This is a genomic window from Ktedonobacter sp. SOSP1-52, assembly GCF_016587395.1.
In genome coordinates this window covers 170,658-226,419 of sequence record NZ_BNJH01000008.1, presented here as the reverse complement: position 1 = coordinate 226,419, position 55,762 = coordinate 170,658, and the positions used below count along the sequence as shown (strand labels likewise).

General features: G+C 52.4%; 59 protein-coding genes and 4 pseudogenes (2 of these 63 only partly in view). 31 read left to right on the top strand and 32 right to left on the bottom strand.

Annotated elements, in window-relative coordinates:
* From JMJ16_RS52850 to JMJ16_RS52840, 3 genes are all read right to left on the bottom strand, one after another.
* Positions 1-397, bottom strand: the 5' portion of a protein-coding gene (locus tag JMJ16_RS52850; RefSeq protein WP_201394722.1) for an ester cyclase. The gene continues 44 nt to the left of window position 1, outside the view; only the first 397 of its 441 coding nucleotides appear in the window; its start codon is at positions 395-397; its stop codon lies beyond the left edge, outside the window.
* A 376-nt stretch (positions 398-773) separates the two neighbouring features.
* Positions 774-974, bottom strand: coding sequence for a MarR family transcriptional regulator (locus JMJ16_RS52845; RefSeq protein ID WP_201394721.1), 201 nt, complete (start codon positions 972-974; stop codon positions 774-776).
* Positions 975-1,103: 129 nt separating this feature from the next.
* Entirely contained in the window at positions 1,104-1,598 is a 495-nt protein-coding gene (locus JMJ16_RS52840; protein ID WP_201394720.1) for a hypothetical protein, read from the bottom strand.
* A 278-nt stretch (positions 1,599-1,876) separates the two neighbouring features.
* On the opposite strand from JMJ16_RS52840, the gene JMJ16_RS57825 reads away from it, so the two are divergent.
* On the top strand, positions 1,877-2,395 hold the full coding sequence (locus JMJ16_RS57825) for a DUF2690 domain-containing protein (RefSeq protein WP_201394719.1): 519 nt from the start codon (positions 1,877-1,879) through the stop codon (positions 2,393-2,395).
* Positions 2,396-2,511: 116 nt separating this feature from the next.
* Complete coding sequence (locus tag JMJ16_RS52830; protein WP_201394718.1) at positions 2,512-2,733, top strand: hypothetical protein; 222 nt, start codon at positions 2,512-2,514, stop codon at positions 2,731-2,733.
* A gap of 28 nt (positions 2,734-2,761) precedes the next feature.
* On the opposite strand, the gene JMJ16_RS52825 is transcribed toward JMJ16_RS52830, so the two are convergent.
* The 6 genes from JMJ16_RS52825 to JMJ16_RS52800 form a co-directional block, all read right to left on the bottom strand.
* Positions 2,762-3,262 carry a hypothetical protein gene (locus JMJ16_RS52825; protein ID WP_201394717.1) on the bottom strand — a complete coding sequence of 167 codons (501 nt, stop codon included), beginning with the start codon at positions 3,260-3,262 and terminating at the stop codon, positions 2,762-2,764.
* Positions 3,263-3,779: 517 nt separating this feature from the next.
* On the bottom strand, positions 3,780-4,238 hold the full coding sequence (locus JMJ16_RS52820; protein ID WP_201394716.1) for a hypothetical protein: 459 nt from the start codon (positions 4,236-4,238) through the stop codon (positions 3,780-3,782).
* Between the two features lie 99 nt (positions 4,239-4,337).
* Positions 4,338-4,679 (bottom strand): YciI family protein, encoded by a 342-nt coding sequence (locus JMJ16_RS52815; protein ID WP_201394715.1) that lies wholly within the window; start codon positions 4,677-4,679, stop codon positions 4,338-4,340.
* Positions 4,680-4,726: 47 nt separating this feature from the next.
* Positions 4,727-5,041, bottom strand: a complete 315-nt coding sequence (locus tag JMJ16_RS52810) for a YciI family protein (protein WP_201394714.1) — start codon at positions 5,039-5,041, stop codon at positions 4,727-4,729.
* 87 nt (positions 5,042-5,128) lie between these two features.
* Complete coding sequence (locus tag JMJ16_RS52805; RefSeq protein ID WP_201394713.1) at positions 5,129-5,893, bottom strand: SDR family NAD(P)-dependent oxidoreductase; 765 nt, start codon at positions 5,891-5,893, stop codon at positions 5,129-5,131.
* Positions 5,894-6,016: 123 nt separating this feature from the next.
* Positions 6,017-6,190, bottom strand: a complete 174-nt coding sequence (locus JMJ16_RS52800; RefSeq protein WP_201394712.1) for a hypothetical protein — start codon at positions 6,188-6,190, stop codon at positions 6,017-6,019.
* A 285-nt stretch (positions 6,191-6,475) separates the two neighbouring features.
* Here JMJ16_RS52800 and JMJ16_RS52795 point away from each other — a divergent pair, with 285 nt between their 5' ends.
* From JMJ16_RS52795 to JMJ16_RS52775, 5 genes are all read left to right on the top strand, one after another.
* Positions 6,476-6,895 carry a site-specific integrase gene (locus JMJ16_RS52795; protein WP_201394711.1) on the top strand — a complete coding sequence of 140 codons (420 nt, stop codon included), beginning with the start codon at positions 6,476-6,478 and terminating at the stop codon, positions 6,893-6,895.
* A 32-nt stretch (positions 6,896-6,927) separates the two neighbouring features.
* A protein-coding gene (locus JMJ16_RS52790; RefSeq protein WP_374229199.1) for an ISNCY family transposase occupies positions 6,928-8,537 on the top strand; the annotation gives its coding sequence in 2 pieces (ribosomal slippage) (positions 6,928-7,450 and positions 7,450-8,537; 1,611 coding nt in all).
* Between the two features lie 143 nt (positions 8,538-8,680).
* Positions 8,681-9,286: an IS630 family transposase gene (locus JMJ16_RS52785; RefSeq protein ID WP_201394710.1), complete on the top strand. Its 606-nt coding sequence runs from the start codon at positions 8,681-8,683 to the stop codon at positions 9,284-9,286.
* Positions 9,270-9,806 carry a VC0807 family protein gene (locus JMJ16_RS52780; RefSeq protein WP_201394709.1) on the top strand — a complete coding sequence of 179 codons (537 nt, stop codon included), beginning with the start codon at positions 9,270-9,272 and terminating at the stop codon, positions 9,804-9,806. The genes JMJ16_RS52785 and JMJ16_RS52780 overlap by 17 nt, the downstream gene beginning before the upstream one ends.
* A 39-nt stretch (positions 9,807-9,845) precedes the next feature.
* Complete coding sequence (locus tag JMJ16_RS52775; protein WP_201394708.1) at positions 9,846-10,649, top strand: alpha/beta fold hydrolase; 804 nt, start codon at positions 9,846-9,848, stop codon at positions 10,647-10,649.
* 199 nt (positions 10,650-10,848) lie between these two features.
* On the opposite strand, the gene JMJ16_RS52770 is transcribed toward JMJ16_RS52775, so the two are convergent.
* On the bottom strand, positions 10,849-11,148 hold the full coding sequence (locus tag JMJ16_RS52770) for a hypothetical protein (RefSeq protein WP_201394707.1): 300 nt from the start codon (positions 11,146-11,148) through the stop codon (positions 10,849-10,851).
* Between the two features lie 248 nt (positions 11,149-11,396).
* Between JMJ16_RS52770 and JMJ16_RS57820 the strand changes: the two genes are divergently transcribed.
* The 6 genes from JMJ16_RS57820 (at position 11,397) to JMJ16_RS52740 (ending at position 13,779) form a co-directional block, all read left to right on the top strand.
* Positions 11,397-11,522 (top strand): hypothetical protein, encoded by a 126-nt coding sequence (locus JMJ16_RS57820; RefSeq protein WP_374229198.1) that lies wholly within the window; start codon positions 11,397-11,399, stop codon positions 11,520-11,522.
* 271 nt (positions 11,523-11,793) lie between these two features.
* Entirely contained in the window at positions 11,794-11,988 is a 195-nt protein-coding gene (locus tag JMJ16_RS52760) for a hypothetical protein (protein WP_201394705.1), read from the top strand.
* A gap of 250 nt (positions 11,989-12,238) precedes the next feature.
* On the top strand, positions 12,239-12,778 hold the full coding sequence (locus JMJ16_RS52755; RefSeq protein WP_236602236.1) for a site-specific integrase: 540 nt from the start codon (positions 12,239-12,241) through the stop codon (positions 12,776-12,778).
* 20 nt (positions 12,779-12,798) lie between these two features.
* Positions 12,799-13,149: a hypothetical protein gene (locus tag JMJ16_RS52750; protein WP_201394704.1), complete on the top strand. Its 351-nt coding sequence runs from the start codon at positions 12,799-12,801 to the stop codon at positions 13,147-13,149.
* Complete coding sequence (locus tag JMJ16_RS52745) at positions 13,121-13,483, top strand: hypothetical protein (RefSeq protein WP_201394703.1); 363 nt, start codon at positions 13,121-13,123, stop codon at positions 13,481-13,483. The genes JMJ16_RS52750 and JMJ16_RS52745 overlap by 29 nt, the downstream gene beginning before the upstream one ends.
* A complete protein-coding gene (locus tag JMJ16_RS52740) occupies positions 13,480-13,779 on the top strand; it encodes a hypothetical protein (RefSeq protein ID WP_201394702.1) in 300 nt (99 codons plus the stop codon). Before JMJ16_RS52745 ends, JMJ16_RS52740 begins: the two co-directional genes overlap by 4 nt.
* Before the next feature lie 20 nt (positions 13,780-13,799).
* Here JMJ16_RS52740 and JMJ16_RS52735 read toward each other — a convergent pair whose 3' ends face one another.
* Complete coding sequence (locus JMJ16_RS52735) at positions 13,800-14,438, bottom strand: hypothetical protein (protein ID WP_201394701.1); 639 nt, start codon at positions 14,436-14,438, stop codon at positions 13,800-13,802.
* Positions 14,439-14,874: 436 nt separating this feature from the next.
* Between JMJ16_RS52735 and JMJ16_RS52725 the strand changes: the two genes are divergently transcribed.
* A complete protein-coding gene (locus JMJ16_RS52725; protein WP_236602220.1) occupies positions 14,875-16,209 on the top strand; it encodes an integrase core domain-containing protein in 1,335 nt (444 codons plus the stop codon).
* 595 nt (positions 16,210-16,804) lie between these two features.
* Here the strand turns inward: JMJ16_RS52725 and JMJ16_RS52720 are convergent.
* Positions 16,805-17,522, bottom strand: a pseudogene (locus JMJ16_RS52720) (IS6 family transposase).
* Between the two features lie 259 nt (positions 17,523-17,781).
* On the opposite strand from JMJ16_RS52720, the gene JMJ16_RS52715 reads away from it, so the two are divergent.
* Genes JMJ16_RS52715 through JMJ16_RS52705 form a run of 3 tightly spaced genes read left to right on the top strand, consistent with a single transcriptional unit; the run spans position 17,782 to position 20,260 of the window.
* Positions 17,782-18,333 (top strand): hypothetical protein, encoded by a 552-nt coding sequence (locus JMJ16_RS52715; RefSeq protein WP_201394700.1) that lies wholly within the window; start codon positions 17,782-17,784, stop codon positions 18,331-18,333.
* Between the two features lie 53 nt (positions 18,334-18,386).
* Complete coding sequence (locus tag JMJ16_RS52710) at positions 18,387-19,760, top strand: hypothetical protein (RefSeq protein ID WP_201394699.1); 1,374 nt, start codon at positions 18,387-18,389, stop codon at positions 19,758-19,760.
* A complete protein-coding gene (locus JMJ16_RS52705; protein WP_201394698.1) occupies positions 19,757-20,260 on the top strand; it encodes a hypothetical protein in 504 nt (167 codons plus the stop codon). Before JMJ16_RS52710 ends, JMJ16_RS52705 begins: the two co-directional genes overlap by 4 nt.
* A 205-nt stretch (positions 20,261-20,465) precedes the next feature.
* On the opposite strand, the gene JMJ16_RS52700 is transcribed toward JMJ16_RS52705, so the two are convergent.
* The 8 genes from JMJ16_RS52700 to JMJ16_RS52670 form a co-directional block, all read right to left on the bottom strand.
* The gene (locus JMJ16_RS52700; protein WP_201394697.1) at positions 20,466-21,632 is read right to left on the bottom strand and encodes an RNA-guided endonuclease TnpB family protein; all 1,167 of its coding nucleotides are present in this window, start codon (positions 21,630-21,632) and stop codon (positions 20,466-20,468) included.
* On the bottom strand, positions 21,619-21,798 hold the full coding sequence (locus tag JMJ16_RS57815) for an Arc family DNA-binding protein (RefSeq protein ID WP_201394696.1): 180 nt from the start codon (positions 21,796-21,798) through the stop codon (positions 21,619-21,621). The genes JMJ16_RS52700 and JMJ16_RS57815 overlap by 14 nt, the downstream gene beginning before the upstream one ends.
* Positions 21,799-22,215: 417 nt before the next feature.
* Entirely contained in the window at positions 22,216-23,445 is a 1,230-nt protein-coding gene (locus JMJ16_RS55760) for a S9 family peptidase (protein WP_236602218.1), read from the bottom strand.
* A gap of 48 nt (positions 23,446-23,493) precedes the next feature.
* The gene (locus JMJ16_RS55755; protein ID WP_236602216.1) at positions 23,494-24,324 is read right to left on the bottom strand and encodes a hypothetical protein; all 831 of its coding nucleotides are present in this window, start codon (positions 24,322-24,324) and stop codon (positions 23,494-23,496) included.
* Between the two features lie 467 nt (positions 24,325-24,791).
* Positions 24,792-25,316, bottom strand: coding sequence for an alpha/beta fold hydrolase (locus tag JMJ16_RS52685; RefSeq protein WP_201394695.1), 525 nt, complete (start codon positions 25,314-25,316; stop codon positions 24,792-24,794).
* Between the two features lie 296 nt (positions 25,317-25,612).
* Entirely contained in the window at positions 25,613-26,338 is a 726-nt protein-coding gene (locus JMJ16_RS52680; RefSeq protein WP_201394694.1) for a peptidase E, read from the bottom strand.
* A gap of 58 nt (positions 26,339-26,396) precedes the next feature.
* On the bottom strand, positions 26,397-26,909 hold the full coding sequence (locus JMJ16_RS52675) for a DUF6398 domain-containing protein (protein ID WP_201394693.1): 513 nt from the start codon (positions 26,907-26,909) through the stop codon (positions 26,397-26,399).
* 78 nt (positions 26,910-26,987) lie between these two features.
* Entirely contained in the window at positions 26,988-28,625 is a 1,638-nt protein-coding gene (locus tag JMJ16_RS52670) for an ISL3 family transposase (RefSeq protein WP_236602234.1), read from the bottom strand.
* 296 nt (positions 28,626-28,921) lie between these two features.
* Here JMJ16_RS52670 and JMJ16_RS52665 point away from each other — a divergent pair, with 296 nt between their 5' ends.
* Positions 28,922-30,070 (top strand): RNA-guided endonuclease TnpB family protein, encoded by a 1,149-nt coding sequence (locus JMJ16_RS52665; RefSeq protein ID WP_201394692.1) that lies wholly within the window; start codon positions 28,922-28,924, stop codon positions 30,068-30,070.
* A 113-nt stretch (positions 30,071-30,183) separates the two neighbouring features.
* Here JMJ16_RS52665 and JMJ16_RS57810 read toward each other — a convergent pair whose 3' ends face one another.
* The 3 genes from JMJ16_RS57810 to JMJ16_RS52650 all read right to left on the bottom strand — a co-directional run bounded on the left by JMJ16_RS57810 (position 30,184) and on the right by JMJ16_RS52650 (position 32,498).
* Complete coding sequence (locus tag JMJ16_RS57810; protein ID WP_374229201.1) at positions 30,184-30,534, bottom strand: tetratricopeptide repeat protein; 351 nt, start codon at positions 30,532-30,534, stop codon at positions 30,184-30,186.
* Between the two features lie 176 nt (positions 30,535-30,710).
* Positions 30,711-31,844, bottom strand: a complete 1,134-nt coding sequence (locus JMJ16_RS52655) for a hypothetical protein (RefSeq protein WP_201394690.1) — start codon at positions 31,842-31,844, stop codon at positions 30,711-30,713.
* A 456-nt stretch (positions 31,845-32,300) separates the two neighbouring features.
* Entirely contained in the window at positions 32,301-32,498 is a 198-nt protein-coding gene (locus JMJ16_RS52650) for a ribbon-helix-helix domain-containing protein (protein ID WP_201378309.1), read from the bottom strand.
* An 80-nt stretch (positions 32,499-32,578) separates the two neighbouring features.
* Here JMJ16_RS52650 and JMJ16_RS52645 point away from each other — a divergent pair, with 80 nt between their 5' ends.
* The 3 genes from JMJ16_RS52645 to JMJ16_RS52640 all read left to right on the top strand — a co-directional run bounded on the left by JMJ16_RS52645 (position 32,579) and on the right by JMJ16_RS52640 (position 34,256).
* Complete coding sequence (locus tag JMJ16_RS52645; protein WP_201378311.1) at positions 32,579-33,706, top strand: RNA-guided endonuclease TnpB family protein; 1,128 nt, start codon at positions 32,579-32,581, stop codon at positions 33,704-33,706.
* 180 nt (positions 33,707-33,886) lie between these two features.
* The gene (locus JMJ16_RS55745) at positions 33,887-34,078 is read left to right on the top strand and encodes a calcium-binding protein (RefSeq protein WP_236602241.1); all 192 of its coding nucleotides are present in this window, start codon (positions 33,887-33,889) and stop codon (positions 34,076-34,078) included.
* Positions 34,005-34,256, top strand: coding sequence for a calcium-binding protein (locus JMJ16_RS52640; protein WP_236602232.1), 252 nt, complete (start codon positions 34,005-34,007; stop codon positions 34,254-34,256). The genes JMJ16_RS55745 and JMJ16_RS52640 overlap by 74 nt, the downstream gene beginning before the upstream one ends.
* Positions 34,257-34,955: 699 nt before the next feature.
* Here the strand turns inward: JMJ16_RS52640 and JMJ16_RS52635 are convergent.
* Positions 34,956-35,858 (bottom strand): GNAT family N-acetyltransferase, encoded by a 903-nt coding sequence (locus JMJ16_RS52635; RefSeq protein ID WP_201394689.1) that lies wholly within the window; start codon positions 35,856-35,858, stop codon positions 34,956-34,958.
* A gap of 225 nt (positions 35,859-36,083) precedes the next feature.
* Entirely contained in the window at positions 36,084-36,413 is a 330-nt protein-coding gene (locus JMJ16_RS52630) for a hypothetical protein (RefSeq protein WP_201394688.1), read from the bottom strand.
* Between the two features lie 400 nt (positions 36,414-36,813).
* On the opposite strand from JMJ16_RS52630, the gene JMJ16_RS52625 reads away from it, so the two are divergent.
* From JMJ16_RS52625 to JMJ16_RS55740, 4 genes and pseudogenes are all read left to right on the top strand, one after another.
* Positions 36,814-41,103, top strand: coding sequence for a tetratricopeptide repeat protein (locus JMJ16_RS52625; RefSeq protein WP_201394687.1), 4,290 nt, complete (start codon positions 36,814-36,816; stop codon positions 41,101-41,103).
* An 89-nt stretch (positions 41,104-41,192) separates the two neighbouring features.
* Positions 41,193-42,026 carry a TIR domain-containing protein gene (locus JMJ16_RS52620; protein WP_201394686.1) on the top strand — a complete coding sequence of 278 codons (834 nt, stop codon included), beginning with the start codon at positions 41,193-41,195 and terminating at the stop codon, positions 42,024-42,026.
* Positions 42,023-42,490 (top strand): hypothetical protein, encoded by a 468-nt coding sequence (locus JMJ16_RS52615; RefSeq protein ID WP_201394685.1) that lies wholly within the window; start codon positions 42,023-42,025, stop codon positions 42,488-42,490. Before JMJ16_RS52620 ends, JMJ16_RS52615 begins: the two co-directional genes overlap by 4 nt.
* 219 nt (positions 42,491-42,709) lie before the next feature.
* A pseudogene (locus JMJ16_RS55740) lies at positions 42,710-42,958 on the top strand (RNA-guided endonuclease TnpB family protein); the annotation flags it as partial.
* Here the strand turns inward: JMJ16_RS55740 and JMJ16_RS52610 are convergent.
* Together JMJ16_RS52610 and JMJ16_RS52605 are read right to left on the bottom strand one after the other, a co-directional pair.
* Positions 42,955-43,536 carry an isochorismatase family protein gene (locus JMJ16_RS52610; protein ID WP_201394684.1) on the bottom strand — a complete coding sequence of 194 codons (582 nt, stop codon included), beginning with the start codon at positions 43,534-43,536 and terminating at the stop codon, positions 42,955-42,957. The pseudogene JMJ16_RS55740 and the gene JMJ16_RS52610 sit on opposite strands and share 4 nt — an antisense overlap.
* Positions 43,537-43,546: 10 nt before the next feature.
* Entirely contained in the window at positions 43,547-44,824 is a 1,278-nt protein-coding gene (locus JMJ16_RS52605; protein ID WP_201394683.1) for a multidrug efflux MFS transporter, read from the bottom strand.
* A 246-nt stretch (positions 44,825-45,070) separates the two neighbouring features.
* On the opposite strand from JMJ16_RS52605, the gene JMJ16_RS52600 reads away from it, so the two are divergent.
* A complete protein-coding gene (locus tag JMJ16_RS52600; RefSeq protein ID WP_201394682.1) occupies positions 45,071-45,904 on the top strand; it encodes a citrate synthase in 834 nt (277 codons plus the stop codon).
* A gap of 19 nt (positions 45,905-45,923) precedes the next feature.
* Positions 45,924-46,298: a citrate/2-methylcitrate synthase gene (locus tag JMJ16_RS56375; RefSeq protein ID WP_201394761.1), complete on the top strand. Its 375-nt coding sequence runs from the start codon at positions 45,924-45,926 to the stop codon at positions 46,296-46,298.
* Between the two features lie 429 nt (positions 46,299-46,727).
* Here JMJ16_RS56375 and JMJ16_RS52590 read toward each other — a convergent pair whose 3' ends face one another.
* Positions 46,728-47,324: a TetR/AcrR family transcriptional regulator gene (locus JMJ16_RS52590; RefSeq protein ID WP_201394681.1), complete on the bottom strand. Its 597-nt coding sequence runs from the start codon at positions 47,322-47,324 to the stop codon at positions 46,728-46,730.
* Positions 47,325-47,392: 68 nt separating this feature from the next.
* Between JMJ16_RS52590 and JMJ16_RS52585 the strand changes: the two genes are divergently transcribed.
* Together JMJ16_RS52585 and JMJ16_RS52580 are read left to right on the top strand one after the other, a co-directional pair.
* Positions 47,393-48,427 (top strand): aldo/keto reductase, encoded by a 1,035-nt coding sequence (locus JMJ16_RS52585; RefSeq protein ID WP_201394680.1) that lies wholly within the window; start codon positions 47,393-47,395, stop codon positions 48,425-48,427.
* 146 nt (positions 48,428-48,573) lie between these two features.
* Positions 48,574-49,443 carry an IS982 family transposase gene (locus JMJ16_RS52580; RefSeq protein WP_201394679.1) on the top strand — a complete coding sequence of 290 codons (870 nt, stop codon included), beginning with the start codon at positions 48,574-48,576 and terminating at the stop codon, positions 49,441-49,443.
* Positions 49,444-49,551: 108 nt separating this feature from the next.
* Here the strand turns inward: JMJ16_RS52580 and JMJ16_RS52575 are convergent, their stop codons facing one another.
* From JMJ16_RS52575 to JMJ16_RS52560, 4 genes and pseudogenes are all read right to left on the bottom strand, one after another.
* On the bottom strand, positions 49,552-50,205 hold the full coding sequence (locus JMJ16_RS52575; RefSeq protein ID WP_201394678.1) for a hypothetical protein: 654 nt from the start codon (positions 50,203-50,205) through the stop codon (positions 49,552-49,554).
* 331 nt (positions 50,206-50,536) lie between these two features.
* Positions 50,537-51,648: pseudogene (locus JMJ16_RS52570) on the bottom strand (IS701 family transposase); the annotation flags it as partial.
* Positions 51,649-51,842: 194 nt separating this feature from the next.
* Positions 51,843-52,514: a Type 1 glutamine amidotransferase-like domain-containing protein gene (locus tag JMJ16_RS52565; protein ID WP_201394677.1), complete on the bottom strand. Its 672-nt coding sequence runs from the start codon at positions 52,512-52,514 to the stop codon at positions 51,843-51,845.
* A gap of 602 nt (positions 52,515-53,116) precedes the next feature.
* A complete protein-coding gene (locus JMJ16_RS52560; RefSeq protein WP_201377430.1) occupies positions 53,117-53,314 on the bottom strand; it encodes a ribbon-helix-helix protein, CopG family in 198 nt (65 codons plus the stop codon).
* A 72-nt stretch (positions 53,315-53,386) separates the two neighbouring features.
* Between JMJ16_RS52560 and JMJ16_RS52555 the strand changes: the two genes are divergently transcribed.
* Positions 53,387-54,514 carry an RNA-guided endonuclease TnpB family protein gene (locus JMJ16_RS52555; protein ID WP_201377427.1) on the top strand — a complete coding sequence of 376 codons (1,128 nt, stop codon included), beginning with the start codon at positions 53,387-53,389 and terminating at the stop codon, positions 54,512-54,514.
* 238 nt (positions 54,515-54,752) lie between these two features.
* A pseudogene (locus tag JMJ16_RS52550) lies at positions 54,753-55,762 on the top strand (RNA-guided endonuclease InsQ/TnpB family protein); it runs 117 nt beyond the window's last position.

The following is a 55,762-nucleotide window of genomic DNA, read 5'->3' as shown; positions in this document are numbered from 1 at the left end:
TGAAGAGATCGGGATGGTAGATCCACTCCACGATCTTTCCCTCGGTGTTTACGCGAAAGGTAACCATTTCGCGGTAGGCGACTTGTTTGTACGTCGCCGGAATCCCTTCCCACTGGTCCCCAGTATGGGTGCCTCTATTGAGGACGCGAATCATCACGCGGTCTTGCTCCGCAATCTCGTCTTCAACGGTGATAACCATGTCGGGGAAGGCCGCCGAAGCCGCGCTCATGAGATTTATCAATTCATCCCTGGTGAGTGGGGCGTCGAAACTTTGGACGACGCGAAAAACACACTCGGAAGCAAACCCATCGAAAAAGGCTTCCAGCTCTTTTTTGTTCCAATGTTCCATCAATCGGCGAATGATCGATTTGTTGGTTTCTTCTTCTGTTAGCGGCATGTAGCCTCCTTACTCCTATATATGCTTCAAACGGGAAAATGATACCGCCACGTTGCGCTTCCTGTCAAGCAAGCGCAACGTGGCCTTTGCGCGGCCCTTTCGTTCACATGTTCCCTGGATCGTCCCCGATTGCCTCTCCGCACGCTCCTCAACTGGCCGGCTGTCACAGTAGCGTATGATGTTCCATGTGCCTGGTTCGGGTGCGCCGCCGTTATGAACGATTTTTGTGTGCAATGCAGTACAATTGCAGAGGAAGAATAAGCAGATAGTGAGAGAGCAGGCGCCAAAAACGACGCCTTGAGAGGCACAAGGACGCCTTTATGTTGTTTCGCTCAGTTGGTTGTGGGTATCCGAGGATCCAGAAATACACATGCTCTTACTCTTGGACGACGCGAATAACACGCGAACGTCGGTCTTGTGGATCAATAATTCGTTGAATTTTTCCCTGACTTTCTAGGCGCGAGAACATTTTCGAGACGGCTGCGGCGGAAATACCGAGATGCTTGGCAAATGTGTTTGTTGTCCAGTTTCGCTTGCTGCGAAGAGCCTCAAGAATTTCTTGCTGGCGAATAGTCATGGAAGAGCTCCTTTCCGCTTCCTTTCTCCATTCTATTATGTATACGTATTGTATGACAGTTTACAATCTGCCATAAAAAAGAGAAGGTTGCCAGGTATTGGTAAACCTTCTCTGAAGCAGTCTTATCCTTTATCTCTCTTTCCTTCCTGACGTATCGAATGGCGGCATATCAAATCGTTGAAATTCTCCCTGGATCGGTTGTTGTGGTTGGGTTGGCTGGAGCGGCACCTCCATGTATCTATCAGCAGCAGAGGCGGGTTTGTAGGTGCCTTCGCCTCTTGCTCCTCTCCTACGGACAATAATCTCCTGTCGTTTCAATGCAGCCAAAAATTCGTCTAACAGTGTGCCGGTGGGGCGATTAAATTGAAATTGCCCCTGATTGGCTAACTCTGTACTTTTCATGATTGTTTGCGTCAGGCGACGTAACTCACTCTCAGCGAGCCGCGCCCCTTTCAAACGATTTTGCAGCGAATTGAATACATTGATGAACGGCCACAATACCTCGGGATACTCTTCGGTACGTATTTTTGAAATCTTTCCCTCATTCATTAATAACGCATGTGGTAAATTAACTGAAGGGTGGGCAGATTTTGCACTGAAGGGTGGGATTTTGATCTGAATCATGGGAAGCGGTGTTGGTCATCCAGGCGAAGCCGCTCCCGATGGTTTTTTTGCCATCACCACGGTGTAAATAGGTCACCGAGGCGCCAGAGCATTGATCATTGTTTGTCCATCCCAACCGTCTGCACAAGATCCAGGAAAGCTGTCCCAAATCAGAGCGTTCAACCCTCTTTCTTTATAGTGATCACGTTGTGAGGATTACGTAGGCAAACCCCTACCTCAAGGAGGGTTCCATTTAGCACAATCCTTGCGGAAAGCGTAAGGGAACAAAAGGAAAAAGGATGTTTAATATCAAACGAATGATCTCGCTGGGGCTGATGCTCCTCATGCTCAGTACCATGTTGGTTTTCACCACAGGAGTTGCCTCCGCGCACACCACTTCCACAGCGGTTGCTGCGGCAAGCTGTTACGATACAGGTTGCGATGGTCAAAATCCCATATCTAAGGGCTGCGTTAATGATGCACAAAATATATATATAGCACCGACTTCCGATTTAGGAGGAGGGCTGAGAGCAACTCTTTACCTTCGCTATAGCCAAACGTGCCGGGCGGCGTGGGCACAAATTTGGTTTAGCCCTTCGATGCCATCCGGTCAGTATGGAGATGCGGGGATTGAGAGGAATGGAGATGGGAAGTATTATGAATGCAATGCGTCGGGTGGCAATGGGTGGGTTGCTCCCGGTCAAACATCGTGCTATAGTCCAATGGTGGGTGATGCTTACCCGAAAACTGCCTTTGCTCTTGGCTTTCATTGGACGAACGGCACATGGCATGAGGTAGTCACCACAGCTTCGTATTAGTCCCTCTCTGACCTTTCTGGAGTCAAGTGGCTGGCTTGCACATTTCCCATGCGTAGCCTTGCCAGGCCACTTGATGGAAATTCCACCAGTCTGCTGGCGACAGAAGTATTCTGTGGATGAGTGATCTCGAACACCAGGAGAGTTCTACAGATCCCGTCAGCAGACGGTTGGGATGGACAAACAATGATCAATGCTCTGGCGCCTCGGTGGCCTATTTACACCGTGGTGATGGCAAAAAAAACATCGGGAGCGGCTTCGCCTGGATGACCAACACCGCTTCCCATGATTCAGATCAAAATCCCACCCTTCAGTGCAAAATCTGCCCACCCTTCAGTTAATTTACCAGCATGGTCTTCGGCGATGCATTTAATAAACACTTCTATCTATCTGTCTCTTCTCCTCGCTACGCTCTATTTCTGCCTCGCGTAACTGCACCTCTAATTGCGTGCGCATCTCGGCCGTATCGGCCCTCCTAATTGCGCCGGTCGCTCCTTTGACCCACAAATACGTTACCCCAGCGACTACGAATTGGATTGCGACGGGCCGCACTAAGATGGCCCAAAATTGCGATTGCAGCTCGTAGAGGAAGGCCGCGTCTTTGTATTCCTGAAAGAAAAGGCTCCAGATGATAAAGCCAATGTTATAGGCAGCGATGCCCCATACCCATTCGGGTGCGAGGAGTGATACGGCAACCACCTCGCCAAAAACAAACAAATCGTATTGTTGTAAAGTTGGAGGATCGAATGGAATCGAGGTCAGGACGACCATCGTGAGCGCTGCTTCAAACGCCACTGTCAACAAAATACCGGCAGCAGTTGGCTTTTTGAGCTTATTGAGGACGAGCGCCACCAGGCATATTGGCATCATACCGACACCTGCGGCGATTACGTAGTGTTTGGATAGTACAAGACATCCGGGAATGAATAAGAGAAAGCTAAGTAAAAGGCAGCCGACAATGATTGAGAGAAAGCGTGATTTGCGGCTCGTCTCCTTCTTGACAAAGCTTGCATGTGCCGGTGGTTCAGGGATCGCGGTCAACTGATACCACCAATTTAATGGAGAGGGCTTCGTAGCGACATTATAGGTTGGTGAAATTCTGCATCCTGCACTCCAATTCTTCGATAGAATTATCTATCAAGTACTTAAGCACTAAAGAGTTATCTAGTAAGCACTACCTATTTTCCTGATTCTAGTGCTACTCATTCCTTGAGAGTAATATAATGTGTTGCCATCAGGAAGATGATAGCTTGCTCAATCTTGTCCTCCGGTAGACGGGAAAACTGCCTCTTAATTTGTGCGATACTTCTCCGCCCATCAATGAAGTTGTAAATCCATCTCAAAACATGCTGTTCTGGTACTGCCAAGGAGGTAAGCCAGGTAATATCTAATGCTCGTAGGCGGATGGGGATAGCATCTTTGTCCATAGACGACATAGTTGAAGGCGCAATAGCGTTCGCGGCGGCAGTTGGGGCAACTGGGGAGGCGCGTAGTGTTGCGGTGGCTGTGGTTGGGCATAGGTATATTGTGGTGCCTGCGGCGACATATCAATTTGCGGTGGTTGTGGTTGTTTCACTGGCTGCAACGACCACTCAAAGGGTCCTCGTCTTGTGTCGGCTGCTTTCACCACCTCCAAAGGCACATTCTGGCGCTGACCGTCCTTCTTCTCAATGTAGCAAGAGACGGGTTTCCCCATACTCAGGGGAATGACGCACAGGCATCTTTCCCGCACGCCGGGAATAACGCGTGCGGGCAGTTCCGCCTGCAACAATGCATTTTCTTTGTAGTATTCACCCAACAAGGGAAGCGCTTTTACTAATCCTACGCTTACGTCAATCGGCGGCATCGATAGCTCCCTCCTCCCTGCTCGCTTGCTTCTCCTATGCGAAAACGACCACAGAAGAAAGCCTCCTCTGTGGTCGTTTTCGCTTTCCTCCTTAACTCCCTAACCGGCGGGCGAGGGCACATAATTCTGCGCTTGGGATGCCGCTCTCAGCAGGGGCATCCATGGACGGACCTTATAGACACAAATTCCATCACGGATCGCCGGATCTTTGTCCATGATCGCTTTTGCCTCTTCCAGGGAGGTGGCAGCGATGATATTCAGACCCCCGGCAGGGGCCGAAAAGGCTTCTTCCGTAAACGCTCCACCCCAGGCAAGAATGTTCTGTGCATGCAGTTGAAGCATATACATAACATGCCCCTGAAGAGGCTGCTCCGTGACTGGTTTGCCCGGCAACCAGTTAGGTCCGGGCAGATACTCAAAGGGATAGTAAATAGGTGGCATGGTTTTCTCTCTTTCTAATCTTAACAATAGAACAGGACTGGAGAGAGCTAAAAACTCCCGCTCCCCTGATTAACGGCTTTGTTGAAGTACCCCATACCCGATATCAAGGCATTAAAGCGCTGTACCTCTGCCCTAAAAATTCCCGACTGGATTGCTGGATCTTCGCGCATGATCTGCTCGGCATCCTCTTGCGAGCTAACGTTGAGGATGTAGATCACGCCCTCTCCCCAATCTCCAGCCAGGGCCAGGAGACCCCTTCGGTCCAGCCGAACCATATATCTGGTGAAGACCTCCATGGTCTGCTCAGTGACCAGGCTCTCCGGGCGAAAATTGGGGCCAGGCTGGCAAACTACCGCATACATGCGTACACCTGCCTCCTCCTCCGACAATGTTATACAATGTTGATCACACAACCTGTTGTTGCGTTAACATTATGTGACAAATAACAGCTAACTGATGGTATAGCCACAGTCAATCAGAATCTCCTGCCCTATAATTGTGGGGGTTTTTGCCACATGGAGTACCGTACTTGCCACCAATTCCGGATTACCGAACTCGCCTGTGAGCAGTCTTGGCAGGATCTTACCTCCCATATGCTCAAGCGCTCCTGGCGGCAATGCTCGCCGCCACATCTCGGTCTGAGTCGGGCCAGGAGCCACGGCGTTGACCGCGATGCCCTGAGGAGCCAATTCCACGGCCATGCATTGCATGAAGCATTTGAGTGCGCCCTTACTGGCCGCGTATGCGGCCAGCATCGGAAAACCGCCATTCGTAATGGATGTGGTCACATAAATGATGCTTGTGTTATATCGCATATGCGGAACAACCCGGCGGGTGAGTGACACCGCGCTTTTAAAGTTGGTATTGAGGTGGTGATCTAACACCTCTTCCGTGGTGTCATCCAGGTTGGCGAAGTGCACGACCCCGGCATTGCTGACAAACACATCAATCCGCCCATAGCGCTCAGTGGCGGTCTTGACGAGCTGATGCTGGAAATTATCATCGTTGATATCCCCTGCCAGTACCAGCGCGTGGCCTGCTCGCTCATGGGTAAAGCTTGCCACTTCATGAAGGAGCTGAGTAGAATCTTCGCGTGCGGTAAGCACCACCTTTGCCCCTGCTGCCAGGGCTTGGCGTGCAATAGCCGCGCCAATGCCTCGGCTGGCCCCAGTGATAAGAAATACCTTACCTACAAATGAGTTGTCCTCTGACATTTCATCCTCCTTGATTGTGGATTCGATAGATCTATAATTACCTATATAATACTCAAAATGAGAGAGTTTTGTCTATATACATGCAAGTAAGGCCTTTCGGGCTATATCTGCCTGGCTCCCTGGTTACACATTTTTGAGATTGGCCTCGTCAAAAATCTGCGCCGCAAGCCGTCTCAACACATCCTTCGCCTGCGCTTGGATCGAGGATGCACCAGCATCTATCGTTGTCTGCGGCAGGAACGACCATTCAATGTGGCCCCGTTTTCCTTCAAGATCGATAAAGTCATTTATCCTCAAAGGGTGGCGCTATCCCTCCTGATCCACTACTGAGCAGTCCACAACCTTTCCACCCACGAGCTGAATTCGCCTCGCCCCTTCCCAATTCCTCGGAGAGACACATGTGCATGGAGCAAGCCACTATGTTGATATTGCTCCAAAACTTGGAGCGCGACTGGCAGGCCAAGGCTTGCATCTATGGCTGGAGACGCACGCTTCTTTTTTTTCTAGGATGGCAAGCCTATCTTGACGGAGGGAGGATACTGAGAGGGAGAAATCTGGCAGAATACCAAGAGAAAGGGTCAGATGACGGATTCTGAGCATGCCGAAACCTATGAGCAACGGGTGCAAGCGATTCGCCAGGCGAACCAGCCGCTTCTGGAGGGTTTTGAGCACTGGCTGAGGCAATCCGGGCTACGTGAACAGACTGTTCGAGATCATGTGGACAATCTGCGGCTCTTCGAGCACTATCTGCTCTTGTATGCCTATTCCTTGCGCCGCCTGGATGAAGCCACCGACAGCGAGGTCTATTGGTTTTTAGCCGACTGGTTCCCGCGCAAAGCGCTCTGGGCGTCGGTTTCCAGCATGACGATGTACCTGGCCACGTTCAAGAAATTCTTCACATGGATGGGAGAGACGGGTTTGGTCTCTCCCCAAGTCGTTGTGGATGTCCGCTCGACGCTCAAAGAAGAACGCCGCGTGTTTCTGAGAGCCGTGGAGGAGTAGCGTCCGCACGGAAACACCAGAGGAGCAAGGAGATGGCTCGACGAGAAGCGCGTCCTCCAGCCGAGCGAGAAGTCCGCTTACCCCCAAGACTCATCCATTGTATCGATTGTGGGCAACGGCTCTGGGTGGCCTATCATGCGCAACGGCAGCTTGTGACTTTCCGAGGATTGGTTCGGCTGAGAGTAGTGGTGCGGCGTTGTCGCAACCCGGCGTGTGAGTTGTATCACCTGCCCTATCGCGCCGAAGAAGAAGGAGGCTGGGCGCTGCCCCACGGAGAATTTGGCCTGGATATCCTCACGGTGATCGGCCAGTTACGCTATGGGGAGCATCGCTCGATCCCGGAGATCCACCAGCGACTGGTCGAGCGGGGGGTGAGCATCGCCCAGCGGACGGTCACTGATCTGCTGGAGCGCTATGAGGAGTTGGTGGCGCTGCACCTGGCTGATGAGGAGCGCGTCAAAGCCCGGCTCAAGCAGCAGGGCCAGGTCCTGCTTTCGATCGATGGGATGCAGCCAGATGTCGGGCATGAAGTGCTTTGGCTCATCCGTGACTGCTGTCCGGTGAGGTGCTGCTCGCCCGAACGCTGCTCAGTACTACGCGCGGGGATCTCGCTACCCTCCTGGACGAGGTGAAAGAGGTGCTGACCGCCTTGAATGTGCCGATCAAAGGTCTTGTCTCCGACGGCCAACAGACGATCCGGCAGGCGGTGGAGCGGAGTTTGCCCGGCGTGCCGCATCAGCTCTGCCACTTTCACTATCTGGATGAAGCGGCTGGACCCATCTTCGAGGCGGATCGACACGCCAAGACCGAACTCAAAAAGCTGGTGCGCGGGGTCCGGCCTATTGAGCGAGCGTTGGAGGGGCAGGATGATGAACAGAGCGAGGCCATGCGCAGTTACTGCTTGGCGGTCCGCAGCGCACTGACCGATGATGGCCATCCCCCATTATGCGCCTCCGGCCTCAAATTGCATGATCGTCTGACTCAGATCTCTGACTCGCTCGCACGGGTCGAGGCAAAAAAGGGGGGCCTTCCGCCAAGCTTGTATGACCTCCAGCACCTGCTCACTCGTGCCTTGAAGCAGACCGAAGCCCTGTGGCCTCCAATCGAACGAGCCTATGCGCTTGTCCATCAAGCCGCCCATGTGCTGGCCAATCACGACCACGAGAATGCTCAGATGGTGCGTGAGCACTATGAACAAGTGCTGGCTCGCATCCGGGAACAGCGCGCCTGCGGAGGGCCGCTGAGTTCGGCGCTTGAGACCTTCTTGAAGAAAACGGAGAGTTATTGGTCCGGGTTGTTCCACTGCTATGATGTGCCTGATCTGCCCCGGACGAACAATGACCTGGAACACTGCTTTGGGCCGGTGCGCTACGGGGAACGGCGCGCTTCAGGCCGACGGGGAGCCATTGCCGCGCTGGTAGTCCGCGGCCCTGTCCGTGTGCTCACGGCTTTGGCCTTGCAACGACAGTGTTTTTTGCCACGAGCCCTGGTGTTCGCTGATCTGGAGGCGTGGTACGACTTGCGGGAGCAGCTTGCCTTTCGGCGCGAGGCCCGCCGCAAACAGTTGCGCTTCCGCAAGAATCCTGCGGCGTATCTGGCAGCATTGGAAGAGGTTATTCTCAAGACAGGCTTGCCATTCTAGGAAAAAAAACGAGCTTAAGCCCTGGTTAAAACAATGCTGGTGTATTCCCCCAGAAGCGAGCGCCGCCTTTGTCTGGCGCATGGAAGATATCTTAGAGATCTACACGCGTCCGTTTGACCCACGCTTTCCGCAGGTGTGCATGGATGCGCAGTGCCAAACTGCTGCTGAAGGACAAACGAGAAAGCCTGCCCATGCAACCGGGCCAGCCTGAGCGGGTCGATTATACGTTTGAATCAGCAGGGATGCGCAAGCTTTTTCTAGCGTGTGAGCCGCTAGCGGGCAAACGGTTCGTCAAAGTGACAGAGCGCCGGACAAGCGAGGACTGGGCCCACTTCGTACGGGAAATCGTTGATGTTCACTCCCCCGATGCTGAGAAGATCGTGCTGGTGATGGACAATCTCAACACCCACACACCATCTTCCTTGTATTCCACCTTTACTCCGTCGGAAGCCCTTCGCCTCCTCAAGAAATTGGAAATCCACTACACGCCCGTACATGGAAGCTGGCTGAATATGGCCGAAATTGAGCTCTCTGCTCTGGCCCGCCAATGTCTTTCCCGTCGCATTGGGACACAGAAGGAACTGGAGCGAGAGGTCTTGACTTGGCAACAGAACCGCAATGAGGAGGCCATTACCGTCAATTGGCGTTTTACTACCGCTGATGCACGCATCAAACTCAAACGCCTGTACCCCTCTCTTGAGAAAAAGAAGCCTTCCACTTCTAAGAAGACTATTGCAAAGGAAGATTGACAGAGCACTTTCTTTTCTTCATAGTTTTTGCAACAATACCCTCGCGATTGCGCTCAAAATCCTGATCGCGCTGGTGCTCAAGAATGTCAGGTTGGTCCTGGTCAGCGACTCCCTGATCACAGCTATCTATGGTGTTCTCATGCTGGCCTCGCTCCTCACGGCCTCACCGCTGATCATGAGACTCATCCAGAGCGTTCTTGCCAACGCAACTCCTGGTCAGGATCAGCAACTCATGTTGCGTTGGCAAGAACCAGGTACCCGCTTGTTTTTCGCTGCCATCACGGCTGTCTGGGGCATTGGCCTACTCCTCGAATGTGTGGTACGTGTGGCCCTGGCTTTGACCTTGCCCATTGAGCAATTCCTCGTGATCAGTCCCATCGTGCGCTACTGTTTTCTGAGTGTACTGGTACTCTGGGCCATCCTCTTCGCACGGATACGCCGCCAGAGGCAGCAAAAACAACGTGAGCGTGTCACGAAGCCGCAAATGCATGAAACGCCACTCCCCTCTGTCCCACGCTGAAAAGTCGTCTCACCGAACAAATGAAAAGGAGCACATGTGATGAAGATTGGCACCCTACGCGTGCCTGGAGCGACCCTCTCCTATGAGGTACGCGACTCAGGATCTGTTCTCCTCATGATTCCCCCTGGAGCGAGCGATGCCCGTGCTTTCAACGGTGTTGCCAGGCATCTCGATGATCTGTATATCGTGGTGACCTATGACCATCGAGGTCTCTCGCGCAGCACGCTCGACAACCTGAAGGAAGAGCAGCGAGTCGAGACGCACAGCGACGATGCCCACCATCTGCTGACTACGCTCACGAGCGAGCCGGCGTTTGTGTTTGGCAGCAGCGGCGGTGCGGTGGTCGGTCTTGACTTGGTCGCACGCTATCCCGAACAGGTGCACACGCTGGTCGCGCATGAGCCACCAGCACAGTATCTGTTACCTAAGGCAGAACACTCCCATGAAAACTTCCAGGAGATCTATCGCAGTGAGGGCGCGGTTTCGGCTTTCCAGAAGTTCGTAGCAGAAGTTCGTGCAAGCTTCGACGACCGGGAGTTGGATGTCGATATGCCAGACATGAGAACCCGGAACACGGACAATATGGTGTTCTTCTTTGAGCGGGAACTCGCAATGTACAGACGCTACAGGTTTGATTTCGCCGCGCTCTTGCGAGCCTCGACCCAGATAGTGATCGCTGGTGGGTGTACCGGACGGGCATACGTCGGTTACCGCAGTGCAACTGTCGTGGCGAACAGTCAGAGGGGATGCAGAGGTCACGGAGGTATGACTGATCCATCTCCCACACCTTACCCACCACACTCACATATAATTAGGAAGGGATTCCCCGATGCGCGATCATGAGACAGAAGCCTCCCAGCGACACTACAGCAACATCCCTGAGCAAATTCAAGAGAACAACAATGGGCCTGCTCAAAGCTCGTCATTGAGTTTGAACAGGCTCACCAATAAAACTCACATGGATTAAGGTGCATCACGAGGATGATTGTTGATGTATAGTGCTGTACCATACAGTAGAAGAATGCTGGAAGAAAAAGCAAGCCTATCCTTGCTCTGTGGACGAAAATGAGGAGAAAACGCCATGATCAAGCACAAAATACCCATCTACCATTACGGAACGGCGTCTTTTCCCTTGCGGTTGGACATCAATTTTCAGTCGGTATAAGGCAAGATCATCAGGTCTTGAACCACTATAGCCAATACGACGTGCTATTCCACAGATTTCGCCAGGAGCGTCAGAACGAGAGAATGGAATACGAGCAAAAGAATGTTTGACAGTCGCTCGATTGCATGGCAGTTGAGGTGTGTAGACCAGATGGTATGTTTTCTCCTGTTCTCTCATGTGTTGTCCCTTTCATCTCAAAAAAAAACATGTTCCAAATCTACTCTTCAAGAAACGTGTCACGAGACACAAAAGAGCGATGTTTCCCCAACGAGCGTATCGTCTGGCCTCTTTAAAAAAGATAAACTCTTCATCAGAGAAAGTACACGAATAGACTCTTACGTAGGTTACATAATTATCTCTTCGCGAGAGGTGGAAAGCCATTTAGCGCCACGTGTGAAACAGCGAACAAGAGCACTTTATCATTCGTGCTGGAGCTGACGCAACTCGATCAGCAACGTTTCATCGGGATGAATGCTCACACTACATCCCTTGGCGCTGGCGGGACACTGGGCTTGCAAGGGACACTGGTTACAGGCCTCTTTGTGCCATAAAGTGCCCCAGCTCTTTTCGGGCGATAAAACATCCTAAGAGGACAGAACCTCTATCAAATCACAGTACGAAAGGAGAGTACCATGCAAGCGTGTGAACAGGTTGTTGAGTATCAGCTTTTCATCGGCGTGGATATTGCACCTCTTACCGCGACCATTGCCTGGCAAGCTCCAAAACAGAAGCCAAGCAAACCTATGACCATTGAACAGACTCCGGAAGGGTTCTCTTCTTTGCATCAGCGACTTCTTAGGACGGGGGGCCGCGCCAGATCGCATGCTTGTCGTTATGGAAGCCACAGAAATCTCCTGGCTGGCTCTGGCGACCTTCCTGGCGCGCCTTGGATACGCGGTCAGTATCGTGAACCCTGCCCAGGCGCATCATTTTGCCAAGGCCCATGAGAATAAGTCCAATCATTGTGAGCTAGTTACCACTGTTACCAGTGAGATTACCCATTGTTGTGCTCACTGATCCACTTTGAGCGGCTCACCTGACGCTTATAACTGCTCATGATCGTATTCTCATTGTGAGTATGCGTGGGGTGTTCCTCCCCTATAGCCAGGGTGCAGTCCAGGCTACTCACTCACCCTCACCCTTCCCCTTGTCCTTGGAAAGTTGTGACTGGTCGCTCTGTCTCTCCGTCATATCCTCTATGCTATGGTTGTACAGCCTACCTACGTTTCCTAAATCCCATCACCCTGTGCAGCCGTAGCATACATTCATTGAACGCGAGGCAGATCTACGTGGCAAGGCCGTCTTTGCATTAGGGTACTGGGTAGGCTGCCGGTTCAGTGACGTGTCCTGGCTCCAGCTCGACCAGGTGTATGTCACTGGCAAGGCTGGTATGATCACCGTCGGGCATAAAGGCGGCAAGACACGCAGCATCGACCTGACCAACGGCGCTCGTCGCCCGCTCCATGACTACCTGGAGCAGGGGACACGCAAGGAGAGCGCCTCCATCTTTACCAGCCAGCGTGCCAAGAAGCGATTGAGTGCTGGAGAGGTCGACGGCTGGCGCTGGAGCGAGGACGGCGTCCACCAGTGGTGGCAACAGCTCAAATCGCTGGCATGTGCGGCTGAGTACGAACTCATCGCCGACGTGACGTTTCACGATCTGCGGCATGACTTTGCCCATCGCGCACGCGCTGCGGGGTGGTCGCTCGAAGAATTGGCCTACTACCTTGGGGTGCGGCAAGGTTTTTTGCGTGAGGCAGAGCCTAGGAAAAAGCTTCGTGCTACAATAGAGCCATCGGCAAGATGACAGAAAGAGGAGGAGCATCAATGGACGACCAAGCCTGGCACGCAAAGAGTATCGAGATCCTGACGGACATCAAGGCGTGGCGACAAGCTCATCCCACCGCCACCTTTGTGGAAATCGAAGAGGAGGTGCATACGCGCCTGATGGAATTGGAAGCACACGTCTTGCAAGATGCGGCTGCGGCGAGCAAGCGTCGAGCATGGGGCCAATCAACGGACACGCTTGCTCCGTTGTGCCCCACCTGCTCCGTTCCTCTGCAGGCACGAGGCAAGCGAGAGCGGACGTTGCACGGCAATGGAGGCCAGAGCGTGACCTTGAGCCGTACCTACGGCATCTGCCCCAAGTGTGGATCAGGTCTTTTTCCCCCTCGATGAGGAACTCGCACTGCTGCCAGGTCACTTGGCGCCTCGGCAACAAGAACACCTGACGCACCTGGCATGCTTCATGCCCTTCGAGAAAGCCACTCAGATGCTTGAAACGCTCCTGGGAGTGCGAACGACCAAGGAGACCGCCCGTTGTTTGACCGAGCGCATGGGTGTCTGCATGGAAGCAGCATACATTGCCGAAGGTGAGAGGCTCTCCTTTCCTCCTCCTACCGATCAGCCTGCTCCACAACGCTGTGTCCTGAGTGCTGATGGGGCCATGATTTCTCTGGTCAACAAGCAGTGGGCCGAAGTACGTACCCTGGCCATTGGAGAGCTCACGTGAGATCGGGTTCCGATGGGGAACCGGAGATCCATGTGGGCCACCTCTCGTATGTGTCTCATCTCTGTGATGCCTTCACCTTTCTCCAACACGTCGCGGGGGAGATCCGACGACGCAAGGTTCTGGAGGCGAGGGAAGTGTGTAGTGTCACCGACGGAGCCGAGTGGTGTCAAAGCTTGACGGCGAGGGGTGCGGCAAGTTTTTTTTGCGCTGAGCCTATCCTGGCCCTTGAGTATGAACGGACCGGAATACTCAAGGGCCATGTAACAAATGAAAAAATGAACCCCAAACAACACTGATAAGCAGTGTGTAGAGATGATTACATAACGTGAAAATGCCGATCGATCATCTTGATAGTTTCTTCCAGTGAGTGGCTACCGTCAATCTGAACAAGGGACAACCCTTGCTCAAGGGCTTTCTGGGTAACATAAGCCGCAAAAGAGATGTCACGTTGCATCCAATTAGCAAAAGCTTGTTCGGGGTGAGTGCAAGTTGCGACAACTTCTTGAGCCCATTCCCTCCGTAGATAGTGCTTCATTTGAAACTCAGGAACGGGAACCATCCAAAGCGCCTGATGGAAGGTCGTCAGCAGAGGAGCTAACAGGTGAGGCAACAATGCATTCCCTTCTACCAACACAGGGGCTGTTTTGGGCAAGGCAAGCAGATCAGCGAGGATCAGCGGAAACTCTTCCTGATACAGCTGGATTTCCTCCGATAGTTGTTGGGCCGCTGGCCGTATCCATAAAGCATCCCCACTCAGGGTGCTCAGTTTGGAAAAGATAGGCTGGAGTTCAGGGGTAACAACAGATATGTGGCACTCGTATGCCTCATCGCAACGATAGAGCTGCCATCCATACTTTGCTACCAAGGCATCAGCCACCGAACTTTTTCCTGCACAAGGTGAGCCACCGAGCCAGTACACATGGGCGAGTTCTTGTTGAATCGCTTCTGCCTTCATTGCACCTCCTCATATGGCGTGGAGCATTTGATGTCGTAACGATACCAGGCTCCCATTTTACCACATCTATTTATGCGTTTTGATCGTGAATTACTCCTTGAAGGCCCTTGAGTATGAACGGACCGGAATACTCAAGGGCCTCTCCTGATCACGAGGACACGATCGATCTCCATTGTTCCCAGTGCTTCATCGCTTGCTGTATTGTTTTCCGACTTTGGCACAAGCGAAAGTACTTGAGATCGAAAAGCGAGCAAGCTATGAACATCACACTTGCTCGCTTGTTTTAGCAAGCAAACAGTATAGTTTGCACTTACTTGCTTGCTTCTCACTGTGAAATAGCCCTTGTCCGCTTGCTCGATTCCCTTCCCTTTCATCAGGTATACTCCATGACAGGTGATCGTTTCCTCTGCTCTCCACTTCTCAGAAAGGGAATGCTATGGAAGTTGAATATGTTGGAAAGCGTGCTCACCTCTTCCATCTCTTGCAGCAACATCCTGAGTGGACGCTCCAGCAGTATGCTGATGCGGTCGGCTGTTCTCAGAGTATGGTTTGCACCTGGCGGCAGCGTTTTCGAGAAGCCCAAGCTCAGGGAACGCTCGATGCTTCCATCTTCTTTTCCCGCTCTCGTGCCCCTCACCATCACTCTCCTCGCATTGATACTGAGGTTAAAGAGCGGGTGCTTTCGATCCGCCAGTCTCCCCCAGAGCCATTACAACGTACCCCTGGGCCATTGGCCATCCTGTATTATCTGCAGCGAGATGCAGACTTGCAGGCAAAAAAGGCCCGCTTGCCTCGTTCGACACGCACCATCTGGCGCATCCTGGATGCTGCGGGAGCCATTGAGCGCGATCATCCTCGTCAGCGCTCTCCACGCCTGCCACAAGCCCCTTTGGAAGAAGTCCGACTCGATTTCAAAGATGTTTCCACCGTTCCTGCTGATCTGCATGATCCTGATGCCAAGCGGCAGCATGTGATCGAAGCGTGCAATTTTGTCGACGCAGGCACTTCCCTCTTGCTCGACGCCCAGGTTCATGAAGACTTTCACGCAGAAACGGCGTTCCAGGCGGTAGTCTCCTTCTTGCGTCGCTATGGCTGTCCCAGCATCTTGACCTTTGATCGCGATCCCCGCTGGGTGGGCAGTGCAGCGGCACGCGATTTCCCCTCGGCCCTCTGTCAATTTCTCTTGTGTGTCGGCGTACAACCCAACATCTTGCCTCCCCGCCACCCAGAACTCAACTGCTATGTGGAAAGATATCATCGGACCTACAAGGAAGAATGTCTGTTGGTACATCGTCCTGGGACCCTCGAAGAGGTTCGCAGCGTCACCGAGGCCTTTCAGCACTTTTACAACACGCAGCGTCCTCATCAGGGGCGCAGTTGTCGCAATCGTCCTCCCAGCCAGGCCCATCCTCTTCTGCCTACCTTACCCGTGCTTCCAGCTGTGGTCGACCCGGATGCCTGGTTGCAAGCGGTTCACGGGCGGACCTATGCGCGACGCGTCAAGTCAGATGGTCGCGTGAGCGTTGATGGGGCTGACTATTCCATCAAGCAAGCACTGGCTGGGCAGCTCATCACCTTGTGTGTCAATGCAGCTGAGCGCTGCTTCGAGGTCCTGCAGCAGGAGAGCATGATCAAGCAGCTCCCCATCAAAGGGCTGCAAGGCCAACGGATGCCGCTGGATGACTACATTGCCTTGATGCAAGAGCGCGCCCGTTCAGAGGAACGACAACGTGCGATGAACCTGCGACGGCGACACCTCCAAGCCCAATAGTTCTCCTGATTGCTTGCTGGGGTTGGTTCGTCGAGGGGGCTGCTGTCGGTTTTTCTGCTTGCTCGTTTGTTTTTAAGAGCTTGTTCGTCTGCTTTTCTCCCTCCCTGGTTAACCTTTTCCTTATTTTTCTCGCCCATACTCTCGTGCTTGCTCGTCTGCTTTTCGTTCGAATGCTTGTTTTTCGCAATCTCAAGTACTCTTGCGAGAGCTAAAGTCGGAAAACAATACACTTGCCGCTGACAGTACGCCCGTTGGCGACACCGATGAGAACAGTATTCCTTGGTACGGTGTCCCTTAACGCGGATCAGAGGTATCCCACAAGGGCAGGTATCTGGCTGTTGAGGAGCAACAGGCCCCTGGGGATGCGCGAGAGGACGGGGAGAAGGAGACGGGAGGATGGGACGGACCGGTGGAAGGGGCGTGAGAGGAGGAATGGCAGCCACTGTGTGTGACGGAGGTCCAGGAGGAAGCGTGCGAGGCCTCAATGGAGCAACGAGAGGGTATTGTCAACTTGGCGAGAAAACAGAAGAGCTTTTTTGAAGAGAAGAGAAAAGGGAGAGGAGAGAAGCGGAGGATTGAAAGGAATGGATCGCTGTTAGGCAGCCGTCTTTCCTCCGGCCACCTCGTTCCAAACCAGGAAACGATCCTGCATGAGAGCACGGTAATCCTCTGCAGTGAGACGATGCCGTTTGGGCCGAAAGTGATCCAAAATCGGCCCGAATGCGGAGAGAAACTGTTAGGCCTGGACTGCTTGATTTGAACCGCCGCATCGTTCGTTCTCGTTGTCTGGTCGGCTGATGCGAGCGTTCCGCTCGGTTGTTTAAGCCCTTGTGTTGTCGATGCTCTACACTTGCCATGACCGCTCTCTTTGCAGCGGCGTAGCTGGCCAGTTTGTCTGTAATAATCTCTTGTGGCACGTATTGAAGCCCTTTGAGCAGTTTTCGAAAAAATTTCTTCGCTGCCTGTTTGTTGCGTCGGCTCTGCACGAGAATATCGAGGACGTTACCGTACTGATCAACAGCTCGCCATACGTACTGGGTCTTTCCGTTGATCTTCAGGTAGACTTCATCCAGATGCCACGTATCGCCCATCTTACCATGACGGCGTCTGAGCTCATTCGCATACGTTTGCCCGAATTTCAACGTCCACTGACGGATAGTTTCATACGTCAAAACGATGCCGCGCTCCGCCATAAGCTCTTCAATATCACGGAAACGCAAGGAGAAGCGAAAATACAGCCAGACTGCGTGACTGATAATCTCGGGCGGGAAGCGGTAGCCTCTGTAATTGGGAGCAGTGGTTGTTGTTTTCATGAGGCTATTTTAACACAGTGTTCCGCTACATTCTCAAGTTGACAATACCGTGTCCTGTGGCAATTGTCCAACTTCGCCCAAAATCGCGAAGTACTTCGCCCACTATTGGGTGGTTTTCCACTTCCCTTTTTGACAGGCTTTTCAGTACACTAAGAGCAGGTCGTGTGGCTCTTGCTTGTGCCTCCCCTCCTATGCTCTACGACCAACACACATGTGAGGGCTGCATGACCTTATTATGACGAAAGGCGGACAGAACAACATGATCAATATGGAGCGTCTCCTGTCACCATCGGGTGTTCCTGACGGTCTTCCACACGCTCCTCCTGGAAGTAGGGAAGGACACGAAGAGCAGATGATGGCACTGCACGCGTTGCAAGTGGTTCCTCCTGCGTTACTGGAGCAGGTGCAACAGTTATTTGGGTCACAGGACCGGCGCTGTCTCAATGGGCAGGCGTTTCTGGCCCAGTGGCTTCGTGTGGCGCACATCGAAGAGATCCCACTTCTCCCTCATGAACCTCCCCAACTAGTTGCTGTGCTCACGATTCAGAGTCTTCGCGCGTTTTGCACCTCTCCCTTGTCTGCCTGCCCCTGGTGCTATGACACCACAGCCAAATACATGTCAGTGTTACAGGCGGCAGGCCTCTTGCTCAAAGCGAAACAGCCCAAAGGCATGGGGACGCGCTATTATTTACCACTGACATCGACGCCCTGTCTGTCTGCCTGTCTGTGCCGAGCAGGTGCAACAAGCTCACGAGTCGACGCAAAAGCGTCAGACGTTCGCGTGCGTTGCAACGGGTCGCAGTGTGTCTAGAGGAGCAGATCCCCTGCGTCGAGAGTGATCACGATGGAAAGGATGCAGGAGCCATGAAAACCCGGCCAGGGTATCTGTGTTTGGTTCCACCTCCACAGCAAGGACAATATGAGCAACGAACCTGTAGTCATGCTTCCCAGATGACGGAAAGGCGTGGTGAGTTTTCTGGTAAAGAAGAGCGGGTGGGGCGAACGGTTGAGCGCCTGATGGCGATGATGCAGTCCTATGGGATGCGTCTCACCCCTGCCATGAGAGTATCGATAGCTACCATTATCTGGGAGGAACTGACCCACTCAACGCAAGCGGTTTCACCACAACCGCCTGAGGAGCATAAGCCAGTTTCCTCGTCACCTGAAATGCAGACGAAACCAATCTGTGATGTGATGCATCGTGATCGAACAACAATACCACGTCAAGGTCGACGTTTTCGAAGAAGGTCGAGAATTGCAGAGGGAGATCCTCGTCCACAACCTGATGTGTCGACTTCAGAAGAAAACTATCGCCCTCAAGCCGCTCCATTGACTCAGAGGGAGAACAGACAATCTCCTGAGAAACTGTCGACTCCAGAAGAAAATCGTCGACCTCAAGCGAGCGCCTCGGTGGGTGAAGAAAATCGTCAACTTTTCGCCAAACCATCGACTGCTGTGGAGGATCGTCGACCTTTGGTGCAAGAAACCGTCGACTTGTGCGGCACGCAAACGCAGACCCAGGGGTCCCATACGCATACACACGCGCGTGCGCGCGTTGAATTCAATTCTCTCAATACTCATCAATTCCCAAAAAAAGAAATACATGAAAAAAGTGAAGATGAATTGAGAGAACATGGTCTTCTACAAAAGCAGGTCGATGGTTTGGCGCGTATCGCAGAGGAACCAGGCCAATCATTTGCTCCCTGCTCTCGCAGAGAGGTCATTGATGAGCCTTCCTCAACCCTGTCTTCTCCAGCGCAAGAGAATGTCTCTCTTGTGACCACAGAGGATGAGGATGATGGTCCTTTTCTCTCCCTTCGGGATCAGGTGGCTGCAATGAAGCGCGTGTATGAACCGGCGACCCATGAGATGCTTGAGGCACTGGCTCTGGATTACTCACAGCGCTTTAACCAGACGAGTGAAAACGTTGGAGTCTACCTCAAGCGTATGCATGAGCATCCGGAGTGGCTTCATGTGGCGGCGGTGGACGCCCTGGTGCGCACCTGGTTCCCTGATCCCGGACGTCGTGCGGCCAGACTCGGGGGAGGATGGGTGATCAAGAAATACCGTGAGTATGTGGAGGGGCAGGAAGAGCCTCCCGCCGAAATGGTAGCCTGGGCACAATGGATTCTCAATGGTGGATTGACCTATAACCATCTGGAGTGGGTGCTTGAAGTCGCCGCGCGCAGTGGGAGCATCACTCAGATGAGGGAAAACGCCCGCTTCCTCACGAGGTGATTACCGAAACTGGACGGTTGCAGGAGTTCTGGGCCGAAGGCGGCGCACAAGGCTTAGAACGCTCTGGCTATCTCTTTGTGGATCTTGATGGTGAATTCTTTTCCTCTCAGGACTACGAGGGGTATCGTCAGGCGGCGGTGAATGACGTGCTTTCCACTCCGTATGATCCCAGTGATTCCCAGGTGATGTATGAGATACAGACGTATCTGGCCTGGGCTGAGTCCCAGAGGCTTCCTGCAGAAGAAGAGCAGGCTCTGCTGACCGATTTACCACCCCCCCTGGTGCAATGGGTGAGCGCTCTGGGCAAGCGGATTGATAGTGATCATTATAACATTGGCGTACGTTTGGCTCCTCGAAGCCGTCGACGTGTCATTGAAATTCGAGAGAAGTCGACGGTTGGACAGGTCTGGCATCTGGGCAACCAACAGCAAATTCTTCAGTGGTTGCAGCAGTATTGCTTTTTTCCTGCTGAACAACAATTAGCACTCATGGGTAACTGATATGAGGTAACGATAGCACCAATAATGGGAATTCTTATAGACATTAGCGAATTGATGATTGGTTAAAGGAGCAACGCAATGGAAAGAAATGAGCATGCTGAGCCTTGGCTTCTGACTGTAGAGCAAGCTGCAAAGCATCTGAACATTGGTCGAACAAAGTGCTATGACCTTGTGACGACTCCCCACGGCGAAAGCCGGGGGCTTCTCAGGAGGCTTGCGCTTCCTGAAGGCTCCGTCCGAGCCAAAGAGCTTTGATGTTGAGTGCAGCATTGTGATCCCTGTCCAGTTCACAGCCACACTCACACGAGTGCCAACGCTCTGAGAGCGTCTTCTTGCGAACCGTGCCGCAACTGCTGCACACTTGGCTGGTATATTTCGGATCAACCAACACGACCCGCACCGTACCAGCCTCCGCCGCTTTGTACTCGCAGAACGCGATGAATTGACTCCAACCAGCATCTAAAATTGATTTATTCAGGCCAGATTTGGCACTGGCTCCGTTAGGAAGATACTGCCCCGTTTCCTCATCCTGTTTGGGTTTCGCTCGTTTGGAGAGGTTGGCAGGCGCGATATCTTCAAACACAATGGTTTCGTAGGTGTTCACTAAGCGGCGTGACCACTGATGCAAGTAGTCATTGCGCTGATTGCGTGTCTTCCTGTGAAGCTTCGCCACGCGCTGTACGGCCTTCTTGCGCCGGTTGCTCCCACGTTTCTTTCTCGCGAGAGTCTGTTGTGCTTTTGCAAGCTTCTTCTCAGCCTTACGGTAATGTTTGGGGTTCTCAATCACGTCACCTGTGGAGAGGGTCGCCAGCTTCGAGACTCCCAAGTCAATACCAACTGCCTCATCGGTGTAGGGTGTTCGTGGCATGGTTTCTACTTCGCAAGCTAGGCAGGCGTACCAGCAATGTCCCTCCCTCTTGATAGTGCAGGTCTTGATGGTCCCAAGCACCTTGCGATGCAGCTTGATTTTGATGTGTCCAATCTTGGAGAGTTCAAGACGCCCGTTCTTCAGGGAGAAGCCAACTTGTGGAAAACAGAAGCTATCATAGTGGGTGCGTCCCTGGAAGCGAGGATAGCCGGGAGTAACACCTGCCTTCACACGTAGAAAGAAGTCTTTGAACGTCTTCTCTACCCGGCGCAACACATCCTGCAACACCTGAGAGTGGATATCTTTGTACTCCTCTCTGATCTCTTTGATCTCAGGCAGTTGCATGGCTTGCGCGTTGTAGTTGGTTCCTTTGCCAGTGTATTTGTACATCTCTCGACGCTCTTGGAGCGCAGCGTTGTACAATTCGCAACATCTGACAAGTGTCCATTCAAGCTTCTCGCATTGTTTTTTGGTGGGATAGAGGCGAAACTTAAAGGTCTTCATGCTCACGTGACTTCCTGCCTTCTTTGTGTCGAGCAATCCGCTCTCGTATCGCCTGTACAATCTCCCAATTAATGGATCGTTCCTCATAGTGTGCCATTCGCTCTAACTCATCCCACACCGATTGAGGAATACGAGCCTTAAAAGGATGTTCTTGTTTCTCTTTCATGATGTTATTTTAACATCATAGTGATATCATATCAAGCGTATCCACCACCACCCTATCCACCCACAAAAGGAACGCGCCTTCTATCCCCCTGCCTTTAGGCAGGGGGATAGAAGGCGCGTTTTGATAAGCTCTGAAGGTTTGCCAGTAGTCAGCAGATGGCTCAAGAAAGGTGATACTGGTAATTTTGTGAACGGATGTACCAGGTAGCCAGTACAGCGAGGGGTGGTCTGCTCACTCCTATCACGCCCATGGAGAGATTCGTGGCTCTCAGGCTCTCTGACATCTCTTCAAGGAACCAGCCCTGACATTCTTGCATCGCCTCAAACGTGAGCTGTAAATTATGGGATTATGATATCGTGTGACGCTTTGCATGGTCTCGTCACCTGCTCTCAGTAGACCAGGTGACGAGCATTGTGCTTATACGTACTCTTCCGGACGGATGTCGACGTACTGGCGGAACCAGTCGAGCATAATTTCCCAGCGTTCCAGCATCAGAGCGGGTTTCTCCGCGCCTATATGCCAGTGACCGGGAACACGCACGAACTCGACGGGAACCTTGCCCATGAGCTTGAGCGCGATATAGAACTCTTCCGACTGGCTGATAGGACAGCGCAGGTCGTTCTCTGGATGATAGATGCGTGTAGGCGTTGTGACCTTTCCGGCGTGTGTAAGAGGTGAGCGGTCGTGATAATATGCAGTGCGTTCCGCGTCCCATGGATACCCTTTTGATTGGAAAGCCATCCAGAAGCCGATATCGGAGGTTCCCACGAAGCTTGCCAGGTTGGAGACGCCCGCCATTGGGACCGCCGCCTTGAATCGGTCTGTCTGCCCAATAATGCGCATGGTCATGTAGCCGCCATAGCTGTAGCCTGAGACAACTAGGCGTTCGGGATCGGCTATACCACGTGTGATGCACTCGTCTACACCACGCATGATGTCCTGATAATCCCAGCCACCCCAATCGCCCTCTACCTGGCGCACAAAATCCTCGCCGTAGGTTGTGCTGCCATGGGGATTGCAGTAGAAGACGGCGAAGCCCTGCGCCGCGCAATACTGCAAGAAGGGGTCCATGCCAGCGCCAAAGGCTGACTGTGGCCCGCCGTGGATATGCAAGAAGAGGGGATAACGCGTCCCTTCTTTATACCCAATCGGTCGAAGCAACCAGCCTTCGACCTGCTCGCCTCCCGAGCTTTCATAGGTGATGCGTTCCGGTTCGCTGAGCGTGACGGGGGCTAATAGCGTATCGTAGAGATGCGTTAACCTGTGCTCCTCACTGGGCTGCCCATCGCGTAGTTCCAGACGGTAAAGCTCCCACGGGTGTGTCGGTTGGCTCTGCGCGTAGATGATGCCGTGACCGCCCGGCAAGAGGTCGAAGTAATGGGTGACGTGTTCCCCTGTGGTCAGCGGTATCTGTGTGTTGCGCTCAACATCAACAGCATGCAGATTGACGCGCCCATGCTCGGCGATGGCGAAGTACACGCGTTTGCCATCCTCGCTCCAGCGTGGCTGGTAGGGCGTTGGAGACCCCAGGCGCATGCCAACGGTTGGTGCAACATCATAATCCAGGTCGGAGAGCAGCGTGCGCATCTCGCTGTCTTCACGTGCGATCAGGCGCAACCGAATAACGCTTATTCCCTCTTTATTCATATCCTGCGCGGCTAGTACCGCAGCCTGGCTGCCGTCAGGGGACCAGGATCAGCTATGCACCTGGAGCGAACTATCGGTGAGGCAACGCATCTCGCCCGTTTCGATATCTATGTTCCACAGATCGGTAACCCAGGTGCGGTCGTAGTCCTCATTGTGATTGGTGACCAGGCTGATCTCACGGCTATCTGGAGTCCAGCGAATGCCATAATGGTCATAATCGCCTGTGGTCAAGCGCCTGATATGTTGCGGGTCCATGGGCTGTTCGCTCGCGTCGCCGGGTTGAGGCGCGGGCATGACAAAGACGTGCATACGCTTCTCAAGCATGCCACGGCCATCCAGACGATACCAGACGCTTTTGATGGTACGCTGGCGATAGCGTTCCTCTTCGTCCTGGCGCTTCTTTGCCGCCTCGTCCAGTATCTTGCGTCCCGTGAGCACATCGTCTTCATCGGAATTGAGGGCGGCGGATGTCAGGGCGATCCATTTGCCATCGGGTGACCACGCCACTTCATTGATGCCGCGAGCGAAGTTGGTGAGCTTACGTGCTTCGCCTCCGCCCATCTCCAGAAGCCAGAGTTGCGCCTTGTCTCCCTCTCGATTGGAGGTGAAGAGGAGGCGCTGGCTATCAGGTGACCATACGGGAAAGTTGTTCTGTTTCCCGCCGCGTGTCAGGCGTACAGGTTCGTTGAGAGCCTGTCCATGCTCGTCCAGACGCAGCAAATAGATATCACTCAGCACTTCGTTGCTGGCTTTGTCCTTGAGCGCGAGGCTAAAGACCACGCTCCGACCATCAGGCGAGAGCGCCACGTGTCTCATCTCCGGCAGGGTCCACAGGTCATCGTGCGTTAGTTTGCGTGTTGACACTATCACATCGGCCATATGCAAAAGTCCTTTCTGTACGGAGAACTATGAGCGATTGTCGTACTCTTCGGGGCGAATCTCGATATAACGCTCAAACCAACCGAGAGTTTGCTCCCACATGGCGAGGGCTTGCCCCGGTTTGGACGAATCACCATGCCAGGTACCGGGGACACGTACGACACCGACTCACATGATAGGGGGTCTTCCGCCATTTTGATGATTACTGCCTGCTGTTGACTTTTCAGTTCATATCAGGTAGCTTGAGAGGTGGAGAGAGAAATTTTGAAAAACTCCAAAAATCCACCTCAGAAGTATCCATCCCCCAATCATCAAAAGTGCGTTAGACCCAGGATGGGTTACACATAGTGAAAGTATCCATTGCGATAAAAATGGACCTCCATTGAATGTAAATGTGCAAATGAAATAAAGTTGAATCTTGCTCACTATATGAGGAAGCGAGCCGTATGAAAAAGTTCGTTTTCGACTCAGATATAGGCAAGGTCATCGCTTGGTGGTTGTGTGAGTAAGATCTCTCGCACCTCGGAAGGGAGTTGTTCATAGACCCTTTGGCGATCTGCTAACATACGTGGAGCATTGGCAAAAGAGCTGGCAATGGTCAGACTGATAAGACCATTGAGCTGTGCGAGGGCATATTCGAGAGGCAATGCTCCTCCCCAGGAGTGTCCAAAGAGATGGATCTGGTCAAGCGTCAGATGATGACGTACAGCCGTAATCTTTTCGAGAAAGAGGTTCACCTTCCAGAGTGAAGGATCGTCGGGGCAATCAGAGTTACCACAGCCAAGCTGGTCGTAGAAAATGACCGGGCGGCCAGTCTCCGCAAGCTCTTCAAGAGGTTCAAGACTATCATGCGGTATTCCCGAGCCACCATGTAAGGTGAGCAGAGAAAAAGTGCCCTCTGCGGTAGGAATGAAGTCTCCAATGAGGCGATACCATGTACAATATCCCCGAAAAGGAATGAAGCCCTCACGAACAGATGATGTCAATGCCACGATGAGAATCCTTTCCATCATTGAAAGTGTGGTGATGGGGTCTCTCATCAGAGTATATCCCTTCTCGTCCCATCACCACAAGGGAGAATATTGCTCAGTGCACGCCTCGTTGATCTTTTTCATCATGCTCAGAGCGTTTTTCATACTGTTTGCTTCCGCACATAATGAGCAAGATCCCGCTGCATTTCATTCGCACATTTACATTCAATGAGCATCCATTTTTATCGCAATGGATACTGGTAAAAAGCGCGAAGATTATCTATGTATTTCTCGTAAGTAGAAACTATATCTATGACCTACGCAGCGGTTAGAAGCTGAGGTTCTATTCTGTCTTCAATGACTTGCCCAGACTCAGAAAGGTAGACGTGGTAAGCTCCTTTACCCGCTTCTTGTGATATGGTCTTGTAGAGCTTCTCATTCACGAAATGTAGGGCCACCCCGTCGTCAGTAGCATAGCCTTCAGGCAGTGCACCTTTTCCGATTAATTCCTGGAATAAAGGTCTGCGTTGCTCCTCACCGTCGTAGTGGACACCCATAGAGTATGGGAGCAAGTTATGCTTATTTATGACCGGTCGTAGCTCTGGACCATATGAGTCGGTTGTTCCGCCTGCGCTCCAACAGATGGCACCGGCGCTAATTCCTCCGAGAACCACTCCTGCTTCCCAGGCACGTCGAAGTATGTGATGCAGGCCATGCGCTTCCCAAACAGCCAGAAGGTTCACGACAGAACCCCCACCTACCCAAATGGCGTGTTGTCCCAAGACATAGTCCTCTATGTCTGTATGGTTGGGCATCGGGAACAGCTGCAAGTGACCTGGTTCAACGTTCTGGCCGCTACAGGCATCGTAAAAATTCCTTGTCCAAGCCGGATCGTCACCACCCGCAGTTGCGAGCAGGCAAAGCTTCGGTCGCTTTTGACCGGTGAGGTCAAGCATGTACCGCATGACCGGCCCCAATTCTGGACGTGCAGGTGTAGGTCTCAGAAAACCTGCGCTCCCGGCAATAATATGTTTCTTTTTCATAGAACCTCCGGCTCTGGGACATATTCGGTGTGCCTACCTGACTTTGGGAAGCTACTGATCAGGCATCGGGGATGTAGGGGATCAACCCTTTACGGAATGCTGCCTCCTGGATTTCCCTGGGGGCCTGGCGCACATCGATGATGAGTCCATTCACCTCAAGCATCCAGATCAAAGGGTTCTTGTCAACCATGGAGGGGATCGACCAATCTGGGTTCATGGGATACATGCCCAGCAGGTCACGGATTTGTTTGGATTTCGCCTGCATCGTGCTCGAACTGAGATCGAAATACTCCCAGATCTGGCTTGCTGTAATGTGGGGAGTCTGGGAGGAATCAAAGAGAAAGTTGACCATGCCCAGCGCATGAATGATCCCACAAGCCCACGTAGGAGCCTTGCCTCGTGCCAATGGTGAAGGGCGTTTCCGGCACAGGGTCGCTGTCAGTTCACGACAGAGTTGGAGATACTCGTCATTTAAGTAGGTCTGGCTGAAGGTATCCGTGAGCAGGGTGATCTCCTCGAAGCGCTTCTGCATCTCTTTGGGAACTTGTTGTGATGTACTCCGTTTGGCCATATCTTCCTCCTTCACGTCTTCATTGTAGCGTATCACCACGAGGGATGACCAGCGAATCGCCCACCCGTCAAGCACCGACTATGCAGCTGCGATGGCTGCCGGTGTGGACCCAGTGCCATGTGTCTCAAGAGTGGCAGGAACCGCCACCTGCGAGGAGCGTCTACGCTGCTCTTTACGCAATGATTCCCCTGCTGCTGGGTGGAGCAGAACACGGCGTTGCAGGAGCGCAAATCCGGCTTGTCCATAGGAACTACGCTTGATCCATTTTACTTTATTGACAAAGCCTTCGACCACTCCGTTGCTCCATGTCAGGCTGCATCCGTTGGTAACCGCCTCCGCATCATCGGCTAGTCCATCAACAAAAGCGATCAGTTCCGCGATCCCACTGGCTTGGACAGCGGCTTTCCATTGTTCCAGATGTGTTCGTCCCTCGTGTTTTCGTAGGAGGTAGCCAAAGTCCTGCGCAAGCTTGAACACGAGAGCGATGGTCTCGTTGCTCTGGATGAGCTGATCCAGATAGGCCGCTTGCTCTCTCGTGCGGTTTTGTGCTGGCCTCACCATCATGAGCGCAACACCTCTGGACGAAGGAGGCTTGTCCCAGATGCTTGTCTGCTTAGAGACGGGGCGTGCGACGTTCTGACGAAAAGGACGAAGCCGCATCTGAAGCGTGCGCTGCGTCCCAGTATATCCTTGAGTGACAATTTCCTCGTACAGCTTGGCCACGTTGTGGCACCCCTGGTTCCATCGCAAAGTGAGGTAGGAAAGGTAGGGATCAACGATGGAAGAAGAGCGAGATCGTCGTCGCGGAGGCGGAGGTGTCTCCTGTTCGAGGGTACGGTAGACTTTGCTTGAACTGACGCCAACGAGCTGGGCAATCTGCCCTTTGTGGTAGCCTTGCCGATACAGTTTCCAGATCCACTTATGAAGTTTGACTTGTTGGCGATGACGCTCCTGCCGCTCTTGTGCGACTTTTTCAGGGACTGCCGTCCTCGTAGCTAGACGCGTTTTGCCTGTGCTCCCTTGTGTTGCCTTTTTGAGTGCACGTTCTTGCGTGCGAAAGAACTTCTCCAGGGCTTCGGCAAAATTCTTTTGCAAGTGAAAGCGATCGACCACCTGTTTGGCCTGAGGCGCGCCCTCAGTGGCAGCTTCTCGGAAGATTTTGCCACGATCACGTGAGACCAAATCAATTTCGGGATGCGTGCACAACCATGCTTTACTCGTTTCGGCGGAACGCTCTGCTAACAACTGCACGATCCGCCGCTTTTCTAGGTCCACGAGAATGGTCCCATAGCGCTGGCCTTTTTTCCATGCCCACTCGTCTATTCCCACCTTCACTACCTCGCCTTCACTGGGCAAGGGAAGCTGCAAGACGCGACGGATGATGGTTTTGGCAGTGGTGGGCATGCCAAGGGACGAGGCGATCCGCGCTGCATCGGCCCCATTGGTGGTCACTCCTAGTGCCTGAAGCGCCTTGACGAGCCGATCCGTCATTCGTGCATAGCGCTGGACCAACTCTGGGAAGCGCTCGGCAAAGATGTGTTGGGGACAGGATGCCTCGTGACAGATCCACTTGCGCACTCGTAACTTGAGCACAAGGCACCAGCCGCCAAACGCAACATCGGCAATGGTGCGCTGATAGTGGCTATGGACTCGAGAGCCAGGCGTCCCACATCGTGGGCAAAGAGCTCTTGACGAGGTTGCATGAAGATGGACGATGATTATCTGATTCTGGACCTCAATGGTCTCAAGACGTACCGTTGAAGGAAATGCAAAAACAGGGGAAAGATCGATGGAAGCGCCTCCAGATGACTTAAATGATTGGAACTGACGCTATTATACCACAAAGCCAAGTCAGTAGGCACACCGAATATGTCCCAGAGCCGAACCTCCGTTTCTGGAAACCCCTGTGTTTTAACCAGAGGAGGAAAGAAGCGTTCATTTTCTGAGTGGAGAGGGTGGCGGTACATCCTTCCCTACTTGACAAAACATGTTATATATGAGATACTTTCTGTATGGACAGAACGGTTGTATTGCAACTCACCCCGACACACGAACAATTTGTTCTCTTGCAGCAAACATTGCAGGAGCATACGGCTTGCTTCAATGCTGTGACTGAGGAAGGTTTTACTTCCAAGTGCAGCAATGGTGTAGAACTGCATAAGCGTACGTACTTTGCTTTGCGTACGCAATATCCCAACCTGCCTGCACAACTGGTGTGCGCTGCTCGTGTCAAAGCCACAGAAGCAGTGAAAAGCGCGCTTGACCGCGTGAAGAAGGGTCGCAAGGCGAGTACACCGCGTTCTCGTGTCTGTCCTATCCGCTACGATCAGCGCTCCTACTGGATCAGGTGGGATAATCTGACGACCAGCCTTGCCACTGTGCAAGGACGTGTACAACTCACCTTCACTGTTCCCAAGCATGCAGAGAAGTACGTCGGTGGCAAGGTGTGTAGTGCCGACCTGTGTTATCGCAAAGGTAAGTACACTTTGCACGTGGCGGTGAGCCTTCCTGATCCTGTTGTTTCTCCCTCCAATGACGTGATTGGCGTTGACCTCGGATTGACCCATCCGGCTGTGACTTCCAAGCATCAATTCTTGGGAGAGCGTCGATGGAAAGAGCAAGAACGCCGTCTCTTCCGCCTCAAACGAAAACTGCAAGCCAAGAACACCAAATCTGCTAAAAGGCACCTGAAAAAGCTTTCGGGCAAACGGTTTCGGCAGAGAAAAGACCATGACCATGTACTCTCCAAACGCCTTGTTCAGAACACCACTCCCGGCAGTACCATCGTGCTTGAGAACCTTACCCATATTCGCTCTCGTGCACGCATGCGCAAAGGCGAAGGCCAGCGCCGCCTGCATTCGTGGAGCTTCGCTCAGTTCCATGCCTTCCTGAACTATAAAGCTCAGGAGAAGGGCATTGAGGTGGTGAAGGTAGACCCACGCCACACGAGCCAAACCTGCTCGTGTTGTGGACATCAGGCGCGTAACAATCGTCGTTCTCAAAGCCTCTTCCTTTGCCGTGTGTGCGGCTTCAGCCTCAATGCTGACCTGAACGCTTCGCGTAACATTCGCAACAAGTACATTGCGTCTCTTGCCAGCCTTGGTACATCTTTGGCTGGTGGGCTGTCGTCAAGCAGCCTCTCGTCTCAAGCTTCGGCTTAGGGACAAGCCCCGTGCATTTATGCCGGGGTTCTTGACAAAGAAAATGGTATCACAAAGAACAGCCATGCGGTGAAAAAAGGAGTTGTCAAGCATGATATTGTTCTAGCAGGCCCTCATCTGCCGAGCCTTATTACGGTATTTGCCGTTCCGCCGCTTCGAGAACGAACCGTATCGCGTTCTCTTCGCCGACAAGTTGAGACAGACGCGCGTAGTGCGCCCCTATGTTTTCCATCCGAGCCGTGATGAATTGGTGTTTCGCGGCTCCACCGCATAGCCTTGAAAAAGGTGATGGTTTGCTTGAGCTTGCTGTCCTTAAACGGCTCGTTCAACGCGACCAGAGCCTGTGGGCCTGTCCGCCGGAAACCAGGGAGTGCCGCAAGATTGCTTTTTACAAGTGTGCAGGTGGGGTCGATCCCAAGCGCGCGTTTCAATGCCACTTCGGCTTCATCGTAGCGTTCCTGCATCATCAAGCAGATTCCCAGATTCCCCCACGGTTGCGGCAAGCAATCTCCCATGGCAATCTATGTCTGAAATGCCTGCCCGGCTTCCTCCCTCTTACCGCTCGCTGGGACCTGTCTCAACTCCTGTACTAAGGTCCCGAGCATGTTATACCTCGAATATTATAACGAGACAACATTTGCTACATTTCTGGTAATGGAAACGTGCGGTCTTGCAAACGCTTGACAAAGGCGGGGCGGCGCAGGTGAGGCTGGACCCAGGCAGAGAAACGCTCTTGAAACTCCTGGTTGGTCTGGAAGCGACTGGCGGCTTCACGCAACTCAATCAATAAGCGAACAGCCTCGTCGTAACCCGCGCCCGAACCACGTGTCACTGCCTGATTGACCTGGCGCCAGTAAGTATCCTGGTGATCGTGAATATCTTGCAGATGACGCTGGTGTGCCGCCTGCTGCCGCTCACGTTCCTCGCGTTCCAGCCGGGCTTTTATGACCCTGCTTTCGGCGAAGAGCGTGGCGTAAGGGACATGCTCACCCGTTGGGAGGGTTGTGCTCGCTTTACTAGGGTTCAGTTCGCGCAACTCCTTGACGAGCAGGCGGCTCAGACCCGGCTCATTGTGTGCCAATCGAATCAGATAATCAATGCAGCGATCTGGGGGCAGCAACTTGACCCAGGCGGCAACATCATCGTCAGGCGATGGTGAAGTTGCTTTGCTATGTTGAGCCGCTGCGGCGAGGAGTTCTGGTGGCACCTGTAACAATTCCGCTAGCGCCTGCTGCGCCGCTGTCAGCTTGCCAAAAGCGGGCGGAACTGGTGGCACACCGATTTCATCGTCCTCTTCCTCGTCATAGTTTCCCATCATGTGCTGACCGGCCAACCAGACAATATAGATCGCTCGCAGGTCGCCATTCATCAATTCATCGCGAGTGCTGATGAGCGATCCTAGTTCATAGTCAATCCACTCGTCAGGCCCCTCCATCTCACCAAAGTGGATATCGAGGATATCATAATCAGGGCGCCGGGTGAACGTGATGAACTCATCGAGATCGTAGCCATCGATGAGTTCAGCTGGCAAGATTCCATGCGGGAAACGTAATGCCAGTTCGGGCGCCCCCCAGTTGGCCCAATAGAGAAAGCCATCAAAAAATGTATAGAGCACTTTGATGGGGTCGTGCTTGAAGTTCCCCCACTGATATTCGATGAGGGCATGGGTGGAAGATGCCTCGATATGACTGGAAAGGGCATTGACCGCATCGAGTTGTGCCCGTGTCAGAGGTCGATCGCTGGTCATGAATTCGTATCGTTGGTATTCGCTCATCTCGACTTATCCTCTCTACGAAGCCACAGCTAGTGCTGAAGAACTTCATCTACTCGCTGCTCAACTACTTCCCTTGTTTGCTGATTTTGAAATTTGGCCTGTATGACCTATTGTAAACATGAAAGAGAATGGGCGTCGAGCAGCGAAAGAGGTCACCATAACCGTAGAGTTATTCTACGGTCAACGTAGAATAAGTACGCTACAAAACAATAAGCGTGGAACAAGAATATTGGACATCCTGGCATGATGTCAAAGCTGTTTACTAGGTCTGTCGCATTGATTGAAGGTTAGGCTCAACTGATCCAGATAATTGCGCCCAAGGAGTGCATGCGTGATATGTTATATGTGAGCAACGAAGGAGGCAGAGCATGGAAAAAGCACGTGCATTGGTGAACGTTCGGGATATCAACCTGATCTGTCAGTATTACAGAAAGCGAGCGAGAAAGCCCCGGTCATTCATGCCGGGGATGAATCGCTCTTCCTTGTTTTGGGGTGGATTGGGTCGGGCCGGTACGTTGGGTCATCCCATGCCAGATAGGCATCTAAGGCTCGGCGTATGATCTCTGCCATTGGCAAATCTTCCTCCTGGCTTCTCTTTTCAAGTTGTCGTTTTTGTCGTTCTGTGATGTAGATATTCGTTCGTTCTTTTGGCATACACTTCTCTCTTTTGTTGACATACAACGTTATTAAGGTGTATAATATCAGAAAGAACAAAGAAAGGCAAGGGTGCAAGGATGCTCATCTACGAGTACAACCTTGATGGAAACAAAGCACAATATGTCGCCATTGACGAAGCGATTCGTCTTGTGCAGTTCATTCGCAATACGTGTTTGCGCTTGTGGATGGATGAGCACGCCACCAAGAATGACTTGCAGTGCTATTGTGCCGTCCTTGCCAAAGCATTCCCCTTTGCCTCTCACCTTAACTCTCAGGCACGTCAAGCCAGTGCCGACCGAGCGTGGTTTGCCATTCAGCGCTTTTATGACAACTGCAAAGCGAAAAAGCCAGGGAAGAAAGGCTCTCCCAAGTTCCAGAAAGACAACCGCTCGGTAGAGTACAAAACAACCGGATGGAAGCTAGACCCTGATGGTCGGCATATCACCTTCACCGATGGGTGCGGCATCGGTCGTCTTCGCCTGATTGGCACACGCGACATTGAAACCTTCCCTGTCAAGCAGATCAAACGAGTACGCATCATTCGTCGTGCCGATGGCTACTATATCCAGTTTGCAGTACAGACAGAGCGGCAGATTGAGCATGTTTCTACAGGCAAACTGATTGGCATCGACGTTGGGTTGAAAGCGTTCTCTACCGACTCTGAGGGACAGGCCATTGAAAACCCGCGTCATTATCGCAAGACTGAAAAGCGGCTCAAGCGGCTGCAACGCCGTCTCTCTAAGAAACAGAAGAAGTCAGCCAATCGTAAGAAAGCTCGTCAAGCGGTTGCCAAAGCGCATTTGAAAGTTCAAAGGCAGCGTGAAGATTTCGCTCGCAAAGCAGCGAACACGCTCGTCTCGTCTCACGACCTGATTGCCTTTGAAGACGTGCAGATTCGCAATATGGTCAAAAACCGCTACCTCTCCAAGAGTATTCACGATGCTGGCTGGGGACGATTTCTCTTGTGGGTAAACTACTACGCCGCATTGCATCACATCCCTGTGGTTGCCGTCTCGCCACAGTTCACGAGTCAGAACTGTTCAGCCTGTGGCGCGCTTGTCAAGAAAAGCCTGAGTGTGCGCACACATATCTGTACGAGTTGTGGCGTGGTGTTAGACAGGGATCACAATGCGGCGTTGAACATTTTGCAAAAAGCTCTCAGTACCATAGGGCATATGGGAACTGATGCATCTCTGAGTGCATGAAACGCTTCTGGACAGGAGGACCACTACTGTCTCTCAGCAATGGAAGACAGCAAGCCGCCTGGATGAAGGAAGAATCCCCCGCGATTTATCCAGGGGAGTGTCAAATACTATTGAGTGATGAAGAGTCAGGTGATAGCGTTTTGTAGATTCTTGATCTTTATGGATATCAGGAGGAAAGAGATGACTCGTCCCGACAAAGATGAAGAACGTGAAGAACGTATCCACATGGAGATTATTGTAGATGCCTATGGTCCCGAAGAGCAAGCGACAAGCTGGTATACCTATTTATTCCGATACCTTGCAGTTTCCGTTCTCTGCCCGTTGCGCTGTTCGCCACACAACCTCGCCATTGGAGCCAGGAGAAGTAGTTAAAGTGGTAGCAATGGCTCCAGACGAGGTGTGTGAGCATGATATGCTAGTGTCGATCCAATGGAACCGTCGTCAATTTGCTGTGCCGTTAATACAGCTCGAAGGTATTCAAGTCGAGGAGGAGACCCGGCAAGCCATTGAGGATTGGCAGTATTGGGTGAACCGAGGATACACGTTGTGATCCCAGGTTTCCAGGCCTCTAGAAGCGTCTCTCGACGAGCACATAAGTATGAGGTTTCTCTGGCTTCTCCAAGCGTAGGGAGACAGATTGCTCAGGGTTTTTCAGGAAGTTTCGTTCCATCTCTGACCTATACACCGTCATTGCCAGAGACGGCAAGCAAGCTGAAAGCAATGGGGGAAAATGCGCATGCCAACACGCTAACACGCTGAGCTGCGACAACTATGCTTTCACCGCTTTTATCACCTCCTCTTCCTTTCCCTTATTGTTGTTGAGCTTATTTAGATGCGATTGCCCTGTAACAGAAGTACGTTCCCTTGACATAAAAAGCCTATTAATATTCTTGTTGTTTTAGCAAACAACCAATGTTTTTCATCAAATTAGCGGGAGACCCACTCTCTGTGGCGAGGTTTCACCACCGATTCCCGTGATTGACGTCCCCCGTTTCACCTGAAAATCGGTCGAAGTTTGCTCAATTTACCAGCCCTCTCCTATCGTACCGTCTCTCCATTGCTCTGGATGAGTTCGACGCAAAAAACTTGCCGCACCCCACTCAATCGGGTGCGGCAAGTTTTTTGCGCTGGGTCTACCACCTCCTCGAACGCCGGTCGGTGATGAAAGTACGAACAAAATAGCTCGCCTGTAAAGCACAAGATTGTATGAGCAGAATCTGATGATTTACAGGCTATCTCTTCTATCAGCCTACGAGCGAGCAGGACCCCCTTCGATTACTTGGTAGTAATCACATGTTCTGATTGTACGGAAGCCGCAAGATTCGTAGAGTCCGAGGGCATTAGCATTCTTTGTCTCTACATCAAGAGCGATGTTAGGCCAGTGTTCTTCAAGCAGCAGATCAACGATTGCCAGGAGCATTTGCCGACCGTAACCCCGCCCACGATAGGGAGGGAGTACGCCAAAGGTCACGATATCGATCTGCTCACCAATGCTGACAGTTCTGAGTGACCCAATTGGCAGCCCATCAAGCAGGCCGATGTAAAAACGTTGGTTGTCTGCTGAAATAGCCTCCGTGATCCAGTTTTCCATCGCCTCTTCAGATGCCTCAAATGCCTGTGAAACGAGATGGGTGAGGATTGGAACTTCGGTCGCTTCTGCGCGTCGGAACTGTACCTGTTGTCCTTGTGACAATTGGGGACGCTTGATGTGAGCTGGATCAAGCACCATGCGATGTTCCGAAAAACGATATTCTCCCCTGTTTGCGGAGGCAAATGCTTTGCCGGAGGGTAAGGCACCATCACAAACCAGCAGTAGGCCGCTAGCACCTCTCCGTCGCCAGACAGCTTTCGCTGCCTCAAATAGAGTCGTTCCTACACCTTTACGCCTGTGATCTGGATGTACCATCCCGTAGATCTCGATCTCTGAGTCAGGTCGGAGGTGTTGGAGGTAGGTGAAGCCGGTGAGGGTGTCACCCTGATAATGGAGTAACTGTGCCGATTTGTTTCCTGATGGTGCAAGCATCTCTTCCAAGGAAACGAGACAGTCCACCCCTTCATACAGGCGATAATCCTCGATCAGCCTGGCTATGTTCGCTCGATCACTTGCTGTAACCTCTGTTTTAATTTCGCCTGTTACGCTACGTTGATCCATATTTTCTTCCTTCATGTTTTTTAGCGAATAAAGGCATAGCACACCGAAGCACATAGCTTTGCCTCTGCTGTGCTATGTCGCGATTGATTGTTGGGAGTATCGAGAAGTGTGTACCAGCGTCGTTCATGCATGTGCACGAACGACATATATCACTCAGGGGTATCTCTGCTGAAGCGATTCTGCATTGAGCGTGGTGTGGCACAAGGGAGGATAGGTATCCATTCCTTATGATAACAAGAAGCGGTAAAATGCCTTAAGAGAGCTGTACCGAGCTGTTAGCAGAAGCGGCACACAACATGAAAATAGGGGGTGTGTTTCATTTTCTGTTGCTCCTTTTTGTTTGAAGAAACGATGTTTCAACAGATTGAATATAACATAGAGTATACCCGAAAGCAAGAGTGATCCCATGGCCCTCAAGGCCGTTGCAACGTCCCATCTGTCACCTGCAGCGATGTGCAAAAGAAGAAAAAGAGGTTTTTGCGGAGATACCCCGCCCCCGGCAAATGGCTGCGTCCTTTGCAATCCCGCTTTGCTCTTTTTCTTTCCGATCGTCATCTCGCCGATAGCTCTATTGTAGTACGAAGCTTTTCCTGGTCTCTGCCTCGCGCAAAAAAACACTTGTCGCACCCCTTTTCTTCTCCAGCACGGCGCAAACCATCAATCGTCACGACCAGATTCTTCGGGGGTCCGCCACACTTTTTTGCGTCGAGCCTGTTTAGGGCACAATCTGCTACTTATGCGGCTTGTTGCCAAGCCTCAGCCTCGCGCAAAAAACACATGTTGCACCCGGTCTCGAGAATCGTGATATGATGTATCGTTCCAGTTGCTGGCGTTGTGGCAGAGAGAATCGGAGCACGTTCCCAGGCCGACAAATCTCTGAGAGCGTATGCATCTCTTGCCCTCTCCTTGCCTATTTGCTAATATGCAGAGTAACGCCAAGTGAAAGAGAGAAGAGATGGAACTCATTCTCACCCAGCTAGAAGATTATCAGGTCCATGTGACCTGTGATAATAACCCATCCCACACCTTTGATCTACAACCATTACGACTGCTTGGTCACTGGTTTGAACGCATCACTGACGATCCGATCCGGTATGGTCAACACCTTTTTCAAGCCCTCTTTCCCGCGGATTCTCCGGCACGGTATGCACTAGATGCTCATCCTGAACGCATCGTCCTGGTCAACACGAATGATGAGCTTGATATTCTCCCCTGGGAATATCTCTATAGTCCCGAGGGCTTCCTTGTGCTTGCGTTCCCTTTTGTACGTGGGCTTCCTCCAGAGCAACGTATTGCGCCTCCCATACTTGATAAGCCATTGCATATTGTGGCAGTTCCATCAAATCCATTGAGTCCCCTCGTTAAACCACTTAATATCGATGCAGAGTGGTGGCGCCTGAAAGAAATTGTTGAACCACTACCTTTTGATATCAGACTGGAACGCGTACGCCCACCGACGCTCCAACAAGTGCGTAGCCTAATCTCTAACAAACGACAGAGCGTCATTCACTTTATGGGTCATGGAGAACACATTGAGAGCGGGGCAGTCCTCTGTTTTGAGAAGGAGGACGGAAACCTGGATCTGGTCGGAGCGAGAGAGTTGATTGCCAGAATACGTGGTACCACCTTTCTGATCACGCTCAATGCCTGTATGAGCGCTTCACCAGGTCCGACCATGTTTAGTAACCTTGCGTCCTCTATCGTGCAGGCCAAAATTCCCTATGCACTAGGCATGCGCTTTAGCATCTATGACGAGGATGCCCTGGCTTTTTCCCGCATGTTCTATACAGAATTGACGCAAGGCACATCTGTTGAAGAAGCGTTGTTACAGGCTCGACTTTCACTTGCAGAGCGTCCACTCGCCTGGGCAGTTGGTGTTCCGGTCCTGTATACGTCCCTGAGCACACCAGCATACGGCTTTATCAATCACGCTGGCACATCCCACATTGATGAGCATCAACCACGTATTGAAGTGAGCAGTATCGCTCGGGCAGTCGGAACTTTTCAGGGTCGAGTAGATGATCTGAAAAGCCTTGGCCACCTGCTCACAGGGAACAAGCGAGCGCGAATACTTACCATCCATGGTGGTAGTGGGCAAGGCAAGACAGCACTAGCTCGTGAGGCCATTGAACGCTTTGCGTATGCATGGCCGGGAGGTGTCTGGGGCATCATGCTTGATCCACTCCCTGATCGAACCCGCATTGTAAACGATCTGGCTCAATTTTTAGGAATTCATGGACAAAAGGCCGACAATCCAGAAGATAGGGAGCATCAGGTCCTCAGGCTACTTGCTACAAGGCGCGTTCTCCTTGTACTTGACAATGCTGAAACACTGGTCGACGCAGTCAATGCCAGGGATTCCCAGGCGATTGCTCTTACTGAATTTATCCAACAACTTCCCGGCGCATCAGTCAGCCTGCTCATCACCTCACGTGTCCAGTTCGGTTGGCCGGATGAAATCACCCATGAGTTGGGAGGCTTAACAATGGAGGAAGGAGCACGACTCTTCCAGCAATGCGCGCCTGGACGTCAAGAAGCTATTTCGACGAAAGAAGCACAGGAGCTCAGCCAGAAACTAGAAGGACATCCGTTGAGCCTGCGTCTCCTTGGAGGGGCATTCAATGCGAGCGCACTTTCCTTGCCTGTCTTTATTCAAGACTATGAAATGCAATTGGTTAATGCCGAGAACAAATATGTGGGTGAGGACCATCGACATCGCCAACTTTACGCGAGCATGGAAACCAGCATTCGCTACTTAAATGATGAGCAGCGCCACCTGCTTCGTAATCTCTGGATTTTTCAAGCGCCGTTCTTGCCAGATATCGCAGCCTCCATTTTTGACCCGGACAGCGAAGAAACAGATTCCACATCTTCAGCAATATATACACAACTAAGTATCCTCTGGCAACGAGGATTACTGGCATGTATTACCATTACAGCACGTGATGACACGCAAGATCTGTACTATCTCCTCCCAACAACCCGTCTGTATATTCAGACCTATATGCAAAGTACCTCTCTACAAGAAGAAATATTGCATCGCTATGGGGAAGCATATGAACTCTTCACATATACGGCATATGAGGAGATGGACCAGAGTGCATCCATCGTCGCGATACTACAACAGACAGAAAAAGATTTGGAACAGGGAATACAGTATGCCGATGTTTCCAGACAAATGAGCTATAAGGCGTACTGGGCTGCAATCCTTTCTCGCTTAGGGAAAGCGCTCAAAGCACAGGGGATTCTTGAAGAAGTACTGGAGCAAGTCCAAGGATCTGATCAGCTGCTAGAATTAGATGTACTCAGCATTCTAGGTCGGGTATACAATACCATTGGGCAGCCACAACAGGCCCTTGCTCTCTATCAACAAGCCCTGACCATCAAACGCAAGATCGGTAACCGCACTGGCGAAGCCTCTACGCTCGCTAATATGGCTTTCAGCTATCACGCCATTGGACAAACGCAACGAGCCTTTGCTCTCTATGAGCAAGCTCTTCCCCTTGCGCGTGAAAGTGGCGATTGCCGAACTGAAGCTACTATTCTTACGAATATGGCGAATGCTTATCACACCATTGGACAAACACAACGCGCCCTTGACCTCTATGAGCAAGCGCTCCCTATCACGCGTGAGATTGGTGATCGCGACGGTGAGGCTATCTTACTCAACAGCAACGCGATTGTCTTTAAAGATACGGGAAAGCCGCAACGTGCGCTCGATCTCTATGAACAAGCCCTCCCCATTGCACGTGAGATGGGCAATCGTGATAGCGAAGCCTCCACACTCAACAACATCGCGCTCCTCTATAAGGACACGGGAAAGCCGCAACGCGCTCTCGACCTCTATAAGCAAGCGCTACCTATCACACGTGAAATCGGCAATCGTTCTCTCGAAGCGACCGTGGTAGGTAACATGGCTGGCGCTTATCAAGCCATTGGTCAACTACAACAAGCGCTCACATTTTATGAACAAGCGCTACCTATCACACGCGAAATCGGCAATCGCTCTCTCGAAGCGACCACGCTCACTTGTATGGGTTTATTATATCAGAATATGGGTCTATCACAACGCGCTCTCGCCTTCTATGAACAGGCTCTCCCCATTACACGCGAGATCGGTGATCGTAAAAGAGAAGTTACTATACTCATCAGTATGGGCCTATCGTATCAAAGCTCTGATCAGCTGCAGCAAGCCCTCGCCTTCTATGAACAGGCTCTCCCCATTACACGCGAGATCGGCGCTCGTGATAGCGAAGCTACTCTATTCAACAATATGGGGCGGATCTATGAGGAAACGGATCAACCGCAACAAGCGCTCGATCTCTATGAGCAAGCTCTTCCCATCATGCGTGAAGTTGGCTATCGCGCTACTGAAGCATCTATACTCAACAATATGGGTGGACTCTATCAAGATATGGATCAACCGCAACGTGCCCTCGATCTCTATGAGCAAGCTCTCCTCATCAGACGTGAAGTCAGAGATCGCCAAGGTGAGGCAACAACGCTTGCACGTATCGGTATGTTGTACCATGATGCGGACCAGCCGCAACGCGCCCTTCCCCTCTATGAGCAGGCCCTCGATCTCTCTCGTGAGATAGGTGATCGCGCCACTGAAACCACTATTCTTACGTATATCGCCATGTTGTATCAAGCTACAAACCAGCTGCAACGCGCTCTTCCCCTTTATGAGCAGGCCCTCGGGCTCTCTCGTGAGATAGGTGATCGCGTAACCGAAGCAGAAACACTTGTTTTCATTGGCCTGTTGCACCGAACTACCAGCCAGGTGCAGAATGCCATTCTTGCTTACGAACAGGCGATACCTATCCTACGTGAACTGGGGGACCATGCCACTGAAGCAAAAACACTTACAAGCATCGGTATGTTGTACCATGACACTGATGAGCCGCAACGCGCCTTTCCTCTCTACGAGCAGGCCCTCCCTCTCTTGCGTGAACTCGAGGATCGCGCCACTGAAGCCACCGTACTTTTTTGCATGGGAAACCTTTTCTACACAGTTTTTAAAGATCCGCACAAGTCATTACAATGTATGCAACAAGTTCAATACATATTGGAGCATCACAATGTTTCAGAAGAAGAAATAGATTTTACATTAGAGGAGGTGCAAAAAGAGCAGAAAAAAATACAGAAAGAAGTATCACAAAACAGAGAAGCGGAGAAAATCACTCAACCTGGTGGAGCAAAAAGAATACAATCACTATGGAAGGCTATTCGTTGGCCCTGGTAAGAAGCAATACGTTTTTGATAGACACGTAGGGTAGTCGAATATAAAAGGCACTGCAATAGATTTCAAGCAGAAAGAAAACAGAAGGAATTATGACAATACGTATTTTTGTTCTACATGCTCCAGAGAACTCAGCCTGTGTCGATCAGATCCAGCGTAGTTGCGAGGTCTTGGGATATCAGATCTGGCACAAAGAGCAAACGTCACTATTATCCGCGGTCACTGCTCCAATCAGCAGCGAGCAAATGATCATAGGTAGTGCAGCATTTCTACTGGTCTGGAGCCGGGCTGTCGCTCAATCAAAAGAGGTGGAACGTCTGCTCCTTTTTGCACAACGTTTGCAGAAGACTATCATTGTCCTTACATTAGATGCTACGCCACCTCCAACAGCACTGGTCACAGAGAAAACTATCGCATTACAGCCTCCTTACGATCAATGCATGACCCAGATTGCACCGTTCCTACCGCCACCTAAGAGCAGCGACGCATTACAAGTACTGGTTGAACAGGCTTCACATGAGTATATCCGTGAGCGAAAGGCGGCCATTGAGCAAGCAGCGGCAATGCTGCAACGGAATGAGCAGGAAAAGGGAGTGCTGGCGCTGCTCGAACATATGGTACAACATGATACGATTACTAGCGTCCGCGACAAAGCGCAAGAGGTGCTAAATCTCTATGCACAGACACCATCACAACTACCACAAACACCTTCGCAGCAAACACAGAATAGACATTCCACCTTTGGTGTACGTTGCAGAAATGGACATGTGTCCTGTTTTGACAAACGGATTGTCTGCAAAGTCACCTATCCAGTACCACGAGGTCAGATTCAACGCAGTGGAAAAGAGTTGGATGAATTGATCCTTACATGTACAACGTGCGGTGAGGCAGTAGTTGCACATGTCGATTGTGAAGGATATAAATGATGGGTAAACAACAGGAGCCCGTTGATATCCAGGATGCGCAGGAACTCTCGGAAGAGGGAAAGCAGCTTGTTCAGATTTTCACTGATATGAAAAGCAAACAGCTCGAATTTCTCGATGAGTCCGGCAAAAGTATGATCGAACGCATCGCCACATTCCTAACGATTCTGTTTGCCGTCACTGCATTTAGCAATAACTTTCCACCACCTTATCTCAAAGGAAATGCGCCAGCCAAAATCATGGTGATCCTGACGCTCATCCTGTATCTTCTGGCAATGGCAGCGGCGCTCCTGGCAATTCAACCACGAATGTACGATATTCCTCGCTATAATGTCACAGAGATGGGCAAGCAGCTACAACATATCACTACCTATAAAATGCGATGTTTGCGACTGGCTGGTGTCTTGTTTGCACTTGGTTCTATTGCACTCGCACTCCTTATTGTCGTGATCATTGCGCAGGTATAATAGCGACTGATTGCCTACAGGCTTCACAAACAGTGTCGCGATGGGGCTCATCACGGCCACATGGATTGTGGTAACTACCATGAATTTTACAGAGGATCGAGCGAGAAAGCCCCGCTCATTCATGACGGGGATGAATCGCCGTTCCTTTTGCCTCTCGCGTTTCCAGATCCTTCAAGTGGAAAAGAAGAAGACAGGAGAATCTCTAGAAGGAGCAAGGACGTGCTCATCTACGAATACAAGTTAGATGGCAGCAAAGCGCACTATGCCGCCATTGAGGAGGCAATTCGCATTGTGCAGTTCATTCGCAACACATGCCTTCGTCTCTGGATGGACGAACACGCCAACAAGAATGAGTTGCAGTGCTCTTGTGCCGTCCTTGCCAAAGCGTACTCCTTTGTCTCTTGCCTTAACTCACAAGCACGTCAAGCCAGTGCTGATCGGGCGTGGTCTGCCATCGCTCGCTTTTATACGTTCTCCTTCAGCATAGCTATGACCTCTTCAGTGGTTGCTGTTTCACCCAGCCGTGGAAATATCCGCTCCACACTATTCTGGTGGGCATAAGCATCCCTGTCAGTCATAGCATCAGTTACCAGCACGACATGATAGCCATGCTCGTGCGCCGAGCGGGCTGTTGATTCGACCCCGATACTTGTTGCCACGCCGGTAAGAAAAACTTGTGTGACGCCGAGTTCTTGCAAATGCGCACGAAGCGGTGTGTCATGGAACGCGCCCCACGTGTTCTTGGTGATACGGTGATCGCCTGGTTGAGGGTCAAGCTCATCTGCCAGATCGGCCCATTGCGGTGGAGGCGTTGGACGAGATTGCCCGGTTGCCTGGGCGGCTCGTGAGGCATCGGTGCGACCCGGAGCGCCGCCAACAACGTTGACGAGCACGACCGGAAATTCGCGTCCCCGAAACGCTCTGGCCAGTTCGGCTGACCGCGCAACGACCTGGCCAACTGGATGAGTGGCTGGTAGGTTTAACACGCCTTTTTGTAAATCAACGACAATGAGAGCGGCTTTTTTATCGATGGTTGTTAATGTCATAAAAACTCCTTTAATGTTTCTCTTCAACTACCCCTATTTGGGCCTCTGTTGGAATGACCACAACTTCCTCAGGTCTTTCCTTTTGGGATACTGCTTCTTCCTGTCTGTTCAGTTTTTTATACACGGTAAAATACACCCACACGGCATTTATCAGTAGCAGTGCGCTGGTAAGAAAAAAGATGTATCTGATTCCCCACCAGGCTGCCACCTGTCCACCTAAAACGGAACCACCAAAAATGCCTAAATAGCCTGCCGAGATGGTGAAACCAAACACTCTCCCGGTCAGAGCATCCGGGGTGATTTTCTTGATCAAGATATTGACCGAGGGACTCAATCCGGCCACGGCCAACCCTAAGAAAAAGCGCAGTCCCATCAACTGCCAGGGGTTCTGGACAAACGCCTGGGGAATAAAAATGATCCCTGCCACGACCAGTGCGACAAGTATCACCTTCTGTGCTCCAATTTTGTCGGAAAGTTTCCCCAGCCTTGGGGCCGCAATGATACTCGCCAGTCCCGAGGCTGAGAAGGCCATTCCTGCTAAAAGAGCAACATGGGTCGTATCAGTGGTAAGCTGAGTAACGTAAATGGTCACAACTGGCTCAATCGAATAGAGTGCCAGTGTTATGATAAGGTAGGTGGCAGACAAGATCACCGTTAGACTTTTGTTTGGAATCGTATTCCAGATTTCTTTCACCCGCAGCGTCTCTTTCCCGTCGCGAGTAAACGATTCTTGTACAAAGAACAGGGTGGTGAGAAAAACAACCAGCAAGAGCGCGCCGGTAAGAAAAAAGACATTTTGCAAACCGAGGCTCTCTTCTATTCCTCCCCCAATGATGGGGCCAAGCAAACTGCCTGCAATATTTGCCGTTGAAAGTGTGCCTAAGGCCCAACCTGCGTGTTCCTTATCCGTCTGCGTGGCGATGAGAGTTGTACAGGCTGTACTATATCCTGTGATAACCCCCTGTAATAGCCGTAATCCAACGAGTTCATAGACATTTTGCGCCAGGCCCATGCTACAGATCACAATTCCCATACCAAGGCTGGCACGCAAAAGCATGGGTTTGCGGCCAACTCTATCCGCAGCCACACCCCAGAGAGGGGAGAAAAGAGCGGAAATAATATAGGTCACGCCAAAGGCAAATCCCGACAACTGAGCAATCGATGCAGGGTTATCGATGCCCAGATGCTTGATATACAGTGGCAAGACGGGAGCAATCTGGCTCAGTCCTACGCTGGTGATAAACATGCCAAACCAGCAAACTAATAAGTTCCTTTTCCAGATGGGCATGATAGCAGGCCCTCTTTTTGTTCTGACTTCTCTCAACATCACTTACGAACATCCTTTTCTTTTCCTCGCGGTTGTGGTACTTGCTCTTCTCTCCACGTGGAAGAGGGGGTTGAAGGCAGCTCACGTGTGGTTGTATTCACTTCTCCATGAGTATATTTTAACCTCAATAAGTTGTCAACATATTGATTTTAAAATCAACCTGTTATATGATAGGGGCAACAAAACATCTGAAGGAGGCAGAAACACATGAGTAATGAGCGCTATATGAGTGCGCAGGAGGCGACATCTGAATTAGGAATCAGCCTGACAACGTTGTATGCATATGTGAGCCGAGGGGCGATCCGTTCGGAAGCGGTTAGCGGTTCGCGACGCGTGCGGGCCTACCTGGCGGAAGATATTCAACGCTTGAAAGCGCGCAAGGAGATGCGCCAGCATCCAGAGCAAGTGGTGAGCAAGGCGATCAGTTGGGGTGAGCCAATCATCGATTCCGAACTGACCCTGGTGAGAGATGATCGCGTCTATTATCGTGGCCGCGAGGCAGTGGAGTTGGCCGCGTCATGGAAGATTGAACAAGTCGCGGCGCTGCTCTGGGGTTTTGCTGAAAGCGAAAATGCCCGACAAGTAGAGCAATTTTTCACTGAGGAAAAGCCTCAGCCAGCGCTGCTCCAAAAACTGGCGACATTCCGGGAAAAGCTGCATCCTACCAACTTGTCGCTTCTTGAGCAGTTCCAGATGGTGCTGCCCCTGCTCGGCGCAGAGGATATGCGTGCCTATCGTCCGAGTCAGGAGGCCGCGTTCACTACAAGCGTACGCCTGATCTGGCTTTTCACGTGCTTTCTAGCCCATGCAACAACTCCTCAGGCCTCCCTGGCTGAGACGCTCCAGCAGGCCTGGTTACCACATGATGACCAGGCCTCGCAGATCTTGAATGCGGCTTTGATTCTGAATGCTGATAACGAATTAAGCGCTCCAGCTTTTACTGCCCGCTGCATCGCATCAACTGGTGCAACACTGTATGCCGCTATCAATGGAGCATTAGCAGCTTTCCGGACCGGGCAGGTTTTTTCGATTTCTCGGTAGTCTTGGTCAACCTCAACAAATAAATCGGGTACTCGTCGAACGCCTGAAGCAAGGGGAAGATATTCCAGGCTTCGAGCACCCTCTCTTCCCAGCTGGGGACCCGCGGGTAGTGATGCTGTTGAAACTTTTGCACGTGCAGTATCCTGAAGCCCCTGGTACCAGGCTCGTTGAGACGCTGGTTGCCGAAGTTGAGCAACTACTGGGTATCCATCCGCGCATCGAGCTCGCCTACGCAGCTCTAGCCCTGAACCTGAAGCTTACCAATGAGCAGTTTCAGGCTCTCGTCGCGCTGGCCCGCTGTGTCGGCTGGATCGGGCATGCCTTGGAGCAAGCGCGGAGCTCGCAAGGGATTCGGCCACGCGCTCGTTATACGGGAATACAGCCAGAAGGATGAGATAAACAAGTGCGGCTGTAGTGAGGAACACAACAGCCGCACTTCTTTTTGGAAAAATGGAAGCAAAAAGAAGGGGACCATTTCTTTTTTCCGTTATTTCAGGTGTGATTGGAATGAAGCAGCGATCTCTTCTAAACGTTCTGTCGTAACATGTTCACTCACGCCAATATATTTAACGTGAGTTCTGGATAAGTAGATCCCACTCCGATGAGCTATGATAGGAGCAAAACCAACCACTTCTATCCGCCTGTCCATTTGGGAATTCTATGGGTGGAATCAGGATACATTGATGAGTGACCTGCTCTCTTGTCTCCGGGAGGACCCACTCACCGATGTATCAATATGTTCGCTCACGGAATTCCCAAATGGATACGAAGTTGACCAACCGTATCGAGGTACGGCTGTTGCTTCTTCTCTGGATCAGCAGGATCAGGTCGATCTCTCCCCCCGGAGTCCCGCAATGAGCAGTTCGACCATGCGGCGGGCGTCGTAGCGCGAGTCAAGGTCTCCACCAACGCAGAGGCTACCGATGCCACGCATCAGTTCATAGGCGTCAATATCGGCGCGGATCTCTCCGGCTTCTGCGGCGGCGGCGAGCAACTGAGCGCACACGGGCACGAGGCGGTCAAGGAAGTAGGCATGCAGCGCATCGAAGCCGGCGCTGTCTGATTGCAGGACCGCAGCGAGTCCATGCTTGGTGACCAGAAAATCCACGAAGAGGTTGACCCACTGACAGAGGGCCGAGTGCGGCGAGTCACTCCTGGCCAGCAGGACCGGACCAGCCTCGGCACAAGCTTCGACCTGATGGCGGTACACGGCCACCACGAGATCCGCTCGCGTTGGGAAGTGGCGGTAAATCGTCCCCATTCCGACGCCTGCCGCCGCCGCGACGTCACGCACTGGCGCCTCGACACCGGACGTGACGAACACAGCAGCGGCGGCGGCGAGCAACGCCTGCTCGTTGCGCTGCGCGTCGGCCCGAATCTTGCGGGCTGGTTGCCCTGCTCCCTCGTCGTTGGTGGTCATCGCTTCATTCCTCAAACCAGAGCTTGACAAACGGAACATCGTTCCGTATACTATGGAGGAAAACAATCATGCAATATCGTACCCTCGGCCGCACCGGCATCGCGGTCAGCCAACTGTGTCTTGGCGCGATGATGTTCGGCTCCTTCGGCAACCCCGATCATGACGAGTCGATCCGCATCATCCACAAGGCGCTGGACGCCGGGATCAACTTCATCGACACCGCCGATGGCTACTCCGCCGGCGAGTCAGAAGAGATCGTGGGCAAGGCGCTCTCTGGCGGACGGCGCGAGCATGTAGTGCTCGCGGTCAAGTTCGGCCCTCCTTTCGACCAGGACCCCAACCATCGCGGAGCGTCGCGGCGCTGGATCACGGAGGGGGTCGAAGGCTCGCTGCGCCGGCTCCAGACTGATTGGATCGATCTCTACCAGGTGGGTGTTCCCGATCCCAACACCGATATCGACGAGACCCTTGGCGCCTTGTCTGATCTCGTCCATGCCGGCAAGATCCGCTCCTTCGGCGCGTCGAAGGTTCCCGCCTCACAGATCGTCGAGGCCCAGTGGACCGCTGATCGCCGTGGACACGAACGGTTTCGTACCGAGCAGCCCCCCTACAATCTCCTGACCCGCGCGATCGAATACGACGTGCTGCCGACCTGCCTGCGCCACGGCATGGGCGTGTTGGCCTACAGCCCGCTGGCCGGGGGGTGGCTGTCGGGCAAATACCGCAAGGGCCAGGGAGTCAGCGGGTCAGCCTCCCCCTTTCGCGCCTGGTTCTCTGGGCTCTTTGACTCCACCAACCCAGCCAATGCCGCCAAGCTCGACGCCGCCGACGCCCTCGGCGCTCTCGCCGACGAGGCTGGGATGACCCTCATCCAGATGGCAGTCGCATTCGCCATCCGCCATCCTGCGGTCACCTCCACGATCATTGGCCCGCGCACCATGGAACACCTGGACGCCTACCTCGAGGCTTCCGGGATTGACCTGTCGAGCGACGTGCTGGACCGCATCGACCAGATTGTTCCCCCCGGAGTCACGATCAACGTCGCCGACAACATGTGGGACTTCGGCACAACAGCGCTGAGCGCCGCGTCTCGCCGCCGCTAATTTGTCCATTTGGGAATTCTATTGGGTGGAATCAGGATACATCGATGAGTGACCTGCTCTCTTGTCTCCGGGGGGACCCACTCACCGATGTATCAATAGATTCGTTCACGGAGTTCCCAAATTGACACTACCGGAGGGGTATAAGGATGAGTTTACTTGAATTGTTTTGTGATGTCGATGATTTCATGCTTAGTTTTGCTTCAGAGTGGAAGGCCAACCAACTAGCCACAGGCAAGCAGCGAGAGCGCGCCGGCCAGTTATGTCCAAGTGAGGTGATGATGATTCTCATTCATTTCCACCAGTCGCATTATCGAACATTCAAAGCGTACTACACGGAACACGTTCAGGTGCATCTGAACAAAGAGTTTCCGCACCTGGTTAGTTATACACGCTTTGTTGCACTCATCCCAGGGATGCTGATACCCCTTCTGGCCTACTTGCAGAGCCGATTTGGACCTTGCACTGGGATCAGTTTTATCGATTCCACCTCCCTGGAAGTTTGTGATCCCAAACGGATCAATCAGCATCGGGTCTTTGCTACTGATGCCAGGCGTGGGAAGACGAGCATGGGCTGGTTCTTTGGCTTCAAGTTGCACCTGGCAGTCAATGACCGAGGCGACCTGCTGGCATGTTGTTTGACAGCTGGCAATGTCGATGATCGCAAGCCGGTTCCCCAGATGGTCAAACGCCTGCGGGGCAAGTTGATTGGAGATCGAGGCTATGTCTCGGCTCCTTTGACTGCACTCCTTTTTGAGCAGGGACTCCAACTCCTCACTCGCCTCCGCAAAAACATGACCAATCAGCTCATGTATCTTTCAGATAAACTGCTGCTGCGCAAACGAGCCATCATTGAATCCATCATTGACCAGCTCAAGAACATCTCTCAAATTGAGCATTCTCGTCATCGTAGCCCGACGAATTTTGTTGTCCATTTGATCGCTGGGCTCCTTGCTTACAGCCATCAGGAGAAAAAGCCCGGCCTGCATCTGGATAAACGCGCTCTTCTGGCTGCTTGATGAGTTTGGCTTATCCAGAACTCACGTTATTTACTGTAATTCTTCTGATGAATCCCTCGCTGCGCATACCAGCACCGATTTGGGCCACGATTGTACCCCCGGCGCGCACTAAAGCGACCAGCCAAGCCCACAAAGCGAAACGAGGTAAGTGACGCCAACCAGGCAAACCACTGGCGAATCGGGAGTGATCGCCAGTTCGCCCTCTTCTGGACTGATGAGCACGTAGTGCCCCTTTGCTCCACATTCGATCAAGGGAATGAGTGGGTTTCGTTTCTCCGTGGGATGGCACACTAGCGGTGGAACGGCTTGCAGAAGTGGTTCAGCAGACAAGGGCAACGTAACGGATGGTTGATCTCTCAGGTGTGTTTGGAAAGAGAGGGCCAACTGCTGTTGAGCTGTTGCGTACTGCCGCTCCTGGAGCAACTGGAGAGCGACGTTCGTGAGTTGCGTTTGCAGGGTTGCAACCTGTGCTTCCAGTTGCGCAAGCCTGGCTCGGAGATCGGCCTCAGCCGCTGATGGAAGAGGTAGCTGGTTGGCAAACGCAGATGGCGTTGGACTGGTAAAGGCGGTTGGTTCCGACATTGGGAGGATGCGATCATGGAGATTGGCCAGGACAAACACTTGCTCCTGGGTTAAGCATTTGACCCGTGCATCCGTAGAATGGGCATGTAAAGCTATCTGAGCCTGTGTGAGCCACTGGCGCAGCGTTTTGGGATCAACATTGAGCAAACGACAACATTCAATAAACGAAAGACTGGTCATGCAAACAGCCTCGCTTTCTCAGAACCCTCGTGAGATCGAGGGAAACTCCAGGGAGATTGCCTGGAATCGGAACAACAGCAGAGAAAAGATGATCGTTTGATTGAGCCAAATGATGGTTGTTACTCAGCAGTGCATCGGCGTTTCGTATGAAAAAAGCTGGCCCGACTCTGAGGCTCCGTCGCCACCACAACCAAGAAAGCACCAGGATGGCGCTGCGAGGCAGAGGCCAGAGCAGCGTGGCCAGGAGATGACGAACTTCGGGGATGGTAAGTGGGAGCAACGATGGTCTGGTTGGTGCAGGTGCTCGTTCGGTAGGGGAAGCGCGGGCCGCCGCACAAATACCTGCGAGCGCGGCCATGACCACCATGACCAGGGTAATGAAGCGATACCAGGCCGTGAAGCCGCGCGCTTCGTAATCTTCCAACCCCATCTCTTTCCCGGTCTCGAAACAGGTTTCAATCGACCATCTCGCGCCTATCGCTTTGACCATCTCGGCAAGCGTCGTGCCTTTCGGGACAAACACCAGGTAGAAAGTCTTTTCGGTGGGGTCATCGAGTCGGCGGCGAATGAGAAGCCAATGCTGACCATCATCTTCCCACCGATGGAGGATGGGTAGCACGGCCCAATCGAACCACCGTGGTCCCTTTGTTCCCTCGTTCATGGAAAGTCGTTGCCAATCTGAGGTCGTGAGCATCTGGGCCTCTGCCTCTGCTACGGTCAGACGTTTTCGACCTGTCGCGGTCTGAATACCCACGGCTTCCGTATTCGCCACAGCTCCCACATAGCGGTACTGGTGAACTTCGAGCCAGGTCCGCAGGTCCAGATTGCCGCCATACACACTGTCGGCAACGACCCAGGCGACCGGGACTTGCGCTGCGTCGAGTCGCTCCAACATCAGCCAGGCCAGTTCGGGCTTGGTTTGAAAGGATACATCATCGGGAATACCGGCTTCCTGGCAACGCTGCCGATCCTCAGTCCAGCGCAGGGGCAGGTACAATTCCCGGTCAAGCAAGGTACAGCCCTTGGAACTGGCGTAGGCCAAAAAGACCCCGACCTGGCAGTTCTCGACTTGTCCCGTGGTGCCACAGTGCTGCGGGTGCCACAGTGCTGCGCGCCGACGCCAGCAGATTTCTTCCCGCGCTTGCGGAAACTTGTTTCGTCAATGACCACGATCGCGCCAGGATCGCCCAGGCACTCCAGGATGCACATGCGCAGATCGTCGCGCACCAGATCTGCATCCCACACTGCCTAGTTGAGCAGCCGTTGCATCCCATCGGGCCGGCTTTCTCCGGCGTGTTCGGCGAGTTGCCAGCCGTTCTTGCGCCCGACGTTACTCACGATCCCTTTGAGGTACGCAAGCGCCCGACGGCGTGGTTCGGGACGAGCAAAATGAGGAGCGATACGAGCATGGAGTTGTTTCAGTTCCTGCCCCCACCGCCAGATATCAAGAAAGGTTGTTGGAGCTTCCCCAAACCGAGGCGTCGTTCCCTGCACGTGCCACCTTGCCGTTCGTCATGCGAGTGAAGGCGCTACAAAATGCTCGATGTAAGAAAAGCATACTTGACACATGGGAAAGACGCAACAAACAAGCATCGAAGGATGCTCCTGGGCGAGCACTCCAACTGGCGAGTATTTCCTTAGGGCGTAAACCGTTTCCAATGGCCTTCGGAGACCACTTCGACTGCTCCGTCGATCACTTTCATGGCGGTTTGATCGTCAATCGCGTAGGACGGCACCGGCATGCCGGCGGCCCATCTTTCTGCGTCGGCCATGGTGTTTCTCGGCAGATCGGGATTATTTAGGTGCGGAAAAATCGCAAAATCAACCACTCCCAGCGTTCTATCGCCACCGGTGGGCGGCTCCCAGCCGACGAAGTACTCCCCGATGTTGGGGGTCATCACCATGCTCCCGGCGCTCAGCCCCACATAGACCGTCTCGCGCCCAAGCTCCGGCAAGAGGTCGGCCAGTCCGGATTGCCGCATCCAGTAGCACAAATACAGGGGATCGCCACCGTTCACCAGCAGGACGTCAATCTCCCGGACCATGGGAACCCAGAGCTCTTCATCGATGCTGGGTAGTGCGGTGAGCTCCAGCACGCCCAACGACTTCCATCCCAATTCGCACATGGGGGTTTCGGGTTCTTGCCCGCTGATGAATCGCCATGCGTTGCCGGCACCGCCGCGCTGAGCGTAGTTCGCAGTGGGGATGCAGAGGGCGCTGGACTCGGCAATCGGTTTGCCCAGTAGGTCGACCAGCGCGTTGTGGATGCTCGTGTTTTTGATGCCAGCCGAGGTGAGAAGCAATTTCATGATGGTTCCTTTCCAATCCATGAAGAGCTGAAAGTCTTTTCCAGTCCTATTACATGCAAGACATTCTACCGCCTTGCAAAGCAAAAAAACTTCTCCTATCTTGCTCTTTCCCGGCTTCGAGCCATGTGCGGAGTGGGCATGAACCGGCCTTAAGGGTTCACTTCAGAGATTACAAGCGAGGCAATTTTTTTCTAACGGATACGTTCAATATGTGCCAATGAGCCGATGTCATCCCCGTCAAAAAGAAGTGCGGCTGTAGTGTTCCTCCGCTCAGCCCAAGGCTCGGCCCATCACTCAGCCCATAGCGCAATTCTAGGTACAGCCCAACGTGCAAATCATAGATCAACAATACAACAAATCCGGCGATGATTCCCGCGCTGAGGAGACTTAAGAGTAGCGTGTTACGAAAGGAGGGATGGAGTCGGTACAGGCCAGTAAGGTTATCATCCAGAGCAAAGATGCTCATTTGTTTTGCCTCAAAAGAAAGTGTCTTTACAGCAACCCCTGTAAAGGCTGGTTCCACCTGATTTTTTTAGGCGATATCGTTGTGCTTCACCTCCTGTCTTCCGTTTACAGAAAACGAGCCAGAAAGCCCCTGTGATTTATCCAGGGGATGAATGGCTCTTCCTTGTCTGGGGCGTGGGTGGAGTTGGCTGGTAGGTTGGATCATCCCATGCCAAATAGGCATCTAAAGCCCGGCGTACTATTTCCGCTTCAGGTAAGTTCTCCTCTCGACTTTTTCTCTCTAATCGTTCCACCTGTTTCTCAGTAAAGTAGATATTTTTGCGTGCTCGTACCATGATCTACCTCTCTTGACTACATCACAATTGTGATGTAAAATATACCACTGGAAACGAGAAGGAGCAAGAGGGATGCTGACCTACGAATACAAACTGGATGGCAACAAGGCTCAATATACAGCCATTGATGAGGCTATCCGTATCGTGCAGTTCATTCGCAACAAGTGCCTGCGTTTGTGGATGGACAAGCATGCGAGCAAGAATGATCTGCAATGCTATTGCGCTGTTCTTGCCAAAGAATTCCCCTTTGCTTTTTCTCTCAATTCTCAGGCTCGGCAAGTGGCTGCTGATCGGGCATGGGCTGCCGTCTCTCGCTTCTATGACAACTGCCGTAACCAGAAACCAGGCAAGAAGGGCTATCCACGTTTTCAGCATGATAACAGGTCGGTCGAGTACAAGACGACCGGGTGGAAGCTGGACTCGGACGGCAAACATATTACCTTCACCGACGGATGCAACATCGGTCGCTTGCGTCTGATCGGCAGTCGTGATCTCGCCACCCGCCCCATCCCTGACATCAAGCGTGTTCGTCTCATCCGGCGTGCCGATGGCTACTACTGCCAGTTTGCCGTCGTGGCCGAGCGGCATATCGAGCATCTTCCCTCTGGCAAGCAGATTGGTATCGATGTTGGCTTGAAAGCCTTCTCTACCGATTCTGAGGGAGTCACCGTTGAGAACCCTCGCCACTATCGCAAAGCAGAAAAACGCCTCAAACGTTTGCAACGTCGTCTCTCTAAGAAACAAAAGAAGAGTCAGAATCGAAAGAAGGCTCGCAAAGCCGTTGCAAAAGCCCACTTGAAAGTCCAAAGGCAGCGTGAAGATTTTGCCAGAAAGCAGGCAAACGCGCTCGTCTCGTCTCACGACTTGATTGCCTTTGAAGATTTGCAGATTCGCAACATGGTCAGAAATAGGCACCTTGCCAAGAGCATACACGATGCTGGATGGGGGCTATTTCTGGCTTGGGTCAAGTACTATGCGGCAGCACATGGTATCCCTGTCATTGCTCTCCCGCCACACTCCACCAGTCAGAATTGTTCAGCCTGTGGCACGCTCGTCAAGAAGAGCTTGAGCGTGCGAACTCACATATGCACAGGTTGCGGCATCGTGTTGGATAGAGACCACAACGCCGCTATGAACATTTTGCAGAAGGCTCTCAGTCCCGTAGGGCATACGGAAACTGATGCACCTCTGAGTGCATAAAACGCTTCTGGACAGGAGGACCTCTACTGTCTCTCAGTAATGGGAGTGAGCAAGTCGCCTGGATGAAGGAAGAATCCCCCTGGATGTATCCGGGGGAGTGTCAAAGAAACCCGAGCGAGAAAGCCCCGCTCATTCATAATGGGGATGAATCGCCGTTCCTTTGGTCTCTGGTGTTTCCATCTTCTTCCTGCTGAAAAAGAAGATGGCAAAAGAAGGAAGAAAAAGGAGCAAGGGCACAATGCTGATCTATGAATACAAGCTGGATGGCAACCAAGCACAATATGCCGCCATTGATGAGACGATCCGCATCGTGCAATGTATTCGTAACAAGTGTCTTCGCTTGTGGATGGATGAGCATGCTACCAGGAATGATTTGCAATGCTCTTGCGCCGTCCTTGCCAAAGAATACCCCTTTGCTTCTTCTCTCAATTCACAGGCCCGTCAAGCCAGTGCCGATCAGGCCTGGTCTGCCATTCAACGTTTCTATGACCACTGCAAAGCCAAGAAGCCAGGGAAGAAGGGGTATCCGCGCTTTCAACATGATAATCGCTCGGTGGAGTATAAGCAAACGGGGTGGAAGCTTGAGCCTGATGGGAAACATATCACCTTCACCGATGGCTGTGGGATTGGCCGTCTTCGCCTGGTCGGGACGCGTGTCATTGAAACCTTCCCCGTGAAACAGATCAAGCGCGTGCGGCTCATCCGGCGTGCAGAGGGGTATTATGTGCAATTCTGTGTCCAGGCAGACCGTCAGACGGAGCATCTGCCCACTGGCAAGCTTGTTGGGATTGACGTTGGCTTGAAAGCCTTCTCCACCGACTCGGAAGGCAATACGGTTGAGAATCCTTGCCACTACCGCAAAGCAGAAAAACGCCTCAAGCGGCTGCAGCGGCGGCTCAGTAAGAAACAGAAGCAGCGTCAGAATCGCAAGAAAGCTCGTCAAGCCGTCGCAAAGCGCATCTCAAGATCCAAAGGCAGCGCGAGGATTTTGCCAGGAAGCAGGCAAACGCGCTGGTGTCATCTCACGATTTCATCGCCTTTGAAGATCTGCAGATCTGCAACATGGTCAGGAACAGACACCTTGCCAAGAGCATCCATGACGCGGGTTGGGGTCGATTCCTGACCTGGGTTACCTACTATGCCGCCTTGCATCACGTCCCGGTGATTGCCGTCTCCCCCCACTTCACCAGTCAGAACTGTCGTGGGTGCGGCACGCTCGTCAAGAAAAGCTTGAGCGTCCGAACCCAT

What these genes read in the sequence shown, in the direction of transcription:
- JMJ16_RS52630 (WP_201394688.1), bottom strand. Translation starts at nt 36,413, where the DNA reads ATGACGATCGGAAAGAAAAAGAGCAAAGCGGGATTGCAAAGGACGCAG.
- JMJ16_RS57810 (WP_374229201.1), bottom strand. Translation starts at nt 30,534, where the DNA reads ATGCAGGAACGCTACGATGAAGCCGAAGTGGCATTGAAACGCGCGCTT.
- JMJ16_RS52650 (WP_201378309.1), bottom strand. Translation starts at nt 32,498, where the DNA reads ATGCCAAAAGAACGAACGAATATCTACATCACAGAACGACAAAAACGA.
- JMJ16_RS52715 (WP_201394700.1), top strand. Translation starts at nt 17,782, where the DNA reads ATGATCAATATGGAGCGTCTCCTGTCACCATCGGGTGTTCCTGACGGT.
- JMJ16_RS52725 (WP_236602220.1), top strand. Translation starts at nt 14,875, where the DNA reads ATGGAAGTTGAATATGTTGGAAAGCGTGCTCACCTCTTCCATCTCTTG.
- JMJ16_RS52775 (WP_201394708.1), top strand. Translation starts at nt 9,846, where the DNA reads ATGAAGATTGGCACCCTACGCGTGCCTGGAGCGACCCTCTCCTATGAG.
- JMJ16_RS52735 (WP_201394701.1), bottom strand. Translation starts at nt 14,438, where the DNA reads ATGAAGGCAGAAGCGATTCAACAAGAACTCGCCCATGTGTACTGGCTC.
- JMJ16_RS55760 (WP_236602218.1), bottom strand. Translation starts at nt 23,445, where the DNA reads ATGAATAAAGAGGGAATAAGCGTTATTCGGTTGCGCCTGATCGCACGT.
- JMJ16_RS52600 (WP_201394682.1), top strand. Translation starts at nt 45,071, where the DNA reads ATGAGTAATGAGCGCTATATGAGTGCGCAGGAGGCGACATCTGAATTA.
- JMJ16_RS55755 (WP_236602216.1), bottom strand. Translation starts at nt 24,324, where the DNA reads ATGGCCGATGTGATAGTGTCAACACGCAAACTAACGCACGATGACCTG.
- JMJ16_RS52675 (WP_201394693.1), bottom strand. Translation starts at nt 26,909, where the DNA reads ATGGCCAAACGGAGTACATCACAACAAGTTCCCAAAGAGATGCAGAAG.
- JMJ16_RS57815 (WP_201394696.1), bottom strand. Translation starts at nt 21,798, where the DNA reads ATGAAAGAGAAACAAGAACATCCTTTTAAGGCTCGTATTCCTCAATCG.
- JMJ16_RS52620 (WP_201394686.1), top strand. Translation starts at nt 41,193, where the DNA reads ATGACAATACGTATTTTTGTTCTACATGCTCCAGAGAACTCAGCCTGT.
- JMJ16_RS52810 (WP_201394714.1), bottom strand. Translation starts at nt 5,041, where the DNA reads ATGTATGCGGTAGTTTGCCAGCCTGGCCCCAATTTTCGCCCGGAGAGC.
- JMJ16_RS52830 (WP_201394718.1), top strand. Translation starts at nt 2,512, where the DNA reads ATGAGTGATCTCGAACACCAGGAGAGTTCTACAGATCCCGTCAGCAGA.
- JMJ16_RS52840 (WP_201394720.1), bottom strand. Translation starts at nt 1,598, where the DNA reads ATGATTCAGATCAAAATCCCACCCTTCAGTGCAAAATCTGCCCACCCT.
- JMJ16_RS52805 (WP_201394713.1), bottom strand. Translation starts at nt 5,893, where the DNA reads ATGTCAGAGGACAACTCATTTGTAGGTAAGGTATTTCTTATCACTGGG.
- JMJ16_RS52815 (WP_201394715.1), bottom strand. Translation starts at nt 4,679, where the DNA reads ATGCCACCTATTTACTATCCCTTTGAGTATCTGCCCGGACCTAACTGG.
- JMJ16_RS52560 (WP_201377430.1), bottom strand. Translation starts at nt 53,314, where the DNA reads ATGGTACGAGCACGCAAAAATATCTACTTTACTGAGAAACAGGTGGAA.
- JMJ16_RS52785 (WP_201394710.1), top strand. Translation starts at nt 8,681, where the DNA reads ATGCGCAGTGCCAAACTGCTGCTGAAGGACAAACGAGAAAGCCTGCCC.
- JMJ16_RS57825 (WP_201394719.1), top strand. Translation starts at nt 1,877, where the DNA reads ATGTTTAATATCAAACGAATGATCTCGCTGGGGCTGATGCTCCTCATG.
- JMJ16_RS52565 (WP_201394677.1), bottom strand. Translation starts at nt 52,514, where the DNA reads ATGAAATTGCTTCTCACCTCGGCTGGCATCAAAAACACGAGCATCCAC.
- JMJ16_RS52615 (WP_201394685.1), top strand. Translation starts at nt 42,023, where the DNA reads ATGATGGGTAAACAACAGGAGCCCGTTGATATCCAGGATGCGCAGGAA.
- JMJ16_RS52605 (WP_201394683.1), bottom strand. Translation starts at nt 44,824, where the DNA reads ATGCCCATCTGGAAAAGGAACTTATTAGTTTGCTGGTTTGGCATGTTT.
- JMJ16_RS55745 (WP_236602241.1), top strand. Translation starts at nt 33,887, where the DNA reads ATGACTCGTCCCGACAAAGATGAAGAACGTGAAGAACGTATCCACATG.
- JMJ16_RS52770 (WP_201394707.1), bottom strand. Translation starts at nt 11,148, where the DNA reads ATGAGAGAACAGGAGAAAACATACCATCTGGTCTACACACCTCAACTG.
- JMJ16_RS52585 (WP_201394680.1), top strand. Translation starts at nt 47,393, where the DNA reads ATGCAATATCGTACCCTCGGCCGCACCGGCATCGCGGTCAGCCAACTG.
- JMJ16_RS52590 (WP_201394681.1), bottom strand. Translation starts at nt 47,324, where the DNA reads ATGACCACCAACGACGAGGGAGCAGGGCAACCAGCCCGCAAGATTCGG.
- JMJ16_RS52655 (WP_201394690.1), bottom strand. Translation starts at nt 31,844, where the DNA reads ATGAGCGAATACCAACGATACGAATTCATGACCAGCGATCGACCTCTG.
- JMJ16_RS52710 (WP_201394699.1), top strand. Translation starts at nt 18,387, where the DNA reads ATGAAAACCCGGCCAGGGTATCTGTGTTTGGTTCCACCTCCACAGCAA.
- JMJ16_RS52635 (WP_201394689.1), bottom strand. Translation starts at nt 35,858, where the DNA reads ATGGATCAACGTAGCGTAACAGGCGAAATTAAAACAGAGGTTACAGCA.
- JMJ16_RS52825 (WP_201394717.1), bottom strand. Translation starts at nt 3,262, where the DNA reads ATGATGCCAATATGCCTGGTGGCGCTCGTCCTCAATAAGCTCAAAAAG.
- JMJ16_RS52820 (WP_201394716.1), bottom strand. Translation starts at nt 4,238, where the DNA reads ATGCCGCCGATTGACGTAAGCGTAGGATTAGTAAAAGCGCTTCCCTTG.
- JMJ16_RS52580 (WP_201394679.1), top strand. Translation starts at nt 48,574, where the DNA reads ATGAGTTTACTTGAATTGTTTTGTGATGTCGATGATTTCATGCTTAGT.
- JMJ16_RS52555 (WP_201377427.1), top strand. Translation starts at nt 53,387, where the DNA reads ATGCTGACCTACGAATACAAACTGGATGGCAACAAGGCTCAATATACA.
- JMJ16_RS52575 (WP_201394678.1), bottom strand. Translation starts at nt 50,205, where the DNA reads ATGACCAGTCTTTCGTTTATTGAATGTTGTCGTTTGCTCAATGTTGAT.
- JMJ16_RS52750 (WP_201394704.1), top strand. Translation starts at nt 12,799, where the DNA reads ATGGACGACCAAGCCTGGCACGCAAAGAGTATCGAGATCCTGACGGAC.
- JMJ16_RS52795 (WP_201394711.1), top strand. Translation starts at nt 6,476, where the DNA reads ATGACGGATTCTGAGCATGCCGAAACCTATGAGCAACGGGTGCAAGCG.
- JMJ16_RS52665 (WP_201394692.1), top strand. Translation starts at nt 28,922, where the DNA reads ATGGACAGAACGGTTGTATTGCAACTCACCCCGACACACGAACAATTT.
- JMJ16_RS52625 (WP_201394687.1), top strand. Translation starts at nt 36,814, where the DNA reads ATGGAACTCATTCTCACCCAGCTAGAAGATTATCAGGTCCATGTGACC.
- JMJ16_RS52700 (WP_201394697.1), bottom strand. Translation starts at nt 21,632, where the DNA reads ATGAAGACCTTTAAGTTTCGCCTCTATCCCACCAAAAAACAATGCGAG.
- JMJ16_RS52610 (WP_201394684.1), bottom strand. Translation starts at nt 43,536, where the DNA reads ATGACATTAACAACCATCGATAAAAAAGCCGCTCTCATTGTCGTTGAT.
- JMJ16_RS52760 (WP_201394705.1), top strand. Translation starts at nt 11,794, where the DNA reads ATGCTTGTCGTTATGGAAGCCACAGAAATCTCCTGGCTGGCTCTGGCG.
- JMJ16_RS52645 (WP_201378311.1), top strand. Translation starts at nt 32,579, where the DNA reads ATGCTCATCTACGAGTACAACCTTGATGGAAACAAAGCACAATATGTC.
- JMJ16_RS52680 (WP_201394694.1), bottom strand. Translation starts at nt 26,338, where the DNA reads ATGAAAAAGAAACATATTATTGCCGGGAGCGCAGGTTTTCTGAGACCT.
- JMJ16_RS52845 (WP_201394721.1), bottom strand. Translation starts at nt 974, where the DNA reads ATGACTATTCGCCAGCAAGAAATTCTTGAGGCTCTTCGCAGCAAGCGA.